This is a genomic window from Microbacterium sp. W4I4 (genome assembly GCF_030816235.1).
GTDB lineage: Bacteria > Actinomycetota > Actinomycetes > Actinomycetales > Microbacteriaceae > Microbacterium.
On sequence record NZ_JAUSXT010000001.1, the window covers coordinates 400,768 to 458,438 of the forward strand.

48 protein-coding genes, 1 other RNA gene and 1 pseudogene (2 of these 50 only partly in view) are annotated in these 57,671 nt (G+C 69.1%); 31 read left to right on the top strand and 19 right to left on the bottom strand.

Annotation, left to right across the window (positions count from 1 at the left end):
* The 4 genes from QF046_RS01850 to rnpB all read left to right on the top strand — a co-directional run.
* Positions 1-305 carry the 3' portion of a YchJ family protein gene (locus QF046_RS01850; RefSeq protein ID WP_307365620.1) on the top strand. It extends 103 nt beyond the left edge of the window, so 305 of the gene's 408 nt are visible here — the last part of the coding sequence; the start codon falls outside the window, past its left edge; it ends in the stop codon at positions 303-305.
* 10 nt (positions 306-315) lie between these two features.
* Entirely contained in the window at positions 316-1,050 is a 735-nt protein-coding gene (locus QF046_RS01855; protein WP_307365621.1) for a zinc ribbon domain-containing protein, read from the top strand.
* A gap of 55 nt (positions 1,051-1,105) precedes the next feature.
* A complete protein-coding gene (locus tag QF046_RS01860) occupies positions 1,106-2,785 on the top strand; it encodes a bifunctional 3'-5' exonuclease/DNA polymerase (RefSeq protein ID WP_307365624.1) in 1,680 nt (559 codons plus the stop codon).
* Positions 2,786-2,820: 35 nt separating this feature from the next.
* Positions 2,821-3,184: RNase P RNA component class A (gene rnpB / locus QF046_RS01865), an RNA gene on the top strand.
* Between the two features lie 57 nt (positions 3,185-3,241).
* Here the strand turns inward: rnpB and ppgK are convergent.
* Positions 3,242-3,988: a polyphosphate--glucose phosphotransferase gene (gene ppgK / locus QF046_RS01870; protein ID WP_307365626.1), complete on the bottom strand. Its 747-nt coding sequence runs from the start codon at positions 3,986-3,988 to the stop codon at positions 3,242-3,244.
* Positions 3,989-4,055: 67 nt separating this feature from the next.
* Here ppgK and QF046_RS01875 point away from each other — a divergent pair, with 67 nt between their 5' ends.
* From QF046_RS01875 to QF046_RS01895, 5 genes are all read left to right on the top strand, one after another.
* Positions 4,056-4,286: an SPOR domain-containing protein gene (locus QF046_RS01875; RefSeq protein ID WP_307365628.1), complete on the top strand. Its 231-nt coding sequence runs from the start codon at positions 4,056-4,058 to the stop codon at positions 4,284-4,286.
* Positions 4,287-4,288: 2 nt separating this feature from the next.
* The gene (locus QF046_RS01880; protein WP_307365630.1) at positions 4,289-5,626 is read left to right on the top strand and encodes a glutamine synthetase family protein; all 1,338 of its coding nucleotides are present in this window, start codon (positions 4,289-4,291) and stop codon (positions 5,624-5,626) included.
* A gap of 9 nt (positions 5,627-5,635) precedes the next feature.
* The gene (locus QF046_RS01885) at positions 5,636-8,614 is read left to right on the top strand and encodes a bifunctional [glutamine synthetase] adenylyltransferase/[glutamine synthetase]-adenylyl-L-tyrosine phosphorylase (RefSeq protein ID WP_307365632.1); all 2,979 of its coding nucleotides are present in this window, start codon (positions 5,636-5,638) and stop codon (positions 8,612-8,614) included.
* A 14-nt stretch (positions 8,615-8,628) separates the two neighbouring features.
* On the top strand, positions 8,629-9,561 hold the full coding sequence (locus QF046_RS01890; protein ID WP_307365634.1) for a diacylglycerol kinase family protein: 933 nt from the start codon (positions 8,629-8,631) through the stop codon (positions 9,559-9,561).
* A gap of 66 nt (positions 9,562-9,627) precedes the next feature.
* Complete coding sequence (locus QF046_RS01895; protein WP_307365636.1) at positions 9,628-11,109, top strand: SulP family inorganic anion transporter; 1,482 nt, start codon at positions 9,628-9,630, stop codon at positions 11,107-11,109.
* Between the two features lie 125 nt (positions 11,110-11,234).
* On the opposite strand, the gene glnA is transcribed toward QF046_RS01895, so the two are convergent.
* A complete protein-coding gene (gene glnA, locus QF046_RS01900; RefSeq protein ID WP_307365638.1) occupies positions 11,235-12,659 on the bottom strand; it encodes a type I glutamate--ammonia ligase in 1,425 nt (474 codons plus the stop codon).
* Positions 12,660-12,776: 117 nt separating this feature from the next.
* On the opposite strand from glnA, the gene QF046_RS01905 reads away from it, so the two are divergent.
* Positions 12,777-13,193: an RDD family protein gene (locus QF046_RS01905; protein WP_307365640.1), complete on the top strand. Its 417-nt coding sequence runs from the start codon at positions 12,777-12,779 to the stop codon at positions 13,191-13,193.
* 35 nt (positions 13,194-13,228) lie between these two features.
* Here the strand turns inward: QF046_RS01905 and QF046_RS01910 are convergent, their stop codons facing one another.
* Entirely contained in the window at positions 13,229-13,708 is a 480-nt protein-coding gene (locus QF046_RS01910; RefSeq protein ID WP_307365642.1) for an ATP-dependent zinc protease, read from the bottom strand.
* A gap of 25 nt (positions 13,709-13,733) precedes the next feature.
* Between QF046_RS01910 and QF046_RS01915 the strand changes: the two genes are divergently transcribed.
* Positions 13,734-14,921: a RimK family alpha-L-glutamate ligase gene (locus QF046_RS01915; RefSeq protein ID WP_307365644.1), complete on the top strand. Its 1,188-nt coding sequence runs from the start codon at positions 13,734-13,736 to the stop codon at positions 14,919-14,921.
* A 75-nt stretch (positions 14,922-14,996) separates the two neighbouring features.
* Here the strand turns inward: QF046_RS01915 and QF046_RS01920 are convergent, their stop codons facing one another.
* Positions 14,997-15,707, bottom strand: coding sequence for a DUF4191 family protein (locus tag QF046_RS01920; RefSeq protein WP_307365646.1), 711 nt, complete (start codon positions 15,705-15,707; stop codon positions 14,997-14,999).
* A 124-nt stretch (positions 15,708-15,831) separates the two neighbouring features.
* Here QF046_RS01920 and QF046_RS01925 point away from each other — a divergent pair, with 124 nt between their 5' ends.
* A complete protein-coding gene (locus tag QF046_RS01925) occupies positions 15,832-17,211 on the top strand; it encodes a hypothetical protein (protein WP_307365648.1) in 1,380 nt (459 codons plus the stop codon).
* A gap of 6 nt (positions 17,212-17,217) precedes the next feature.
* On the opposite strand, the gene sucB is transcribed toward QF046_RS01925, so the two are convergent.
* From sucB to QF046_RS01940, 3 genes and pseudogenes are all read right to left on the bottom strand, one after another.
* Positions 17,218-18,984, bottom strand: a complete 1,767-nt coding sequence (gene sucB / locus QF046_RS01930) for a 2-oxoglutarate dehydrogenase, E2 component, dihydrolipoamide succinyltransferase (protein ID WP_307365651.1) — start codon at positions 18,982-18,984, stop codon at positions 17,218-17,220.
* Positions 18,985-19,051: 67 nt separating this feature from the next.
* Complete coding sequence (gene lpdA, locus QF046_RS01935) at positions 19,052-20,425, bottom strand: dihydrolipoyl dehydrogenase (protein WP_307365653.1); 1,374 nt, start codon at positions 20,423-20,425, stop codon at positions 19,052-19,054.
* Positions 20,425-21,901: pseudogene (locus QF046_RS01940) on the bottom strand (leucyl aminopeptidase). Before QF046_RS01940 ends, lpdA begins: the two are co-directional and overlap by 1 nt.
* Before the next feature lie 131 nt (positions 21,902-22,032).
* On the opposite strand from QF046_RS01940, the gene QF046_RS01945 reads away from it, so the two are divergent.
* The 6 genes from QF046_RS01945 (at position 22,033) to QF046_RS01970 (ending at position 28,193) form a co-directional block, all read left to right on the top strand.
* Complete coding sequence (locus QF046_RS01945) at positions 22,033-22,962, top strand: proteasome assembly chaperone family protein (protein ID WP_307365655.1); 930 nt, start codon at positions 22,033-22,035, stop codon at positions 22,960-22,962.
* Positions 22,963-23,127: 165 nt separating this feature from the next.
* On the top strand, positions 23,128-24,375 hold the full coding sequence (locus QF046_RS01950) for an RNA polymerase sigma factor (protein WP_307365657.1): 1,248 nt from the start codon (positions 23,128-23,130) through the stop codon (positions 24,373-24,375).
* Positions 24,372-25,691 carry a MurT ligase domain-containing protein gene (locus tag QF046_RS01955; protein WP_307365660.1) on the top strand — a complete coding sequence of 440 codons (1,320 nt, stop codon included), beginning with the start codon at positions 24,372-24,374 and terminating at the stop codon, positions 25,689-25,691. Before QF046_RS01950 ends, QF046_RS01955 begins: the two co-directional genes overlap by 4 nt.
* Positions 25,688-26,458 carry a type 1 glutamine amidotransferase gene (locus tag QF046_RS01960; RefSeq protein WP_307365663.1) on the top strand — a complete coding sequence of 257 codons (771 nt, stop codon included), beginning with the start codon at positions 25,688-25,690 and terminating at the stop codon, positions 26,456-26,458. Before QF046_RS01955 ends, QF046_RS01960 begins: the two co-directional genes overlap by 4 nt.
* Before the next feature lie 14 nt (positions 26,459-26,472).
* Positions 26,473-27,162 carry an alanine racemase C-terminal domain-containing protein gene (locus QF046_RS01965; RefSeq protein ID WP_307365665.1) on the top strand — a complete coding sequence of 230 codons (690 nt, stop codon included), beginning with the start codon at positions 26,473-26,475 and terminating at the stop codon, positions 27,160-27,162.
* Entirely contained in the window at positions 27,159-28,193 is a 1,035-nt protein-coding gene (locus QF046_RS01970) for an alanine racemase (protein ID WP_307365667.1), read from the top strand. The genes QF046_RS01965 and QF046_RS01970 overlap by 4 nt, the downstream gene beginning before the upstream one ends.
* Before the next feature lie 49 nt (positions 28,194-28,242).
* Here the strand turns inward: QF046_RS01970 and QF046_RS01975 are convergent, their stop codons facing one another.
* Entirely contained in the window at positions 28,243-28,452 is a 210-nt protein-coding gene (locus tag QF046_RS01975; protein ID WP_307365670.1) for a hypothetical protein, read from the bottom strand.
* 171 nt (positions 28,453-28,623) lie between these two features.
* Between QF046_RS01975 and QF046_RS01980 the strand changes: the two genes are divergently transcribed.
* Positions 28,624-30,744: a type IIA DNA topoisomerase subunit B gene (locus QF046_RS01980; RefSeq protein ID WP_307365672.1), complete on the top strand. Its 2,121-nt coding sequence runs from the start codon at positions 28,624-28,626 to the stop codon at positions 30,742-30,744.
* Positions 30,741-31,190: a GNAT family N-acetyltransferase gene (locus tag QF046_RS01985; RefSeq protein WP_307365674.1), complete on the top strand. Its 450-nt coding sequence runs from the start codon at positions 30,741-30,743 to the stop codon at positions 31,188-31,190. The genes QF046_RS01980 and QF046_RS01985 overlap by 4 nt, the downstream gene beginning before the upstream one ends.
* 16 nt (positions 31,191-31,206) lie before the next feature.
* Here the strand turns inward: QF046_RS01985 and QF046_RS01990 are convergent, their stop codons facing one another.
* On the bottom strand, positions 31,207-33,645 hold the full coding sequence (locus QF046_RS01990; protein ID WP_307365676.1) for a DNA topoisomerase (ATP-hydrolyzing) subunit A: 2,439 nt from the start codon (positions 33,643-33,645) through the stop codon (positions 31,207-31,209).
* Between the two features lie 87 nt (positions 33,646-33,732).
* Here QF046_RS01990 and QF046_RS01995 point away from each other — a divergent pair, with 87 nt between their 5' ends.
* The gene (locus tag QF046_RS01995; RefSeq protein ID WP_307365678.1) at positions 33,733-34,860 is read left to right on the top strand and encodes an alkaline phosphatase family protein; all 1,128 of its coding nucleotides are present in this window, start codon (positions 33,733-33,735) and stop codon (positions 34,858-34,860) included.
* Between the two features lie 25 nt (positions 34,861-34,885).
* Here QF046_RS01995 and sepH read toward each other — a convergent pair whose 3' ends face one another.
* Positions 34,886-35,911, bottom strand: a complete 1,026-nt coding sequence (gene sepH / locus QF046_RS02000) for a septation protein SepH (protein WP_307365680.1) — start codon at positions 35,909-35,911, stop codon at positions 34,886-34,888.
* A gap of 207 nt (positions 35,912-36,118) precedes the next feature.
* Here sepH and QF046_RS02005 point away from each other — a divergent pair, with 207 nt between their 5' ends.
* Positions 36,119-36,412 carry a DUF4193 domain-containing protein gene (locus QF046_RS02005; RefSeq protein ID WP_307365682.1) on the top strand — a complete coding sequence of 98 codons (294 nt, stop codon included), beginning with the start codon at positions 36,119-36,121 and terminating at the stop codon, positions 36,410-36,412.
* 66 nt (positions 36,413-36,478) lie between these two features.
* Here the strand turns inward: QF046_RS02005 and QF046_RS02010 are convergent, their stop codons facing one another.
* Positions 36,479-36,949 carry a DUF3093 family protein gene (locus QF046_RS02010; RefSeq protein WP_307365684.1) on the bottom strand — a complete coding sequence of 157 codons (471 nt, stop codon included), beginning with the start codon at positions 36,947-36,949 and terminating at the stop codon, positions 36,479-36,481.
* Positions 36,950-36,961: 12 nt separating this feature from the next.
* Here QF046_RS02010 and dut point away from each other — a divergent pair, with 12 nt between their 5' ends.
* The 5 genes from dut to dxs all read left to right on the top strand — a co-directional run bounded on the left by dut (position 36,962) and on the right by dxs (position 43,828).
* Positions 36,962-37,411: a dUTP diphosphatase gene (gene dut / locus QF046_RS02015; protein WP_307365686.1), complete on the top strand. Its 450-nt coding sequence runs from the start codon at positions 36,962-36,964 to the stop codon at positions 37,409-37,411.
* A complete protein-coding gene (locus QF046_RS02020; protein ID WP_307365688.1) occupies positions 37,408-37,995 on the top strand; it encodes a DUF3710 domain-containing protein in 588 nt (195 codons plus the stop codon). Before dut ends, QF046_RS02020 begins: the two co-directional genes overlap by 4 nt.
* On the top strand, positions 37,992-38,729 hold the full coding sequence (locus tag QF046_RS02025) for a DUF3159 domain-containing protein (RefSeq protein ID WP_307365690.1): 738 nt from the start codon (positions 37,992-37,994) through the stop codon (positions 38,727-38,729). Before QF046_RS02020 ends, QF046_RS02025 begins: the two co-directional genes overlap by 4 nt.
* Before the next feature lie 176 nt (positions 38,730-38,905).
* A complete protein-coding gene (locus tag QF046_RS02030; RefSeq protein WP_307365692.1) occupies positions 38,906-41,740 on the top strand; it encodes an aconitate hydratase in 2,835 nt (944 codons plus the stop codon).
* Positions 41,741-41,884: 144 nt separating this feature from the next.
* On the top strand, positions 41,885-43,828 hold the full coding sequence (dxs, locus tag QF046_RS02035; RefSeq protein ID WP_307365694.1) for a 1-deoxy-D-xylulose-5-phosphate synthase: 1,944 nt from the start codon (positions 41,885-41,887) through the stop codon (positions 43,826-43,828).
* Between the two features lies 1 nt (position 43,829).
* On the opposite strand, the gene QF046_RS02040 is transcribed toward dxs, so the two are convergent.
* From QF046_RS02040 to QF046_RS02055, 4 genes are read right to left on the bottom strand one after another with little or no spacing between them, the layout of a single operon-like run.
* Positions 43,830-44,378, bottom strand: a complete 549-nt coding sequence (locus QF046_RS02040; RefSeq protein ID WP_307365696.1) for a hypothetical protein — start codon at positions 44,376-44,378, stop codon at positions 43,830-43,832.
* Positions 44,375-45,046 (bottom strand): TetR/AcrR family transcriptional regulator, encoded by a 672-nt coding sequence (locus tag QF046_RS02045; protein ID WP_307365699.1) that lies wholly within the window; start codon positions 45,044-45,046, stop codon positions 44,375-44,377. The genes QF046_RS02040 and QF046_RS02045 overlap by 4 nt, the downstream gene beginning before the upstream one ends.
* 45 nt (positions 45,047-45,091) lie before the next feature.
* Positions 45,092-46,540, bottom strand: coding sequence for a glycerol-3-phosphate dehydrogenase/oxidase (locus QF046_RS02050; RefSeq protein WP_307365701.1), 1,449 nt, complete (start codon positions 46,538-46,540; stop codon positions 45,092-45,094).
* Positions 46,537-47,121 carry a TetR/AcrR family transcriptional regulator gene (locus QF046_RS02055; RefSeq protein ID WP_307365703.1) on the bottom strand — a complete coding sequence of 195 codons (585 nt, stop codon included), beginning with the start codon at positions 47,119-47,121 and terminating at the stop codon, positions 46,537-46,539. Before QF046_RS02055 ends, QF046_RS02050 begins: the two co-directional genes overlap by 4 nt.
* A gap of 20 nt (positions 47,122-47,141) precedes the next feature.
* Here QF046_RS02055 and QF046_RS02060 point away from each other — a divergent pair, with 20 nt between their 5' ends.
* Genes QF046_RS02060 through QF046_RS02070 form a run of 3 tightly spaced genes read left to right on the top strand, consistent with a single transcriptional unit; the run spans position 47,142 to position 51,286 of the window.
* Entirely contained in the window at positions 47,142-48,767 is a 1,626-nt protein-coding gene (locus QF046_RS02060) for an FAD-binding oxidoreductase (protein WP_307365705.1), read from the top strand.
* A complete protein-coding gene (locus tag QF046_RS02065) occupies positions 48,760-49,677 on the top strand; it encodes a diacylglycerol kinase family protein (protein ID WP_307365708.1) in 918 nt (305 codons plus the stop codon). Before QF046_RS02060 ends, QF046_RS02065 begins: the two co-directional genes overlap by 8 nt.
* Positions 49,667-51,286, top strand: a complete 1,620-nt coding sequence (locus QF046_RS02070; protein WP_307365710.1) for a GMC oxidoreductase — start codon at positions 49,667-49,669, stop codon at positions 51,284-51,286. The genes QF046_RS02065 and QF046_RS02070 overlap by 11 nt, the downstream gene beginning before the upstream one ends.
* A 53-nt stretch (positions 51,287-51,339) precedes the next feature.
* On the opposite strand, the gene QF046_RS02075 is transcribed toward QF046_RS02070, so the two are convergent.
* The 4 genes from QF046_RS02075 to QF046_RS02090 form a co-directional block, all read right to left on the bottom strand.
* Positions 51,340-53,478, bottom strand: a complete 2,139-nt coding sequence (locus tag QF046_RS02075; RefSeq protein WP_307365713.1) for a 3-hydroxyacyl-CoA dehydrogenase NAD-binding domain-containing protein — start codon at positions 53,476-53,478, stop codon at positions 51,340-51,342.
* Complete coding sequence (locus QF046_RS02080; protein WP_307365715.1) at positions 53,475-54,683, bottom strand: thiolase family protein; 1,209 nt, start codon at positions 54,681-54,683, stop codon at positions 53,475-53,477. The genes QF046_RS02075 and QF046_RS02080 overlap by 4 nt, the downstream gene beginning before the upstream one ends.
* A 73-nt stretch (positions 54,684-54,756) precedes the next feature.
* Entirely contained in the window at positions 54,757-55,950 is a 1,194-nt protein-coding gene (locus QF046_RS02085; protein WP_307365717.1) for an HRDC domain-containing protein, read from the bottom strand.
* Positions 55,943-56,524: a DUF3000 domain-containing protein gene (locus tag QF046_RS02090; RefSeq protein ID WP_307365720.1), complete on the bottom strand. Its 582-nt coding sequence runs from the start codon at positions 56,522-56,524 to the stop codon at positions 55,943-55,945. The genes QF046_RS02085 and QF046_RS02090 overlap by 8 nt, the downstream gene beginning before the upstream one ends.
* Positions 56,525-56,549: 25 nt before the next feature.
* Here QF046_RS02090 and QF046_RS02095 point away from each other — a divergent pair, with 25 nt between their 5' ends.
* Positions 56,550-57,671, top strand: partial view of a S9 family peptidase gene (locus QF046_RS02095; RefSeq protein ID WP_307365722.1) — the 5' portion only. 36 nt of this gene lie beyond the right edge of the window; the window shows 1,122 of its 1,158 coding nt (coding positions 1-1,122); its start codon is at positions 56,550-56,552; its stop codon lies off the right edge, out of view.

Here is a 57,671-nt window from a genome sequence, read left to right on the forward strand (position 1 = left end):
CCACCGCGCTGCGGCTGATGCGCTCCCGCTTCACGGCGTTCGCGATCGGCGATGCCGACCACCTTCAGCGCACCTGGCATCCGTCCACCAGACCTGACGTGCTCGATCTCGACAACGAGGTGCGGTGGCTGCGACTCGACATCCCGGACACCGAGCGCGGCGGACCGTTCGACGTCGACGGGATCGTCGAGTTCGAGGCGTTCTACCGAGAGGACGGAGTGCGCGGCTCGATGCGCGAGCGCAGCCGCTTCGTCCGTGAGGACCGGGTGTGGTTCTACGTCGACGGTGTCACCGCCAGCAGATAGGTTTGAGAGCGTGAAAGCCACTCCCGAGAACCAGCGCACCCTGCTCGAGATCGCAGACCTCGACCGTCGCCTCCTGCAGAGCGATCGCGCGCGGACGCAGCCGTCGCAGGGCGCCCGAATCAATGAGCTCGCGGGGGTGCGCAAACAGCAGCTGGGCGAGCTCACCGCGCTGACCGGCGTGCTCGACGACGCCCGGGCGGACCTCAAGCGCATCGAATCGGACGTCGCGCTGGCCACCCAGCGTCGCGATCGCGACGGCGAGCGTCTGGCCACCGCGACCGACCCGAAGCAGGCTCAGGCTCTGGAGAACGAGATCGACAGCCTGACCCGGCGCATCTCGATGCTCGAGGACACCGAGCTGGAGATCATGGGGCGCGTGGAAGAGGCGCAGAACGACGTCGATGCGCAACAGGCGCTGCTGGATCAGACGCAGGCCGAAGGCGAGAAGCTGACCGCCGCGGCCAAGGCGGACATCGCGGCGGCCACCACTGAGGGCGAGCACCTGGTCCGGGACCGCGCCGCTCTGGCGGGCACCGTCGCCGCCGAGCTGCTGGCGGACTACGAGCGTCGCGCCTCCCGCGGCGGCATCGGCGTGGGGTTCCTGCGCGGTGGCGTGTGCGAGGGCTGCCGCATGGTGCTCTCGGGCACCGACATCACCGAGATCCGCAAGGCCGCCTCGGACGAGGTGCTCTCGTGCCCGGAGTGCGGCGCGATCCTCGTGCGCACCGAGGAATCGGGGCTGTGACCAGCCGGATGCCGTGACCGGGCCCGCCAGGCCCGCGCAGCCTCCGCATGCCGTCGTGGCGCGTCCCGGCGACGGTCACGGATGGCTGATCGCCGTCCTCGATTCGCCGTCCGACGAGCCGCTGCCCGAACGGGTCTCGGATGCCGCGTTTCCGGATCGCATGCGCGCTCTGGAGGACGAGCTCGCTCCGCGATGGACGGTCCGCACGCTGCGCAGCTTCTACCCGTCGCTGCTGGCCCACGGCATCCGTCTGCGCCGCGCGCACGATCTGGTGCTGTGCCATGCGATCCTTCGTGACACCGCGGCGCTCGCACGCCCGCTGCCGGCATCCGCCCTGTGGCTGCGCACCGACGAGACCGCCGAGACCATCGTGCAGCCCGGGTTGTTCGACGTCGATGCGGAATCCGCCGCCCGTGGCGGGGACTTCGATGAGGTGCTGGCGCAGTGGCGGGCACAGCTCGCAGCACTCGAGCATGCGCCCGACTCGCGACTGGAATTGCTGTGCGCCGCCGAGTCGACCGGCGCGCTGATCGCCGAGGAGATGACCGCGGCGGGACTGCCGTGGTCCCGGGCGGTCCACGAGCGCATCCTGGAATACTCCCTCGGCGCGCGGCCGCTGCGCGGGGCGAGGCCGGCGAAGATGGCCGCACTGGCGACGCAGATCTCCGATCACCTGAACGACGCCGAACTCAACCCCGACAGCCCGCCGCGGCTGCTGCGGGCGCTGCACCGGGTCGGCGTGTTCGTGGAGTCCACCTCGCGGTGGCAGCTCGCCGAGGTCGATCATCCGGTCGTCGCGCCGCTGCTGGAGTACAAGAAGCTCTCGCGGCTGTTCGCAGCGAACGGGTGGACGTGGCTGGACGACTGGGTGCAGGACGACCGCTTCCGTCCGATCTACCTCACCGGCGGCGTGGTGACCGGACGGTGGGCGTCATCGGGCGGCGGTGCGCTGCAGATCCCGCGGCAGCTGCGCCGCGCCGTGCACGCCGATCCGGGCTGGACGCTGGTCGGCGCGGACGTCGCGCAGCTGGAACCGCGGGTGCTGGCGGCCATGTCGCACGATTCGGCGATGGCGGACGCCGCACGCGGCGCGGACCTGTACGAGGGCGTCGTGCGCTCCGGTGCGGTGGGTACTCGTGAGGAGGCGAAGTACGCGGTGCTGGGCGCCATGTACGGTGCGACCACGGGGGAGAGCGGCCGGCTCGTACCGCGCCTGCGCACCGTCTACCCGCGCGCAATGGCGCTCGTCGACGCCGCCGCGCGCACCGGCGAGCAGGGCGGTGTCGTGAGCACGCTGCTCGGACGCAGCTCGCCGCGCCCCGACGACGCCTGGCGCAGCACCCAGTCGAGGGCCAGCGACCCCGGCGCCGGCGGTGCCGACGAGTCGCGGGCACGCAGCAGAGCGCGGGATCGGGGGCGGTTCACACGCAACTTCGTCGTGCAGGGGACCGCCGCCGAGTGGGCGCTGCTCTGGCTCGCCGAGATCCGGCATCGCCTGATGGCGCTGCCTCCGGCATCCGTCTCCGCTCCGGCATCCGGGCCCGTCTTCGGATCCGGTGCGCACCTGGCCATGTTCCTGCACGACGAGGTGATCGTGCACTGCCCGGTCGACCAGGCGGATGCCGTGGCCGCCGCCGTGCGCGACGCGGCCGCGGCCGCGACGGCGCGACTGTTCCCCGGATTCGACATCGACGTCCCGCTGGATCTGCACGTCAGCGAGGATGCGGGCAAGTGATCGGCTGCTGAGCGACGCTAGAATCAGAGGGCGAGCGGGTCGGCCGGACGGTCGCGTGGCGCGAGAGCGCACCGAGGAACGTCCGGGCTCCACAGGGCAGGGCGGTGGGTAACACCCACCCGGAGAGATCCGCGAGACAGTGCCACAGAGAGAAGACCGCCGTCGCCCTCGGGCGGCGGTAAGGGTGAAAGGGTGGTGTAAGAGACCACCGGGGGACATGGTGACATGTCCCGCCAGGTAAACCTCGCCCGGAGCAAGACCAGACAGAGGACGTTGACGCGGCCCGCCGAGTCCTCGGGTAGGTTGCTGGAGCGGCACGGCAACGTGTCGCCGAGAGAGATGGCCGTCAAGGGAGCGCAAGCTCCTGAACAGAACCCGGCGTACAGGCCGGCCCGCTCGCCCAGAACGCAGAAGGACCCGATCACCGCACGGTGACCGGGTCCTTCTCTGTCGGGATCAGCCCGCGGCGAGCGAGGCGGCACCGATGATGCCGGAGGCGTTGCGGTGCACGGCGGCCACGATCGGCGTCTTCAGCTCGAGCAGCGGCAGGAACTTCTCCGGTTGCTTTGAGACGCCGCCGCCGACCACGAACAGGTCGGGGCTGAACAGGAACTCGACGTGGCTGTAGAACTCCTGCAGGCGCGCCGACCAGTCCTCCCAGGACAGGCTCTCGCGTTCCATGGCGGAGTACGCCGTCCAGCGCTCGATCGACTCGCCCTCGCGGTTGAGGTGACCCAGCTCGGTGTTCGGGATCAGCACGCCGTCGTAGAGGAACGCGGAGCCGATGCCGGTGCCGAGCGTGGTGAGGATGGTCAGGCCCATGGCGTCGCGCGCCGCACCGTGGCGGGCTTCGGCGACGCCGGCGGCGTCCGCGTCGTTCACGAACGCGATGTGGCGGCCGAGGCCGTCCTCGAAGAACTTCTCGGCCTCGAAGTCGACCCAGTCCTTGGAGATGTTGGCCGCGGAGAGGGTCTTGCCGCGCTTGACGATGGCGGGGAACGCCACACCGAGTGGCAACTCCGAGTCGGTCACGTCCAGCGTCTCGAGCACCTCGCGGACGGTGTTCAGCACGTCGGCGGGACGTGCCCCCTTCGGGGTGTCGACGCGGATGCGCTCCGAATCGAGCGTGCCGTGCGCGAGGTTGACGATCGCTGCCTTGATGCCCGTGCCGCCGATGTCGACGCCGATTGCCTGCTGTGCCATGCCGAATAGCCTATCCAGGTCGGCGCGCACGATTAGGATCGTGACAGATCCCGACGAAGGAGCTGACATGTCCGACGGTGACGAGAAGTACTGGTTCAACCTCAGCACCCGCGAGGTGGAGCTCGGCATGCAGTCGGCTGCGGTCGATCGTGTCGGCCCGTTCGACACGGCCGAAGAGGCGGCGAGCGCTCCAGAGAAGCTCCGCGAGCGCTCTCGCGCGTGGGCGGATGACGATGCCGCCGACGATTCATGGGGAACGACGAGCCTGTCCGACGCGGGAGAAGACGAAGAGGTATGAGCATGGACAAGCAGCGAGACTTCGTGCTGCGCACCATCGAAGAGCGCGGCGTGAAGTTCGTGCGCCTCTGGTTCACGGATGTGATCGGGACGCTCAAGTCCGTGGCGATCGCGCCGGCCGAGGTGGAGGGGGCGTTCGCCGAGGGCATCGGCTTCGACGGCTCCGCCATCGAGGGGCTGTCGCGCAAGTTCGAATCCGACCTGCTGGCGCAGCCCGACCCGTCGACGTTCCAGATCCTGCCGTGGCGCGGCGAGGTCGACCCGACCGCGCGCATGTTCTGCGACCTGGCCACGCCCGACGGACGTCCCGCCGTCTCCGATCCGCGCAACGTCCTGCGCCGCACGCTCGAGAAGGCCGCCGATGCGGGCTTCACCTTCTACACCCACCCCGAGATCGAGTTCTACCTGCTGAAGTCCGCGCAGTTCGGTCCGGAGGGTCCGGTGCCGGTCGACAACGCAGGCTATTTCGACAACGTCCCGGGCGGGACCGCGCATGACTTCCGTCGCAGCGCCGTGCGGATGCTGGAGGACCTCGGCATCTCCGTCGAGTACAGCCACCACGAGGGCGGACCCGGCCAGAACGAGATCGACCTGCGGTACGCCGACGCGCTGACCACGGCCGACAACATCATGACCTTCCGCACCGTGGTCAAGGAGGTGGCGATCGAGCAGGGCGTTTACGCGACCTTCATGCCGAAGCCGCTGAACGACCACCCCGGCAGCGGCATGCACACCCACGTCTCCCTCTTCGAGGGCGACGTTAACGCCTTCTACGAGGCGGGCGCCGAGTATCAGCTCTCGCTCACCGGCCGCCGCTTCATCGCGGGCCTGCTGCGTCACGCCACCGAGATCGCCGCCGTGACGAACCAGTTCGTGAACTCGTACAAGCGGCTGTGGGGCGGTGACGAGGCGCCGAGCTTCGTGACCTGGGGCCACGCGAACCGCTCGGCTCTCGTGCGCGTGCCGATGTACAAGCCCAACAAGGGGCAGTCCACCCGGGTCGAGTACCGCGGCCTGGACTCGGCGACCAACCCGTACCTCGCGTACGCGCTCATGCTGGCAGCCGGCCTCAAGGGCATCGAGGAGGAGTACGACCTTCCCCCCGAGGCAGAGGACAACGTCTGGTCGTTGAGCGACTCCGAGCGCCGCGCTCTCGGCTACAAGCCGCTGCCCGCGAGCCTGGATCACGCTCTGGACATCATGCAGGAGTCCGAGCTGGTCGCCGAGACGCTGGGGGAGCAGGTCTTCAACTACGTGCTGCTCAACAAGCGCAAGGAGTGGGAGGCGTACCGAGGTCAGGTCACCCCGTACGAGTTGAAGAACAACCTCGGGCTGCTCTGAGTCGCAGCCATGGCACGACCTGATGCGTCCGTCTCGCTGTCGGCGCTGGCCCGGCTCGGCTTCGTCGAGCTGACGGCGGCGTCGGCAGACCTGACCGAGCTGTCGGAGCTGACAGGGATCGAGCGCGCCGAGCTCGCCGACGGGATGACCGCGGCCGACCCGGATGCGGCTGTCGCAGGGATGCTGCGCATCGCGCGCCGGGATCCGCAGAACGCAACCGCGGTGCTCGGCGAAGCACGGGCGCGGGCCGCGGCTTGGCGGGTGTTCGGCGTGTCGACCGGCATCGCCGATTTCTTCGCGCGGCGCCCCGATCAGCTCGAGCCGGCGGCGCTGCTGCGCGCCGAGCTTCCCGGCGCCGCGGAACTGACGGAGCGGATGCTGCGCGCCGTCGGCGCGGAGGACGGGTTCGCGACGGTGGAACGTCCCGAAGAGGCCCTTCGCATCACCTACCGGCGGTGCCTGGCGGAGATCATCGCCGCAGACCTCGCATCCGCGCGCCCCGCCGAGGCGGTCTCCGATGTCTCCGAGGCGCTGGCGGATGCCGCGGCCGCCGCGCTGGAGGCCGCTCTGGCGGTCGCACGGACGGCGGTGGCGGATGCCGGTGGCACCGCTGCGCGCGCCGAGGTCGCTGCGACCCGGCTCGCGATCATCGGCATGGGCAAGGCCGGCGCGCACGAGCTGAACTACATCAGCGACGTGGACGTGATCTTCGTGGGCGGTACCGCCGACGAGGAGACCGTGGACGAACCGCGGGCGATCGACATCGCCACTCGGCTGGCCCGCGAGACCGTGCGGGTGCTGTCCGGGATCGACACCGAGCCACCGCTGTGGGAGGTCGACACCGCCCTGCGTCCCGAGGGCAAGCAGGGAGCGCTGGTGCGCTCACTGGCCTCCCACATCGCCTATTACGATCGCTGGGCGAAGAGCTGGGAGTTCCAGGCCCTGCTGAAGGCGCATCCGCTCGCGGGGGATCGTGCGCTGGGCGACGACTACATCGAGGCCGTGCAGCCGAAGGTGTGGTCCAGCGCCGAACGGGCCGACTTCGTCGAGAGCGTGCAGGGCATGCGGGAGCGCGTGACCGACAACATCCCCCCGGACGACGTTCCGTACCAGCTCAAGCTCGGTCCCGGTGGCCTGCGCGATATCGAGTTCACCGTGCAGCTGCTGCAGCTCGTGCACGGGGTGAGCGATGCGACGCTGCGCACCCGAGGCACGCTGGAGTCGCTGGAAGCCCTCGCCGAAGGCGGGTACATCGGACGTGTCGAGGCCGCCGCGTTCGCCGAGCAGTACCGCACCCTGCGTCTGCTCGAGCACCGCCTGCAGCTGCACGAACTCACCCGCACGCACCTCATGCCCCGGGACGACGGCGGCATGCGTCGCCTGGCACGCGCGACCGGCCTCGCCGATTCGGCGACCGGTCTGCAGGCGGTGTGGGACGGGGTGCGCCGCGAGGTGCGCGAGCAGCACGTGCGGCTCTTCTACCGCCCCCTGCTGGCCGCCGTCGCGTCGCTCCCTGCCGAGGAGCGTGCTCTGACCACAGGGCAGGCCGCCGACCGACTCGCCGCGATCGGCTTCCGCGACCCGGCCGGCGCGCTGCGGCACATCGCCGCGCTCACCTCGGGGCTCAGCCGCAAATCCAGCATCCAGCGGCATCTGATGCCCGTGATGCTGCGCTGGTTCGCGGAAGGCAGCGACCCCGATTACGGCCTGATCGCGTTCCGGCGCATCAGCGAGCGACTCGGTGACACGCACTGGTTCCTGCGGATGCTGCGCGACTCGTCCGGCGCGGCGGAGCGGCTCACGCGAGTGCTGTCCAGTTCGCGCTACGTCGGTGAGCTGATGGAGTGGATCCCGGAGTCCGTGGCCTGGCTGGACAGCCCGGTCTCGCTGCGGCCGCGCGGGGCCGCAGCGCTCGACGAGGAGGCGCGCGCCATCCAGACGCGCCATGCGACCACGGCATCCGCCCTTCGAGCCGTGCGGGCACTGCGACGTCGTGAGCTGCTGCGCACCGCGATCGGCGCGGTGCTCGATCACATCGGCGTCGACGAGATGGCGCGCGCCATCACCGAGATCACCGAGGCGACCATCCAGGCGGCGCTGCGCGCCGTGCGCCGTGAGGTCGTGCCGCCCGAGGACGACGCGATGGACTTCTCCATCATCGCGATGGGGCGCTTCGGCGGGGCGGAGCTCGGGTTCGGATCGGATGCCGATGTGCTGTTCGTGTACGACGCGAACGGCGTCGAGCCGCAGCGCGCGCAGCGCCATGCGGCGGCGATCGTCGCCGGACTGCGCGAGCACCTGACCGACCACCGCCTGCCCCTCGACCTCGATGCGGGCCTGCGACCCGAGGGCCGCAACGGGCCCATGGTGCGCACGATCGAGGCGTACACCCAGTACTACCGGCGCTGGTCGCTGTCCTGGGAGGCCCAGGCGCTGCTGCGCGCCCGAGGCATCGCCGGCAGCGCCAAGCTCATCGCGACCTTCACCGAACTCGCCGACGGCATCCGGTTCCCGGAGCAGATCTCCGAGCAGGACGTGCGGGAGATCAAGCGGATCAAGGCGCGCGTCGAGGGGGAGCGGCTGTCGCAGGGCGCCGATCCGCGCCGGCATCTCAAGCTCGGTCCCGGCACGCTCAGCGACGTCGAGTGGATGGTGCAGGTGCTGCAGCTGCAGCACGGGCACCGGGTGCCCGACCTGCGCACCACTTCGACCCTGCAGGCGCTGGACGCCGCGGTCCTCGCGGAGCTGTTCCCCGCGGTCGGTGCTGAGCAGCTGCGCGAGGCATGGGTGCTGGCCAGCCGACTGCGATCGGCGATGACGCTGCTCACCGGTCAGACGCGCGATGTGCTGCCGACCGAGCACCGCGAGCTCGACGCGCTCGGACGCCTACTCGGCTATCCCGATCGCGGAGCCGTCATGCTCGAGGAGGAGTATCTGCGGGTGACACGTCGAGCCAGGCGGGTGTTCGAGAAACAGTTCTACGGATGAATGGGGAAGCAGCCATGAGCAAGCGCATCGGGATCGTGTGGAATCCGACCAAGATCGATGAGGATCAGCTGAAGGATGCCGTCGGCAGCGCGCTCGGAGACGACGTAGAGGTGCTCTGGTGGGAGACCGCCGAGGACGATCCGGGGCGCGCCATGGCGCAGGATGCTGTGGATGCGGCCTGCGATGTCGTCATCGCGGTCGGCGGGGACGGGACGGTCCGATCCGTCGCCGAGGTGCTCGCCGGGGCGGAGCGGGCGCCGCAGCTCGGCATCGTGCCGCAGGGGACGGGCAACCTGCTCGCGCGCAACCTCGGCGTCCCGCTCGGCAGCATCCCGAAGGCCCTCGCGACGATCGCCGCGGGCCGGCATCGCGAGATCGACATGGGCTGGGTCCGCGTCGGCGATGACGATGCTGAGACCGGCTTCCTCGTGATGATCGGCTTCGGGCTCGACGCGCACATGCTCGCCGAGACCGATGACGGGCTGAAGAACAAGGCCGGCTGGCTGGCCTACGTCGAGGCGATGGGCCGTGCTTTCACGGCCGCGGAGAATGTGGAGTTCACCCTGTCGCTGGACGAGGGCGAGGAGCAGCGGATGAGCGGTCACACGCTGCTCGTGGGCAATTGCGGCACGATCCAGGGCGGTGTCACGCTTCTGCCGGACGCGGTGCCGGACGACGGGCAGCTCGACCTGCTGCTTGTGAGCGCCGAGAACGCCGTCCAGTGGGCGCAGACGCTGCGCACGATCGTCTGGGACAACGGCATCCGACGCCTGATCGGCGGCTCGGAGGAGACCGTGAGCACCGAGTCCGCGCAGCACCTGACGGGCACGGCGGGGCGGGTGCGACTGGACAAGCCGGTCGCCTTCGAGATCGACGGCGAGGAGTCCGGCGAGGTCGACGCGTTCGACGTGCGCGTGCAGCCGGCGGCACTGCGCATCCTGTGCTGACCCGCTGCGGCGGACCGGTGGCGCCGCGCCGATAGAATCGGGCAGTCCCCTCAGTCAGGAGCTTCCGTGCCCTCTTCGCATCCGACGTTCGGCGTGCTCGCCGCGCTGCGCAGTCCGCGGCAGCTCTCGCGGGAGTTCTTCGCGGGAGCCGTGACCACGCTCGCGCTGGTACCGGAGGTGATCTCGTTTTCGGTGGTGGCCGGCGTCGACCCGATGACGAGCCTGGTCGCATCGATCGTGCTGTGCCTGACCATGACCTTCCTCGGCGGTCGCCCCGGAGTCGTCACGGCGGCGGCCGGCTCGGTCGCGCTTGTGGTCGCGCCGCTCGTGCACGAGCACGGCGTGGAGTACCTGCTGCCGACGATCGTGCTGGCCGGCGTGGTGCAGATCGTGTTCGGTCTGCTGGGGCTGTCGCGGCTGATGCGGTATGTGCCGCGCTCGGTGATGCTCGGCTTCGTGAACGCCCTCGGCATCCTCATCTTCGTCACGCAGGTGCCGCACGTCCTGGGCGGGACGCTGCCCGTGTGGGGCCTGTTCGCGCTGACGATCGCGATCGTGCTGATCCTGCCGCGATTCACGAAGGCGGTGCCCTCGCCCCTGGTTGCGATCGTCGTCGTGACCGCCGTGGTGATCGTCGCGCAGCTCCAGGTTCCGGATGTCGCAGGGGAGGGGCCCATCGACGGCGGGCTGCCCGGGTTCACCCCGCTGACCGTGCCCCTCGACCTGACGACTCTGCAGCTGATCTGGCCGACCGCCCTCAGCGTCGCCCTGGTCGGGCTGATGGAATCGCTGCTCACCGCGAAGCTGGTCGACGAGATCACTGAGACCCCCTCGCACAAGGGCCGGGAGTCCTGGGCGCTCGGCGTCGCGAACATCTTCTCGGGCTTCTACGGCGGCGTCGGAGGCTGCGCGATGATCGGGCAGACCGTGCTGAACGTGAAGACCAGCGGCGCCAGGACCCGCATCTCCACCTTCGTGGCCGGCGTCTTCATGCTCGCGCTCGTGACCGGTCTGAGCTCTCCGATGGGGCAGATCCCGATGGTGGCGCTGGCCGCCGTGATGATGGTCGTCGCGGTCACCACCGTCGACTGGCACAGCGTGCGGCCGTCGACGCTGAAGCGGATGCCGATTCCCGAGACGATCGTCATGGCCGTGACCATCGGCACCGTGGTGCTCACGAACAACCTCGCCTACGGCGTGATCGCCGGCGTCGTGCTGGCGATGATCCTGTTCGCCCGCCGCGTCGCCCACGTCATCTCCGTCGACCGGGTGCTCGCCGACGACGGCGAGAGCGTGCGCTACGTCGTGCACGGGCCGCTGTTCTTCGGCTCCAGCAACGACCTCGTCGAATGGTTCTCGTACGCCGACGATCCGGCATCCGTCATCGTCGATCTGCGGGACGCGCAGATCTGGGATGCGTCGACGGTCGCCGCCCTCGACTCGATCGCGGCGCGCTACGAGCGCCGTGGAGCGACGCTGACCATCGAGGGACTCGACAGTCGCAGCGAGCGCTTCCACGGCCGCCTGAGCGGGTACCTGGGCGCCTGAGCGGCGTTGCCGCTGGCATCCGTTTCCGGCATCCGCCCCGAAAACGCGAGAAACCACTTCCCGCGTGAGACGCACGCACAGGCGTGGTGTCTCGTGCGAGAAGTGGTTTCTCGTCGTGAGTGGGCTCAGACCCCGTAGTAGAGCTCGAACTCGTACGGGTGCGGGCGCTGCGCCATCGGCAGGATCTCGTTGTTGTACTTGTAGTCGATCCAGGTGTCGATGAGCTCCTGCGTGAACACGCCGCCCTCGAGAAGGAAGTCGTGGTCCTGGCGGAGAGCCTCGAGCGAGTCCAGCAGCGAGTTCGGCACCTGCGGGATGTTCTTCGCCTCCTCGGGGGGAAGCTCGTACAGGTCCTTGTCGATCGGCTCCATCGGCTCGATGCGGTTCTTGATGCCGTCCAGGCCGGCCATCAGCTGCGCGGCGAAGGCCAGATACGGGTTGCCCGAAGCATCCGGAACGCGGAACTCGATGCGCTTGGCCTTCGGGTTCGAGCCCGTCAGCGGGATGCGGATCGCGGCCGAGCGGTTGCCCGCGGAGTAGGCCAGGTTGACCGGCGCCTCGAAGTGCTTCACCAGGCGGTGGTAGCTGTTCAGGGTCGGGTTGGTGAAGGCCAGCACGGCGTGGGCGTGCTTGAGCAGGCCGCCGATGTACCAGCGTGCGACGTCGCTGAGCTGGCCGTAGCCCGCCTCGTCGAAGAACAGCGGCGTGCCGTCGAGCCACAGCGACTGGTGCGTGTGCATGCCCGAGCCGTTGTCGCCATAAAGCGGCTTCGGCATGAACGTGACCGTCTTGCCCCAGGCCTCGGCCGTGTTCTTGATGATGTACTTGAACTTCAGGATGTCGTCGGCCGCGCTCACCATGGTGTCGAAGCGGTAGTTGATCTCCTGCTGACCGGCCGTGCCGACCTCGTGGTGCGAGCGCTCCAGGTGGAAGCCCGAGTCGATCAGGCGCAACGTCATGTCGTCGCGCAGGTCAGCGGTCTTGTCGACCGGTGCGACCGGGAAGTAGCCGCCCTTGAACGGCGTCTTGTTCCCGAGGTTTCCGCCTTCCTCCTCGCGGCCCGAGTTCCAGGCGGCCTCTTCGGAGTCGACCTTGTAGAAGCTCTCGCCCGAGGTGACCGAGTAGCGCACGTCGTCGAAGATGTAGAACTCCGCCTCGGGGGCGAAGTACGCGGTGTCGGCGATGCCGGTGGAGGCGAGGTACTTCTCGGCCTTCTTGGCGACCTGACGCGGGTCCTTGCTGTAGATCTCGCCGGTGCGCGGGTTGTAGATGTCGAAGATCATGACGAGCGTCTTCGCCTCGCGGAACGGGTCGAGGTAGGCGGTCGTGACGTCGGGGATCAGCTGCATGTCGGATTCGTGGATGCTGGCGAACCCGCGGATCGAGGATCCGTCGAACAGCTGCCCGTCACGGAAGAAGTCGTCATCGACCGTCGATGCCGGAATGTTGAAGTGCTGCTGCACTCCCGGGAGGTCGGTGAAACGGATGTCGAGGAACTTGACGTCGTTCTCCTCGATATAGCGGATGACCTCTGCGGACTCTGTGAACATTTACGACTCCTGATCGGGTATCGGTTGCGTCAACCTTACGCAGGTTATGCATGGCGAGTTTCTCAGCCATGTCCGTCGTGTTTCGGGCATGTTACGCGCGATCGGTAGGCTTGACAGGTGAACGAGTACCCCGGCGAACGTCTTGGCCTGCCCGCGACGGGCCCCCGCAGCATCGCCCGGGTGGGCCGCCGGATCGGCGCTCTCGCGATCGACTACCTGGCAGCCACCATCATCGCCTCCGGGTTCTTCGGCTTCGATCAGTTCGCCCTCCCGGGCGAGGCGGGACTGAGTCAGTTCGCGCCGATGATGGTCTTCGCGGTCCTGCAGATCGTCTTCATCCCGTTCGCGGGCGGGAGCCCCGGGCACCGCATCCTCGGCATGCGCGTGGTCCGCTACGGCGGCGGCTGGGTGGGCCTGTGGCGTCCGATCGTGCGCACGCTGCTGCTGGTCGTCGTCATCCCCGCGGTGATCTGGGACGCCGATCAGCGCGGCCTGCACGACAAGGCGGCGGGCACGGTCCTGATCCGCGCCTGACCCTTCGACGGGCGCAGCGACCCAGAGCCCGGTACTCAGATGCGGCCGCGGTTGCGGCGGCGCGCCTCGCGCGGCGCCCGGCCGCCGAGGAAGGACTTCGCAGGGTCGATCGCGAAGCCCTGACGCAGCACCTCACGGCCGATCAGCATCCGGAATCCCATCTCATCGCGATTGGTCAGCGTGACCTCTCCCGTGACGTCCTCGCCGGCCAGTCGGAGCCGCAGACGCACGACGATGCGGTCCTCCGCATGCCCGGATGAGCTGCGCACCGCGCGGCGATCGTGCACGCGGCACTCGTGCACCACGGCATCCTCCTGGCTCTCCTGCCAGGGATGCACGGCGAAGCGCACCCAGTCCTCGCCGTCACGGCTGAACTCGCTCACGTCGAACGCATGCAGTGACGAGGTGCGCGCGCCGGTGTCGATCTTCGCCTTGATCCAGTCCACGCCCAGTTCGGGTAGCGCCACCCATTCGCGCCAGCCCGTGAACGTGTTTGAATGAGAAGACCGATTCACCCCTACATCCTGGCAGGAAACCTCTGTGAAGATCGCCGTTCTCTCGCGGGCACCGCAGTCCTACTCCACGCAGCGCCTCCGTGCGGCGGCGCAGCAGCGCGGCCACACCGTGAAGGTGCTGAACACACTGAGATTCGCAATCGATCTCACCGCCGATGCGCCCGACCTGTTCTTCCGAGGCAAGCAGCTCAGCGACTACGACGCGATCCTGCCGCGCATCGGCAATTCGATCACGTACTTCGGCACGGCGGTGGTGCGTCAGTTCGAGCAGATGGACGTCTACACGCCCAACACCGCGAACGGCATCTCCAGCGCCCGCGACAAGCTGCGCGCGAACCAGATCCTCTCCCGCCACAACATCGCGATGCCCGCCACCGCATTCGTGCGCAACCGTGCAGACGTGCGCCCGGCCATCGAGCGGGTCGGCGGTGCGCCGGTGGTCATCAAGCTGCTCGAGGGGACACAGGGCATCGGGGTGATCCTCGCCCCGCAGGTCAAGGTCGCCGAGGCGATCATCGAGACGCTGCACTCGACCAAGCAGAACGTGCTGATCCAGAAGTTCATCGCCGAGAGCCGGGGCCGCGACATCCGCGCCCTCGTCGTCGGGGACCGGGTGGTCGCCGCGATGCGCCGGGTCGCCGACGGCGACGAGTTCCGCTCCAACGTGCACCGCGGCGGTCGGGTGGAGCCGGTGACCCTCGACCCGGTGTACGAGCAGACCGCGGTGCGCTCGGCGCAGATCATGGGTCTGCGCGTCGCCGGTGTCGACATGCTGGAGGGCGATGACGGCCCCCTGGTCATGGAGGTCAACTCCTCACCGGGGCTGCAGGGCATCGAGGCGGCGACGAATCTCGACGTCGCCGGTGCGATCATCGACTACATCGCGGGACAGGTCGCCTTCCCCGACATCGACGTCCGTCAGCGTCTGAGCGTGTCCACGGGCTACGGGGTGGCGGAACTGCAGATCCATTCCGGCGCGGAGCAGGTCGGCAAGCAGCTGGGGGACCTGGGCCTGTGGGATCGTGACATCACGGTGCTCACGCTGCATCGCGGAGTGAGCGTCATCCCGAACCCGCGCAAGCACGTGGTGCTGCAGGACGATGACCGCCTGCTGTGCTTCGGCAAGCTCGAGGAGATGCGCACCATGCTCCCGGAGAAGCGTCGCAGGCGCCCGCGTGTGCGGCGCCTGCCCAAGGAGCCGCTGGGCGACTGATCGGCCGGTGAACAGGGAAGCGGCCCCTCTCCGATGCGGAGAGGGGCCGCTTTCCGGTTCGCGGTGGCGTCGGGGTCAGCGCGGGCGCTGAGCGCGCACCTTCGCCGGGTCGATGCCCTTCGGGATCGGCAGCGAGGACAGCGACTGCGACACCGAATCGATCCGGCGGATGACGGCGGCCATGGTGGCCTTGTCGATCGCCTTGGGGATCTTCTTGATGGTCTTGGACAGGTCGGAGATCGTGACCTCGTCCTCGCCGTGGCCGACGTACAGCACGGTCACGGGCACGCCGTGCGCGACGCGCTGAGCCTTCTGGCGCTCTTCGTTGACGAGACGGGTCAGACGGCCACGGGTGCCCTCGCCGACGACGACGATGCCGCCGCGACCGACGGCGCGGTAGACCGCCTCCTGGGTCTTCGGGTTGATTCCGACCGGGGTGTCCGACGACTGCCAGTTGCGGCCGAGGCTCGTGCTCAGCACGTGGCCGCTGGCGCCCGGCATCCCGTCGATCTTGGCGTACATCGCATTTGTCGACAGGCGCGTCATCAGGAACATCGCACCCAGGATTCCGAACATCAGGCCGGTGACCGCCCAGAGGACGAGAGACAGCACCGCACCGCCGCCGATGAGGAAGCCGAGGATCAGACCGATCAGCACACCGGCGATGAGAATCGCCACCTGCGCCCAGGGAAGCCAGCCGTAGACCTCCCGGGTGAACCGGAAGAGGGAACGGATCTGGGAGAAGAAGCCTGGTCGCTTCTCAGCTTCGGGAGCACGCTTTGCCATGGGCACCAGCTTACCGAGGGTTGGGGGTGCCGGTGTCCCTGCACATCTGCGTGATGCGGCCGGTTCTCCACAGGCGCCGGGAATCGGCGCCCTCGAGGTCGGCTTCGCGCGATGTGATGGGGGCATGGACGAAGTGGACGAGCTCACCGCGCTGGTTCCCGGTGCGCAGAGGGTGATCCGGCGGCTGGAGGACTCGGCGGCACTTCCGGGCGATCTCGTGTGCGACGGCGATCGGCAGAGGGTGAGTGCGGACGCCGGAGGACTCGACGAGGCGCTGTGGCGATTCGCCGCCGCGGAGCATGTCGCCGGCGTACGCGACGTGGTGCGCACGCGCGACGGACAGGCGGCGCTCCTGCCGTGGTGCGCGGACTCGCTCGACATGATCCTCGCGCGACGTGCGGCGGCGGAGCGGCCTCTGGGCACCGGTGAGATCGTGACGCTCGTCGGCAGTCTTCTGCGGGGCGTCATCGAGGTGGCCGGGTACGACGTGCGGGGCAGATGGTGGCTGGACGACGAGGCCAGGCCCCTCTTCGTGCCGGGCGAGGGGATGAGCTGCGCCGGCGCGTCGGTCGAGATCATCGAGCGCCTTCGGGACGACTGCGGGGACCGGGCGCTGGAGCGGCAGCTGCGTCGGGTCGCGGATGCCGCCGCAGATCACCGCGTCGTGCTGCGCTCGCTCGACGACTGGGAGCGCGAGCTCACCGAACTGGCTGCGCCGAAGCCGATCGAGGTGTCCGTGTACGCACCCGAGCCGGTCCGGGACCTGCCGGTGCACCGGGCGCACCTGCCACTCGATGCGGAGCGGATCCACGGCGGGCCCACGCTGCGCGAGCGTCTCAGCGCTGCGCGGGGACAGCTCTCGGAACGCCTCGGTGCCGTACGGATGCGGGTGACGCCTGCGGAGACAAGGAAGGACCGTGCGGGGGATCGGTCTCAGGGCGCCGTGCGGACGCCGCGAAGACGGATGCTGCTGGTCGGCGCCGCCGTCGCCGGGGTGGTGCTCGCGGGAGGGCTGCTGTGGCCGACCGGAGGAGAGGACTCCTCGGCAATGGACCAGGTCGTCGTACCGACGGACGCGGCGGCGCCTCCTGCCGCGACGCCTGCGACATCCGTCCCTCCGGCGAAGGACGAGACGACCCCCACTGCGGCCGAGACCGCGCCTCCGACCGACGAGGGCACGCCGGAGTCGCCGGCCGTTGACGGATCGGTCGAGGCCGCTGTCGCGGGCCTTCTCGAGACGATCGACGCCTGTCGCGCGGATGAGAACGCCGAGTGCGCGGATGCCGTGGTCAGCGGCGCGGGCGATGACATCATCGAGCGGCTCGGACCCGACAGTGCGACGCGGACCCGGTCGCTCATCGAGGACTACGGAGACATCGCGGTCGTACGGCTGGGGCCGACGCGGGAGCGCGGCGAGCAGATGATCGTGGTGGTCAGGCAGAACGACGAATGGCTGGCCCGCGACGTGTACGACGTCGCCGACCAGCCATCCGAGAAGGGCTGAGCGGACTCAGATCCCGAGGTTCGCGTCGAACTCCGCGGCCTCCAGGCGGTTCTTCATCGCACCCAGGAAGCGGGCGGCATCCGCGCCGTCGACGATCCGGTGATCGTAGGAGATCGCCAGGTAGACGTACGAGCGGATCGCGATCGCGTCCGCACCGTCGACCGTGATCACGCCGGGGCGCTTGAACACGATGCCGGTGCCGAGGATCGCCGACTGCGGCAGGAACACCAGCGGGGTGTCGAACAGCGCGCCGCGCGATCCCGTGTTGGTGACGGTGAAGGTGCCGCCGGCCAGCTCGTCGGGCTTCAGCTTGTTGTCGCGGGTGCGTGCAGCGAGATCGGCGATCTCGTGCGCGATCTGCGCCAGGTTCTTCGTCGCCGCGTCACGCAGGACCGGGGTGAGCAGTCCGCGCTCGGTGTCGACCGCGATCGAGATGTTCTCGGTGGCCGGGTAGACGATCTTGTCGCCGTCGACGGTCGAGTTGATGATCGGGAACGCCTGCAGCGCCTCCGCGGCCACCAGCGTGAAGAACGGCAGGAAGGACAGCTTGTCGCCGGTCTTCTGCTGGAACTCGTTCTTCTTCGCGTTGCGGTATGCGGCGAGCTTGGTGACGTCCACCTCGACGAAGGTGGTCAGCTGAGCCGTCTGCTGCATCGAGGCCACAGCGCGCTCGGCGACGACCTTGCGCAGACGCGACATCGGCTGGGTCGTGCCGCGCAGCGGCGAGACCTCGAGCGGTGCGGCGACCGGTGCGGCCGGAGCCGCCGCCGCCGGAGCCTGTGCCTTGGCCTCGGCGGCCTTCAGCACGTCCTCCTTGCGGATGCGACCGCCGACACCGGTGCCGGTGACGGTCGCCAGATCGATGCCCTGCTGGCTCGCCAGACGACGCACGAGCGGCGTCACGTACAGCGAGTCGGAGGCGTCGGCCGGGGCAGCGGGTGCGGCGGGCTGCGCAACGGCGGGTGCGGCAGGAGCGGCGGGCGCTGCAGCCGGTGCGGGTGCGGGTGCTGCGGCCGGAGCCGGAGCCGGGGCTGCAGCCGGTGCGGGTGCAGGTGCAGCGGCGGGTGCCGGAGCAGCGGCCGGAGCCGCAGCGGGGGCGGAAGCCGCTGGCGCGGCAGCGCCGGAGCCGATGCGGGCGAGCACGGCGCCGACGGCGACGGTCTCGTCCTCGGCGGCGAGGATCTCCTGCAGTGTGCCTGCGACGGGGGAGGGGATCTCGGTGTCGACCTTGTCGGTCGAGATCTCCAGCAGAGCCTCGTCCACCTCGACCTCGTCGCCGATGGCCTTCAGCCAGCGGGTGACGGTGCCCTCGGTGACGCTCTCGCCGAGCTCTGGGAGCACCACGTCGGTGGCGTCGCCGGACGCCGCGGGGGCCTCGGCGGCGGGTGCCGGCTCGGCTGCGGGTGCTGCAGCCGCCTCGGGTGCTGCAGTCGCCTCGGGGGCGGGGGCTGCTGCGGGGGCTGCCTGCTCAGCGGGCGCGGCCTCGGCGGCGGGAGCTGCGGCGGCAGGCGCGTCGCCTGCGGAGCCGGCACCGCTGCCATCGCCGATGCGCGCGAGGAGCGCGCCGACCTCGACGGTCTCGTCCTCGGCGACGAGGATCTCCTCGATGACGCCGCTGATCGGTGAGGGGATCTCGGTGTCGACCTTGTCGGTCGAGATCTCGAGCAGGCCCTCATCCGCCTGCACCGTGTCGCCGACCTGCTTCAGCCAGCGAGTGACAGTACCCTCGGTGACGCTCTCCCCAAGTGCGGGGAGGACCACGGGTGTGCTCATGACGGAGTCTCCTTCAGAAATCTGTGACGCCCCAAGCTTAGTGACCTGGACGCCGGGTTGGTGCGGTTCAGAGTGCGTGGAGCGGTTTTCCGGCGAGAGCGAGGAAAGCCTCGCCGAGCGCCTCGCTCTGAGTGGGGTGTGCGTGGATGAGGGGTGCGAGGTCCTCGGGGTGCGCTTCCCACGCGACGGCCAGCTGGCCCTCGGTGATCAGCTCGCCGACCCGGTCGCCGAGCAGGTGCACGCCGAGGATGGGGCCGTCCTTCTGACGGACGACCTTCACGGTGCCCGCCGTGCCGATGATCTCGCTCTTGCCGTTGCCGGCCAGGTTGTACTCGTAGGCGACGACGGCATCCGCTCCGTGCGCCGCGATCGCGGCCTCCTCGGTGATGCCGACGGATGCCACCTCCGGGCTGCAGTAGGTGACGCGGGGGATCTGCGTCTCGGGCACGGCGGGGACCTGCATCCCGGCGATGCGCTCGGCGACCGCGACGCCCTGCAGGAATCCGCGGTGCGCGAGCTGCAGGCCGGGGACGATGTCGCCGACGGCCCAGAGCCCGGGTACCCCGGTGCGCAGCTGCTCGTCGACGATCACGAAGCCGCGCTCGACGGTGACACCTGCCTCTTCGAAGCCGAGGCCGGCTGTCGCGGGCCCGCGGCCGACGGCCACCAGCAGGTAGTCGGCGGTGAAGGTCTTGCCGTCCTCGAGCGTGACGGTCACCTGGTTCTCGTCCTGCTCGGCCTTCTGGAAGCGGGTGCCGAGGTTGTACGCGATGCCCTTGCGCCGGAACGCCCGCTCGAGTCCCTTGCTCAGGGTGATGTCCTCGTTGGGGACGAGGTGCGGCAGCGCCTCGACGATGGTGACCTCGGCACCGAAGGAGTGCCAGACGCTGGCGAACTCGACGCCGATCACGCCGCCGCCGAGCACGATGACCTTCGACGGCACTTCGTGCAGTGCGAGTGCCTGCTCGCTGGTGAGGATGCGGCCGCCGATCTCCAGACCGGGCAGTGTGCGACTGTACGAGCCGGTGGCCAGCACGACATCCGCGCCGACGTAGCGGTCGTCGCCGACGCTCACCGAGCGGTCGCTCTCCAGCCGGCCCTCACCTGCGACGACGGTGATGCCGCGCGCCTTGATGAGGCCTTCCAGGCCCTTGAACTTCTTGGCGACGATGCCCTCGCGATACGCGGTGACACCGGCGACGTCGATGGCCTCCAGGCTCGCGGTGACGCCGACGGATGCCGCGGTGCGCACGTGATCGGCGACTTCGGCCGCGTGCAGCAGCGCCTTCGTGGGGATGCAGCCGCGGTGCAGGCAGGTGCCGCCGACCTTGTCCTTCTCGATCAGGGCGACCCTCTTGCCGAGTTCACTGGCGCGCAGGGCCGCCGCGTAGCCGCCGCTGCCTCCACCGAGGATGACGAGGTCGAACTCGTGAACAGCCATCAGGACTCCTTGACCGATGCGCGGGCGAACGCGACGAGCGAGCGGACCGCGACGCCGGTCGGGCCCTTCTCCGTGAAGCCGTACGGCGAGCCCTTGTGCTCCCCGGAGCCAGCGATGTCGAGGTGCACCCAGGGGATGCGGGGCGCGTCGTCGGCATCCGATGTGCGTCCGACGAAGCGCTGCAGGAAGAGACCGGCGAACATCGACCCGCCCGAGCGGTCCGACATGTTCGAGTTGATCATGTCGGCGATCTGCGAGTCGAGCAGATCCTCCATGTACTCCGGCAACGGCAGCGACCAGGCCTGCTCGCCGACCTGGTCGGCGGCGGTGAGATACTCCGCGACCGCGGCGTCCTCGCCCATCACACCGGTGTGACGCATTCCGAGAGCGACGATGATCGCGCCCGTCAGGGTCGCCACGTCGAAGATGACGTCCGGGTTCTCGCGGCTGGCGGCGACGAGACCGTCGGCCATGACCAGGCGACCCTCGGCGTCGGTGTTGAGCACTTCGACGGTCTGGCCGTCCAGCATCCGCAGCACGTCGCCCGGGCGCGTGGCACGACCCGAGGGCATGTTGTCGGCGATGCACATCCAGGCCGTCACGCGCACCGGAAGCCCCAGCGCGGCGATCGCGCGGATGGCGGCGAGGACGGTCGCGGCGCCCGCCATGTCGAACTTCATCCCCACCATGCCGGCCGCAGGCTTGAGCGACAGACCACCGGTGTCGAAGGTGATGCCCTTGCCGACGAGTGCGATGTGACGGGTGGCGTCGGCGGGGGAGTAGCTGAGGCGCACCAGGCGCGGCGGGCGGGTCCGAGCCGCGTCCGACGCCGATGATGCCGCCGAAGCCCTGCTCTTCCAGCTCGGTCTCGTCGAGGACCTCGACGTCGATCGGCAGGGCGTCGACGGCGTCGACGGCGGACTGCGCGAGCTGCGCGGGACTCTGCCACTCCGCGGGGACGGACACGAGATCCTTCACCAGCGCGACGGCCTCGGCGATGATGCGGGCCTCGTCCAGTGCGCCGTCGCCGACCTGCGCGGCGTGCAGGATCAGCGTCTCGGCCTTCGCGGGCTTCTTCTCGGAGCGGTAGTCATCGAAGCGGTAACCGCCCAGCAGGGCGCCCTCTGCGGCGGCATCGGCGAACTCGCCGAGCCCCGCGGCGAAGCCGATCGCGACGGTGTCGAAGCCCGTCAGGGTGCGGACCGCCGTCGCGACGGCATCCCGCACGGTCTGCGCCGTGGGCGCGGCGCCGGCGCTCACCACGGCCAGCGGCAGCGCGGTGAAGGACGGCAGGTGCACCCGGGAGAAGGCCGATGCGGAGCCCTTGTAGCCGATCGTGGCGAGGGTCTCGACAAGTCCTTCGTAGTCGGACAGTGCGTCTGCTGCGCCGTCGGGATCAGGGATGACGAGCACGGCGGCGGCGGCAGAACTTCCAGGGAACGGATCGGTCGTGTGAGTGATCACGGGAAGCGTCATGCCTCCATCCTAGGGATCCGACATGGCATCCTGCCGCCAGTGCCCGGCCGCGTCCGCGACCTGTCGCTCGTGTTCGCCCTGAGCGTGAGAGGTGTCGACCCGGCGCGCGCGTCGACTCGTAGCATTGAGTCATGCCCCATTCCGCGGACCTGTACGAGTCGATCGCCGGCGCACCTGACGTGCCGACGGGCCTGCCCCTGGTCGTTCTGCTCACGGGCTTCACCGATGCGGGCAGCGCCGTGTCGGGTCTGATCGATCATCTGGAGGCCACGGCGTCGCCTCAGACCCTGATGGCCTTCGACAACGATGTGCTTCTGGACTACCGGGCCCGCCGGCCCGTGATCGTCTTCGACCAGGACCACCTCACCGAGTTCCGGCCGGCCCGACTGCAGCTCGCGCTCGCGCACGACGCGCTGGGCCAGCCTTTTCTGCTGCTCTCCGGCTACGAGCCGGACTTCGCGTGGAACGCCTTCACGGATGCCGTGCTGAGCTTCGTCGACGCGTTCCAGGTCTCCACCGTGAGCTGGATCCATTCGATCGCCATGCCCGTGCCGCACACCCGGCCGCTCGGCACGACGATCAGCGGCAATCGACGCGACCTCGCCGCCGCGCACTCCGTGTGGCGTCCGCGCACCCAGGTTCCCGCGACGGTCGGTCATCTTCTGGAGTACCGCCTCGTCGAGCACGACACCCGCGTGGCAGGAATCGTGCTGCTCGTGCCGCACTATCTCGCCGACACCGAGAACCCGGACACGGTGCTGGCGGCGGCCGACAAGCTGATGATCGCGACCGGACTCGTGCTGCGGATGGACGAGGTGCATGCGCGCTCCGAGGAGTACCTGAACCGCGTGCAGGAGCAGGTGACGGGCAGCGAGGAGCTGACCCAGATGGTGCACACCCTCGAGCGCCGCTACGACGCCTACATGGCGGGTCGTGAAGAGGACGGCGAAGCCGACGTGGCATTCGACGAGCGCGATCTGCCGAGCGCGGACGAGCTGGCGGCCGAGCTGGAACGCTACCTGGCCAACCGTCGTCCCGGTGACGAGGACAGGCGCGCCTGACGCGACGCGCGGTGCACCGTTCGAGGATGCCGGATGCTCTCGGGTGTGTGATAATGGAGGTCTGACCCGTTGTCAAGCATCGATTTTCGTGATTGCGCTTGACAAGGGTCTTACTAGTGTCCGAAATGGCCCGGAGCGTGTGCACCGCTCCGTGAAAGGCGAAACGTGACTCCTGCCACGACCAAGAAGACCCGGACGACCACCAAGAAGACTGCAGCTGCAGAGGTCGAGACTCCCGAGGTCGCAGACACCGCTGCGACGGCGCCGGCCGAGAAGGCCCCCGCCAAGAAGGCACCGGCCAAGAAGGCGCCCGCCAAGCGTGCGTCCAAGAAGAAGGACGAGACCCCCGAGGTCGACGACGAAGCCGTCGAGGCGGCTGAGGCGGAGGACGAGGAGGACAAGAAGCCCACGTTCTCGGAGCCGCTGCCCACCGGCGCGATCGTGATCTCCTCCACCGACGACGATGACGCCCCGGTCTACTCGACGCAGATCACCGGTGCGACCGCCGACCCGGTCAAGGACTACCTCAAGCAGATCGGAAAGGTCGCGCTGCTGAACGCGGCCGAAGAGGTCGAGCTTGCGATGCGGATCGAAGCCGGTCTGTTCGCCGAGGAGAAGCTGTCGGCGATGACCGCGGCGGAGAAGACCAGCCAGCTCGGGCTCGACCTGCAGTGGGTCGCCCGTGACGGCCACCGCGCCAAGAGCCACCTGCTCGGCGCCAACCTGCGTCTGGTGGTCTCGCTGGCCAAGCGCTACACCGGCCGCGGCATGCAGTTCCTGGATCTGATCCAGGAGGGCAACCTCGGTCTGATCCGCGCGGTCGAGAAGTTCGACTACACCAAGGGCTTCAAGTTCTCGACGTACGCCACCTGGTGGATCCGTCAGGCGATCACCCGTGCGATGGCCGATCAGGCCCGCACGATCCGCATCCCGGTGCACATGGTCGAGGTCATCAACAAGCTCGCCCGCGTGCAGCGTCAGATGCTGCAGGACCTGGGTCGCGAACCCACCCCCGAGGAGCTGTCCCGCGAGCTCGACATGACGCCCGAGAAGGTCGTCGAGGTGCAGAAGTACGGCCGCGAGCCGATCTCCCTGCACACCCCGCTCGGCGAGGACGGCGACAGCGAGTTCGGTGACCTGATCGAGGACACCGAGGCCGTCGTGCCCGCGGACGCGGTCGGCTTCACGATGCTGCAGCGTCAGCTCGAGCAGCTGCTCGACTCGCTGTCCGAGCGCGAGGCAGGTGTGATCCGGATGCGCTTCGGACTCGGTGACGGCCAGCCCAAGACCCTCGACCAGATCGGTGACACTTTCGGTGTGACGCGCGAGCGCATCCGCCAGATCGAGTCGAAGACGATGGCCAAGCTGCGACACCCGAGCCGGTCGCAGTCGCTGCGGGACTACCTCGAATGATGTCGAAGGCGCCGCAGGCCCGCTCAGCCGGCCTGCGGTACGTCTTCCCCGTGCTGGCGGGAAAGATCGCGCGTTTCGCGACCCGTCTGCGCGGGGGAGGCTCGGCGTTCCCCGGATACCTCACCAACCGGCTGTCCCCGACGCTTCTGCCGACGCTGGCCGATCAGTTCCCGTACGGCGTGGTGTTCGTGCTCGGCTCGAACGGCAAGACGACCACGACGCACATGATCAGTGAGGTGCTCCGCGCCCACGGTCTGACCGTGTTCACGAACCCGACGGGCGCGAACCTGCCGCAGGGCGTGACCAGTGCGCTGCTCGCGGATGCGACGCTCACGGGACGCATCCGTGCGGACGTGGCGGTGCTCGAGGTCGACGAGGGATATGCGGCGGATCTCGCCGACAAGCTCTCCCCGGCCGTGATCCTGTCGCTGAACGTCCAGGTGGACCAGCTGTACCGGTTCTATGAGACCGAGCGGGTGGCCGACATGATGCTCGAGGCGTCGAAGCGCGCTCAGGCGCACGTCGTCGTGAACCGCGACGACCCGTATCTCAGCAAGATCGACGTCGACGCCATGCGTGCGCCGGTGTCCTTCTTCGGTGTGGCGTCGGAGATCGTCGCCGCCTCCGCGCACGGGCTGGCCAACGCCACTGACACGCGCAGCGGCAACGCCGGCATCCAGGACCGCGACGCGTATTCCGAGGTGCGCAGCGTCGCCGGGCGCGACATCACCGTGCAGGTCGGCGATGCGGAGGTCGCCGTGCGGCTGCCCGCCCGCGGCCTGCACTACGCGGCGGACGCCGCGGCCGCGCTGGCCGTCGCATCCCGTACGCTCGGCGATCGCTTCTCTTCGGATGCCGCATCCCGTGGCTTCGACCGCATGGCCCCGGCCTACGGACGCGGCGAGGTCATCCCGCTGCGGCGGGATCCGGACGGCGAACAGGTCGAGTTCGTGATGTTCAAGAACGCGCCCAGCCTGCAGATGAATCTGGACGCACTGGAGGGCGCCCCGGAGCGGTCGCTGATCGCGATCGACGAGGGCACCCCTGACGTGTCGTGGCTGTACGACGTGGACTTCGACGCGCTGACCTCCGTTGACGTCGTCACCGGCGAGAAGGCGTACCAGCTGGCGCTGGCGCTGGAGCACGCCGGCGTGCGCATCGGCGCGGTCGAGCCCGACATGGAGAAGGCTGTCGCGATGATGCGGGCGTTCGAGCCCACTGCGACAGGTCGGCAGACCTGGTTCGTGAACTACGAGCTCATGATGATCGGCCGCAGGATCCTCGGCCATGGTGACCAGGAGGTGGCTCGCCGATGACGCAGATCGCGATCGCGCAGCTGTACCCGGCGGAGCTCGGCGTGACCGGCGACCGCGGCAACGTGCGCGCCATCGAGGCGCGCCTGGCTGCGGCGGGCATCGACAGCACCACGACCAGGGTCGGCGTCGGCGAGGCTCTCCCCGAGAACCTCGACATCCTCGTCATCGGCAACGGGCCGCTCTCCGCCATGCGCGGGGTGCACGCCGATCTGACCGCGCGCGGAGAGCTCATCCGGTCGTTCGCGGCCGACGGTGGAGTGCTGCTCTCGGTCGGCGGCAGCGCCGAGCTGCTCAGCCGCGGCGTCACCACGCTGGACGACGAGACGATCGACGGTCTGGGCGTGTTCGACGCGACGGTCGCCCGCACGCGGCAGCGCAAGGTCGGCTACATCACGATCGAGACCCCGATCGGCCGTGTGATCGGCTTCGAGGACCACGCCAGCGAGTGGACGCTCGACGACAGCTCGCACGGCTACGGCAGGGTGACGTTCGGGCAGGGCAGCTTCGGGCTTCCCGGCGGTGGAGAGCAGCCCGCGCGCGGCGAACTCGTGCGCGTCGGCAATGCCATCGCCTCCAATGCGCAGGGGCCCCTGTTGCCGTTGAACCCGGACCTGGTCCGCGTGATGATCGCCCGCGCCGCCGAGCGCCGGGGCATCGACGCCGACCTGACCACCGGCGTGGACGCACTCGACGGCTACGCGGCCGGCGCTCGTTCCGCGATCGAGGATCTCGTGCACGGCAAGGGCTTCAACACCATCCAGCTCTGAGCCGGAGGACAGTCATGACAGGCAGTGCAGCGCCCCTCGTGCTCCTCTCCCGGAGTGCGCTGGAGCAGAACGCCCGACGGGTCCTGGCGGACGGCGGTGCGGTCGACCTGCGTCACGACGCATTCGGACACGGCCTCGACGAGGTCGCGCCGATCGTCGCCGACGCGGGCGCGACCGACATCCTGGTGGACGCGCAGCAGGACGTGGACCGTCTGGCCGGTCGCGGCATCCGCGCCCGTCTGGACGGCACGGCCGACATCGACGCGCATGTCCTCTTCGGCGTCCCGGATGCCGCGGAATCCGCGGCGCTGCCGGTGATGAGCCTGGAGGGCCGTGTGCTGTCCACCAAGCCGCTGCTGTCCGGAGAGGCCGTCTCCTACGGGTACACCCACCGCGCGCAGCAGGACACGCGCGTCGCGCTCGTCACGGGCGGATACGCGCAGGGCATCCTGCGCGCGCTCGGGAACCGCGCGAGCGTGCAGATCGGTGGCGGCATCCACCCCATCGTCGGACGCATCGCGATGGACGTGTGCGTCGTCGACCTGGAGGGGACGGATGCCGCGGCAGGCACTCCCGTGCTCTACTTCGGCGGAACCGGAGCCATGCGCGATGCTCTCGCGCACTGGGCGGAGGTCACCGGTCTGACCGCGTTGGAGATGGCCGTCGTGATCGGCCGGCACGGCGAGCGGAGCTGGATCGCATGAGCACACCCGTTCTGAGGATCTCCCGAGGCGCGTTCCGGACGAACATCGCCGTCGTGCGCGAGCGCCTCGGCACCTCGCAGCTGATGCTGGTGATGAAGGACGACGCGTACGGGCACGGGCTCGACTGGGCCGTGCCCGAGGCGGAGGCCGCCGGCGTCACCTGGTTCGGCAGCTACGACATCCCCACCGCGCTGCGGATCCGTGCGCTGACGACGGGGCGAGTGTATGCATGGGCCCCGTCGTCCGAGGACGAGATCGACGCCGCCGTGCGAGCGGACATCGAACTGGGCATCGGCTCGACCGACTATCTGAGCGCGGTCATCGACACGGCCGCGAGGCTCGGAACCGGCGTCGGACTGCATCTGAAGATCGACACGGGGCTGCACCGGAACGGCTTCCGCCCGGAGGACTGGCCGCAGGCGCTGCAGATCGCGCGCGACGCGGAGCAGCGCGGACTCGTCCGCATCGTCGGCGTGTGGAGTCACCTCGCGGAGGCGAGCGACCAGGAGGACGACGCCGCCCAGCAGGTGTTCCTCACCGCCGTGCAGCAGCTGGTCGATGCCGGTGGTGCACCGGAGGTGCTGCATCTGACGGCGTCCGCCGCAGCCTGGTGGCGGCCGGAGCTGAGGGGCAGCCTCAGCCGCATCGGCGCCTTCTGCTACGGCATCCGCTCGGCCGACGGTCCCGAGCTGGACGGCCTCTCGCTCATCTCGTCGCTGGTCGCGAGCGTCGACGCCGTCGAAGGCGACCGCGTCCGCATCGGACTGGGCGCCTTCCACGGCGTGCCTTCCACACTGCGCGGAGCGCTGGTCATCACGCCGAGCGGGGGCCGGAGGGTGATCGAGATCGGCGGCGCCAGCTCCGTCGTCGAAGGGTGGCCCGACGCCCGCGAGGGCGACGAGGTCATCGTGTTCGGGCCCGGAGCGGCCGGAGAAGCGGACGCGACCGCTCTCGCGGAGCGCATCGACACGGTGGGCGAGGAGATCCTCACACGCCTGACGCCCGCGGTGCGTCGGGTCGTCGAGGACTGAGTCCCCGGCGCCGAGCGCGTGGGCCTGACGAAGGTCGGGCTCTGCTTCCTCAGGCCTCGATCAGGCGGGCGGTCTCGTCGAGCCAGCTCGTGGCGACCGTGCGCAGCTTCTCCTCGTACTTGCGCCCGTGATGTGCGCAGAACAGCAGTTCGGAGCCGTTGACCTCGGCAGCGATGTAAGCCTGTGCCCCGCAGGAATCACAGCGGTCCATCGCGGTGAGGCGGTACTCGACGGTCTCTCGCTCAGTCGTAGCGTTCATTTCGGTGCCTCCTCGGGTAACGATCTTCGAGATCGTGCTCAATACAACCACGCGCCGGCTGAACGCATGCCCGCTTCACGGCGTGTTTCGCTGTGCGCGTACCCGGCCCGCGCCCAGCTGCGGTATGGGGAGTGTCGCGGCGTCCGGGACGGCAGGAGCGAAATAGACTCGATGACTGTGACTGCCGAGTATTCCGCCCATCATCTTCAGGTGCTTGAAGGGCTCGAGGCCGTCCGCAAACGCCCTGGCATGTACATCGGATCCAACGGCTCACCTGGGCTCATGCACTGCCTCTGGGAGATCATCGACAACTCCGTCGACGAGGCGGTCGACGGCAACGGCTCGCGGATCGACATCGTCCTGCACGGCGACGGCAGCGTCCAGGTCTCCGACCGCGGGCGCGGCGTGCCCGTCGATGTGGAACCCCGCACCGGCCTGACCGGTGTCGAGGTCGTCTACACCAAGCTGCACGCCGGTGGAAAGTTCGGCGGCGGCTCCTATGCGGCATCGGGCGGTCTGCACGGCGTCGGCGCCTCCGTCGTGAACGCGCTCTCCGAGCGCCTCGACGTCGAGGTGGACCGCGGAGGAAAGACCTACGCCATGTCGTTCCACCGCGGCGAGCCGGGTGTGTTCGCCGACGAGGGCGAACCCCGGCCGGACTCGCCGTTCACGCCGTACGACAAGCGCAGCGAGCTGCGCGTGATCGGCAAGGTCGCCAAGGGCGTCACCGGCACGCGCGTGCGCTACTGGGCGGATCGACAGATCTTCACGAAGGACGCCGCATTCCAGCTCGGCGAGCTGGAGAACCGCGCCCGCCAGACGGCATTCCTCGTGCCGGGTCTCGAGCTCGTCGTGTCGGATGCACGAGCGGACGCCTCCGCCGATTCGGATGCCGACGCGTCACCGCGGGTCACCTCGTACCTGTACGAGGGAGGCATCTCGGAGTTCGTGGACTATCTGGCCGCGGACGCCCCCGTCACCGACACCTGGCGCATCCAGGGCTCCGGATCGTTCACGGAGACCGTGCCGGTGCTGCAGGCCGACGGGCACATGCGGGCCACCGAGGTGGAGCGCGAGTGCAAGGTCGACATCGCACTGCGGTGGGGGACCGGTTACGAGACGACGAGCCGCTCGTTCGTGAACATCATCTCCACGCCCAAGGGCGGCACGCACCAGCAGGGCTTCGAGCAGGAGCTGCTGAAGACCCTGCGCGGTCAGGTGGATCAGAACGCCCGTCGACTGAAGGTCGGCAACGACAAGCTCGAGAAGGACGACGTGCTCGCGGGACTCACCGCAGTGCTGACCGTGAACCTTCCCGAGCCGCAGTTCGAGGGCCAGACGAAGGAGGTGCTCGGCACGCCTGCCGTGCGCTCCATCGTCGCCCAGGTCGTCCGCAAGGACCTCGCCGCGCGGTTCGCGTCGCCCAAGCGCGATGACAAGAGCCAGACGTCGATGCTGCTCGACAAGATCGTCTCGGAGATGAAGGCGCGCGTCTCGGCACGGGCGCACAAGGAGACCCAGCGCCGCAAGACCGCGCTGGAGTCCTCGTCGCTGCCGGCGAAGCTCGTCGACTGCCGGTCCAACGACGTCGCGCAGAGCGAGCTGTTCATCGTGGAGGGCGACTCGGCCCTCGGCACCGCGCGGCACGCGCGCAACAGCGAGTTCCAGGCACTGCTGCCGATCCGGGGCAAGATCCTCAACGTGCAGAAGGCGTCGATCGGCGACATGCTCGGCAACGCCGAATGCGCCGCGATCATCACGACCATCGGTGCCGGCTCCGGCCGCTCGTTCGATCTGAGCGCCGCGCGGTACGGCAAGATCATCCTGATGAGCGATGCCGACGTCGACGGCGCGCACATCCGCACCCTGCTGCTCACGCTGTTCTTCCGGTACATGCGCCCGCTCGTCGAGGCCGGCCGCGTGTACTCGGCCGTGCCGCCGCTGCATCGCGTGATCGTGATGAACCCGGGCTCCAAGCCCAACGAGACGATCTACACGTACTCCGAGGCCGAGCTGCACACGCTGCTGGCCAAGCTGCAGAAGTCCGGCAAGCGCTGGCAGGACCCGATCCAGCGGTACAAGGGTCTCGGCGAGATGGACGCCGATCAGCTGGCGAACACGACGATGGAGAAGTCCGGGCGTCTGCTGCGTCGGGTGACGGTCGACGACGCCGAGTCGGCCGATGCCGCGGTGCGCACCTTCGAGCTGCTGATGGGCAGCGAGGTCGCCCCGCGCCGCGAGTTCATCATGAGCTCCAGCGACAAGCTGAGCCGCGAGTCCATCGACGCGTGACACTTCTGCGACTGCGCGCGGCCACGCCCGACGACCTCGATGACGTGGTTGCTCTGAAGGCGCGCGTGCTGCGGCAGGATCTGGAGCGCTTGGTCGGCTGGGATTCCTCGAGATCACGTGCGCGGGTGATCGAGCATTTCTCTCCCGAGCACACCAGGATGATCCTCGTGGGCGATGGGCTGGCGGGCACGATCACGCTGCGACCGGACGGCGAGGACCTCTGGCTGGAGATGTTCTACGTCGACGCGGCCTTCCAAGGGCGCGGAATCGGCACCTCGGTGCTGACCGAAGTGCTTCGAGAATCGGATCGGCCGATGCGCCTGCAGGTGCTGGTCGGTTCAGCCGCGCAACGTCTCTACAGCCGTCACGGCTTCGTGGTGGAGGCCGATGACGGGATCGACGTGTGGATGCGTCGTCCCCTCAGCCGCGACTCCGTGGACGCCTGACCCACGCCCCGAAGCTCTAGCCGATGACCGTGCCGATGGAGCCGATCACGGCATCCAGCGGCTGGCCGGAGCCGTCGCGCTTCGCGCCGGGCTCGGGCAGCTGCCGCGCCGCGCCGTCCGTCCCGATCGCGTGCGGATCCACGCCCACCCAGGCCAGGCTCAGACGGTCCTCGCCCTTCAGGAACGCGTGCGCGCGCACGCCGCCCGTGGCGCGACCCTTCCCGGGGAAGTCCGCGAACGAGGAGACCTTGGCCCGGCCGGCATCCGCCCCCGCCAGCATCCCCTCGGAGCCCGATACGGTCACGACCTCGGCGCTCTCGGCATCGGACACCACCGTGAACGAGACGACCTCGGCGGACCCGCCGATCTTGACTCCGGCCATGCCGCCCGCGGCCGCGCCCTGCGGGCGCACGTTCGACGCGGCGAAGTGCAGCAGCTGGGCGTCGGAGGTCACGAAGACGAGCTCCGTCTCATCGGGTGCGGTGGCCGCGCCGACGACACGATCCTTCGGCTTCAGACCGATGATCTCCAGCTCGGGGCGCACGGCGAGCGTGGCCGGTACGACGCGCTTGACGACGCCGTCCCTCGTGCCGAGCGCGAGCGGAGTCTCATCGTCGAAGCGGATCAGGGCCAGCACCCGCTCGGTGCGGTCCGTGAGACCCAGGTAGTCGGCGATCCGCACGCCGGCGCCGAGCCCGACCGAGGTCGGGGGAACAGCCGGGATGTCGAGCGGCGTGAACCGCAGCACACGACCTGCGCTCGTGACAGCACCGATCTCGCTGCGCGTGGTCGTGTCCAGACGGGCCTGTATGGCGTCGTGCTTGCTGCGACGCTTCGGCGGGGGTATCTCGGCGTCGGACTCCAGATCGACCCGCACAGCGCGTCCTGTGGTCGACAGGAGCACTGTGGTTGGCGCGTCGGCGATCTGCAGCTCGGCCGCGGACTTCGTGGTGCGCTGCTTCGGAGGAGCCGCGTTGAGCAGCAGCGTGCGCCGCGGCGTGCCGAAGGTCTCGGCGACGTGGTCGAGCTCCAGGGCCACCTGGGCTCGCACCAGCGCGGGATCGGCCAGCAGCTTCTCGAGCTCGGCGATCTCGGCGAGCAGCTTGTCGCGCTCGGTCTCCAGCTCCAGCAGGGAGAACTTCGTCAGGCGACGCAGGCGCAGCTCGAGGATGTACTCGGCCTGGATGTCGTCGAGATCGAAGACCTGCTTCAGACGCTCCCTTGCGGCCTCGGAATCGTTCGAGGAGCGGATGACCTGGATGACCTCGTCGATGTCGAGGATGGCCAGCAGAAGACCGCGCACCAGGTGCAGGCGCTCGTTGCGGCGGGCCAGCCGGTAGCGGCTGCGCCGCGTGACGACCTCGATGCGGTGCTGCAGGTACACCCGCAGCAGCTCCTTGAGCCCGAGGGTGCGCGGCTGTCCTTCGACGAGGGCGACGTTGTTGATCGAGAACGAGTCCTCGAGAGGCGTGTAGCGGAACAGCTGATCCAGCACGGCGGCCGCGTCGAACCCGGTCTTGACCGAGATCACCAGACGCAGACCGTTCTTGCGGTCCGTCAGGTCCTGGATGTCGCTGATGCCCTGCAGCTTCTTCGCGTTGACCGCATCCTTGACCTTCTCGATCACGCGTTCGGGGCCGACCTGATACGGCAGCTCAGTGACGACGATCCCCGTGCGGCGGGGGCCGAGCGGCTCGATGGACGTCTTGGCGCGCAGCTTGAAGGCGCCGCGGCCCGTCTCATAGGCGTCCTTGACCCCGTCGAGCCCCATCAGGATGCCACCCGAGGGGAAGTCCGGACCGGGCACGAACTCCATCAGATCGGCGGTCGTGGCATCCGGGTTGTCGAGCAGGTGGGTGGCGGCGGCGATGACCTCGATGAGGTTGTGCGGGGCCATGTTCGTCGCCATGCCGACCGCGATGCCGCTGGCGCCGTTGACCAGCAGGTTGGGGAACGCCGCCGACAGGACGGCGGGCTGCTGGAACTGGCCGTCGTAGTTCGGCACGAAGTCGACGACGTCCTCGTCGAGGTTCTCCGTGAGGGCGAGAGCGGATGCCGCCAGACGCGCCTCCGTGTACCGCGAGGCCGCAGGTCCGTCGTCGAGCGAACCGAAGTTGCCGTGCCCGTCGACCAGCGGCACCCGCAGGGCGAAGCTCTGCGCCAGGCGTACCAGGGCGTCGTAGATCGCGCTGTCGCCGTGCGGGTGCAGCTTTCCCATCACCTCGCCGACGACGCGGGCGCTCTTGACATGGCCGCGGTCGGGACGCAGGCCCATCTCGGCCATCTGGTACAGGATCCGGCGCTGCACGGGCTTGAGCCCGTCACGGGCATCGGGCAGCGCGCGGGAGTAGATCACCGAGTACGCGTACTCGAGGAATGACCCCTGCATCTCCTGGGACAGATCGATGTCCTGGATGCGCTCGTGGACGGGCTCGGATGACGAGGGCTGTGGCATGGACTTCCTGCTGGACGCTCGGGGTGGACTCGCGACGACGCCCCGGATACGGCGCGGCGATGGGACGCCTGTGAAAGACTGACCCGGATGCCTCTCATGCTACCGTCCAGCCTCGAATCGACGCGGAACATCGCCGGGGTGGCGCCTCAGCTGCTCGCCGCGCTGCGCGGTGCCGGGACGGACCTCGCGCCGGCGCGGTCGGTCGTGCTCGTGGTCATCGACGGGCTCGGAGCGATCCCGCTGCGCGCGCACGCGGGCCACGCACGCACCCTGGCGTCGGCCATGGCCAAGAAGGACGTCGCCGGATCGGTGTTCCCCACGACGACCGCGGCGGCGCTGACGAGCCTGGTCACCGGCGTCGCTCCCGGAACGCACGGCATGGTCGGGTACCGGGTCCTGAATCCGGAGCGCGGCATCCTCGTGAACCAGCTCACCGAGTGGGAGTCCGCGGGCGTGGACCCGCTCGTGTGGCAGGCCGCGCCCACACTCTTCGAGCAGGCGACCGCCGCCGGCCATCCCGCGTTCGTCGTCGGGTTCCCCGCGTATGCGGGCACCGGTTTCACCCGGGCCATCCTGCGCGGAGCCGAGTTCCGTTCCGCGCAATCCCCGGCCGATCGCGTGGAGCTGGCCTGGGAGCTGGCGGACGCCCATGACGGGGCGATCGTGTACTGCTACCTGCCGGAGGTCGACAAGGCGGGACACAGGCACGGCATCGACTCCGCGGAGTGGGTGCGCGCGCTCGAGGACATCGATGCGGCGCTCTCCCGGCGCATCCCCGACGGCGTCGGAGTGCTCGTGACGGCTGATCACGGCATGATCGATGTGCCCAAGCACCGCCAGCTCGTCCTGGACGCCGCGGGCGGCTGGCACGACGGCATCCGTCACATCGGAGGCGAACCGAGGATGCTGCACGTCTACACCGAGCCGGATGCCGACCTGTCCGCGATCCTGGATCGCTGGCGGCGCGATCTGGAGGGCATGGCGGACGTCATCAGCCGCACCGAGGCGATCGATGCAGGCCTGTTCGGGCCCGCGGTGACCGACGCCGCGCTCTCGCGCATGGGAGATCTGCTTGTCGCCGCACGATCGAACCACGCCGTCTACGACGGTGAGGCGGAGGATCAGCGCGGACGGAGCATGGTCGGACAGCACGGCTCTCTCACGCCGGAGGAGTGGCGGGTGCCGTTCATCCGGATGGGCGCCTTCGCCCGCTGACCCGGGTTCCGGCTACTGGTCGGAGCTACTCGTCGGTGCGGGCGCCGAACACGATCTCGTCCCAACTGGGCATCGCGTTGCGGCGCTTGCGCCTTCCGGACGAGGAATCGATGCTCTCCGGCTGCGGTCCGGCCGGTGCGGGCTTCTCCGGCTCGTCCTCGACGGCGTCGAAGAGGGCGATCGGGCTCGATTCCTCAGCATCATCGTCGAACAGCGGGGCCGACTCGCGCTGGCCGCGCCGACGCCGCAGCGCTTCCAGCAGATCGGCGGTCTCGGCGCTCGAGTGGCTCTCCTCCGGAGCGCGGCGAGCCGCGGCCTCCTGCACCGCGGCGCTGGAGTGCTCCGAGGCGCCAGGAGCATCGGCCTGCTGCTCATCGGGGTGGGGGAGCAGACGCGGGCCGAAGGCACCGGAATCGAAGCGGCTGTCGTCCTTGTACGGGGAGACGCGCTCGGCATCCACCGCACGCAGGCGCGGGATCAGGCCCTCGGGCAGTGTGCCCTGGCGGGACAGCTGGGTGGCGTCGGCGTTGAGCGGGGAGAGCGAGCTGCGGCGCGGGTCGAACGCCCAGCGCGCGTCGTGCTCCACCTCATCGGCCGTGAACTCGAGCTTGATCGTCCAACCGGACTCGTCCTTCCAGCTCGCCCAGCGCTCTTCCGTGGCACCGAGATCCGCGAGCTTGGCGCGCACCGCGACGCCGAAGGTGGGCTGTGCGTCGGGTTCGACCTCGCTGCCGATCAGCACGGGCACGGCGAGTGCCTGCCCGACGATGTGCTCCCGCTCGGCGAGGACCGGCCCCTCGAAGCGGGCCACGTCGGACTCGCTCACGCCGAGCAGGGCGGCGACGTCTGCCGCGGAGAGTCCGGCCCGGATCTGGGTCTGGATGTCGCGGGGGCTGGCGGCCAGGCGCGCAGCGGTCGGCTCGGTCTCGCGGGTCGCTCGTCGGACCTCGCGGTGCAGCACGTCGTCGATGGGCAGCGCGAAGCGCTCTCCGGACTCCGTTGCGAGAACGAGTACGCCCGCCTCTGTTCCGACGATGGTGACGTTTTCCATGCGAATGCCCCTCTGATGGGTGTGAGTTCATGGTGTCACGGAGACCCCATAGGAGACGGGAATATCGTGGGCGTGCCGTGAGTTTTCACGTGCGAGCACGAGAGCATTTGCGAAATGGCTCGCTGTCGTGCAAACTAACGCCGCTGAACACCCGAATCAGCGCACCCCCGAAACCCACTCGCACCACGGAAAGTGGAGATTTACCGCATGGCAACCGACTACGACGCCCCCCGTAAGAGCGAAGACGACTCCGAGTCGATCGAAGCACTCAAGGAGCGTGTGCCGAACAACCAGTCAGGCGCCGGCGACGTCGAGGACTCCGACAACCCGGCGGCCTTCGAGCTGCCAGGGGCCGACCTCTCGGATGTGGAGGACGTCATCGTCGTCCTCCCCGCCCAGGATGACGAGTTCACCTGCATGAGCTGCTTCCTCGTGAAGCACCGCTCGCAGCTCGACCACGACGGCCCCGACGGCCTGATCTGCAAGGAATGCGCCGCCTGACGCATTCATATCGTGCGCGCCCCGGCCTTTCGGCTCGGGGCGCGTTCTGCATGCTGCCGCTCTGACTCAGGAGGCGTTCTGCGCCGCACGGATCGCCGCGCTGAGGCGATCGGGCGTGCGCGAGGAGATCGTCCAGCTGCGCATCGGATCATCGGGATCGGTGATCGGAACCACCACGAGTCCGTCGATGCCCCCGCGGATCAGGTGCCATCCGTCTCGTGCGAGGTCGCGGCCGCGGCGATCTCGCGCCTCCTCGCCGGTGAAGTGCTCGGGTTCTCCGAGCCACCGGGCGTCGATGTGCGCCCGTCCCGCACGCAGCACCGTGCCGCGCACCTCGAGAGCGGGGGAGAGCAGGATGCTGAGCACCACCAGTACGAGGGAGACCGCGACGCCTGCAGCGATCGCGATGGCCGAGGCCACCGGTGCGAAGACCAGGGACACCATGGGTCCCACGAGCGCGATGACGACGACCATCCACAGACTCGGGGACAGCCGCTCTCGGTAGATCAGCCGCGCGTCGCGATCTGTGTTCTGCATTAGCCTCATGGGGTGACTCATTCCGTTGCCGTTCCCATTATCGCCGCGAACGTTCCGTTCTATGCCAACCCGGGCGACGCGGGGGCCGATCTGGTCGCCTCCGAGGCGGTGCGTCTCGAGCCCGGTCAGCGTGCGCTGATCGGCACCGGTGTCCGCATCGCGCTGCCCGAGGGCTACGCGGCGTTCGTCGTCCCGCGCAGCGGTCTGGCGGCCAAGCACGGCATCACCGTGGTCAACTCGCCCGGCACGGTGGATGCCGGATATCGCGGCGAGATCAGGGTGAGCCTGCTGAACACCGACAGCAAGGACGCGTACGATGTGGCGGTCGGTGATCGCATCGCACAGCTGATCGTGATGCCCGTGGTCCAGGCGCGCTTCGAACCCGTTGCGGAGCTGCCGGACAGCGTTCGCGGTGAAGGCGGCTTCGGATCCACCGGCTATACCCAGGGAAAGAGCGAATGACTGAAGAGATCGAACCCACGCTGAAGTCGGCGCCGGAGGATCGCGCCACTGCAGGACCGTTCGACGACGCGGAGGCCAACCCCGTCCGCCCGTACATCGACCTCGGCGGCATCAAGGTGCTGCCCCGCGAGGGACTGAACCTGCGTCTCGAGGTCGAGGAGCAGACCAAGCGGATCGTCGCCGTCGGCCTCGACTACGCCGGATCCTCGCTGCAGGTGCAGCCCTTCGCCGCCCCGCGCTCCCGCGGGCTGTGGGACGAGACCCGGGTGCAGCTGCGAGATCAGATCCGCACGCAGGGCGGCCGTGTCGAGGAGCGCGAGGGCCCGCTCGGCAAGGAGCTGCTGGCAGAGGTGCCCGCGACGGCTGCCGAAGGATCCGAGATGCGCCTCGCGCGCTTCGTCGGTGTCGACGGCCCCCGCTGGTTCCTGCGCGGCGTGATCGGCGGAGATGCGGCGTCCGATCCGGAAGCGGCCGAGCAGGTCGAGGACCTGTTCCGGTCGATCGTCGTCGTCCGCGGCGGCTCGCCCATGCCTCCGCGCGATCTGATTCCCCTGAAGATGCCGTCCACGCCGGGCTCGGCGTGACGCCTACCGACGACGAGCAGCGGGACTCCGCGGCCAAGGAGCCATCGCCCGCAGAGCCGTCCGCCGCTGAGCTGATCGGCGCCGCATTGGGAGGAGCCGCCCGTCGGGCCGGTCTCGACTCTGCCAGCGGCGAGAGCACCCAGAAGGTGGTCTGGAGCGCCATCGGAGGGTGGCGGGGCGTGCTGGAATCGGTGCTGCCGAGCCTCGCGTTCGTCATCCTGTTCACCCTGCGCCCCGAACCGCTGATCCTGTCTCTGGGGGTCTCGGTCGGACTCGCCGCCGTGTTCACGCTCGTGCGACTCCTCCAGAAGTCCCCGCCCTCGGCGGCCCTGGGCGGACTGATCGCCGCCGGTGCCGCGGCGCTGCTGGCGCTGTGGACCGGTCGCGGTGCAGACAATTTCGTCCCCGGACTGATCACGAACGCCGTCTACGGCACGGGGATGATCGTCTCCGCGCTGATCGGATGGTCGCTGATCGGCCTCGCCGTCGGATTCCTGATGGGCGAGGGCACGGCATGGCGCACGGATCGCCGCCGACGCCGTGCGTTCTTCTGGCTCGGCATCGCCTGGGGGCTGCTGTTCCTGCTCCGCCTCGCCGTGCAGCTGCCGCTCTACCTCACCGACCAGGTGACTCTGCTCGGCACGCTGAAGCTCGTCATGGGGCTTCCGCTGTTCGCACCGATGATCGCCGTCACCTGGCTCGTCGTGCGGGCGCTGTACCCGCGTGGCGAATGACCGGAGCGCCTTGCGCCTCTGATAGATTTATCTCGACATCAAGATAAATTTCGGGCTTTTGCCGAGAGGGCGAGCGGAGCACACTGGTAAGGCGTGCCTTGCTAGCCGCGATGCTCCATCGGCGAGCAAGATGGAGTCGCCTGTCGCTTCCATCAGATTCAGAAGGAGACGGATACGTGTCCACGGTGAACAGCTTCGGTGCCAAGAGCACCCTGACGGTCGGCAGCACCGACTATGAGATCTTCCGAATCGACACTGTCGAGGGAAGCGAGCGGCTTCCGTTCAGCCTGAAGGTCCTCCTGGAGAACCAGTTGCGCACCGAAGACGGTGCCAACGTCACGAAGTCTCAGATCGAGGCTCTCGGCTCCTGGGACCCGACTGCGGAGCCCGACACCGAGATCCAGTTCACGCCCGCTCGCGTGCTGATGCAGGACTTCACCGGTGTGCCCTGCATCGTCGACCTGGCGACCATGCGCGAGGCGGTCACCGCCCTCGGCGGCGACCCGAGCCGGATCAACCCGCTCTCTCCCGCCGAGATGGTCATCGACCACTCGGTGATCGCCGACCTGTTCGGTGCGGAGAACGCCCTGCAGCGCAACGTCGAGATCGAGTACGAGCGCAACGGCGAGCGGTACCAGTTCCTGCGCTGGGGCCAGACGGCCTTCGACGACTTCAAGGTCGTCCCCCCGGGCACCGGCATCGTGCACCAGGTGAACATCGAGCACCTGGCCAAGGTCGTCTACGACCGGACGGTCGACGGCGTGCTGCGCGCCTACCCCGACACCCTGGTCGGCACCGACTCGCACACCACCATGGTCAACGGCCTGGGCGTGCTGGGCTGGGGCGTCGGCGGCATCGAGGCCGAGGCCGCGATGCTCGGCCAGCCGGTCTCCATGCTGATCCCGCGCGTCGTGGGCTTCAAGCTCACCGGAGACATCCCCGCCGGCGTCACCGCGACCGACGTCGTGCTCACCATCACCGATCTGCTGCGCAAGCACGGAGTGGTCGGCAAGTTCGTCGAGTTCTACGGTGCCGGCGTGGCATCCGTGCCGCTGGCCAACCGCGCCACGATCGGAAACATGTCGCCCGAGTTCGGCTCGACCGCGGCCATCTTCCCCGTCGATGACGTCACGCTCGACTACCTGCGCCTCACCGGACGCCCCGAGGAGACCGTCGCACTGGTCGAGGCGTACGCCAAGATCCAGGGCCTCTGGCACGACGCCGACAAGGAGCCCGTGTACAGCGAGTACATGGAACTCGACCTCAGCACCGTCGTCCCCTCGATCGCCGGCCCGAAGCGCCCGCAGGACCGCATCCTGCTGTCCGAGGCCAAGGAGCAGTTCGAGAAGGACATCCTGAACTACGCCACGGCGTCGACCAGCGACGACATCGTCGACCTGGAGTCGAAGCACTCCTTCCCGGCATCCGACCCCGGTCAGGTCCCCGGAGACGAAGAGCCGACCACCCGCCCGGTGCACATCAACAGCGGCGCCCCGGCGCACGCCTCGACGCCCGTGCCCGTCACCACCCCCGCCGGTGAGAACTACATCCTCGACAACGGCGCGGTCACCCTCGCGGCGATCACGTCCTGCACCAACACGTCGAACCCGTCGGTGATGGTCGCGGCCGGTCTGGTCGCACGCAAGGCGCTGAAGAAGGGCCTGAAGCAGAAGCCCTGGGTCAAGACCACGCTCGCTCCCGGATCCAAGGTCGTCACCGACTACTACGAGAAGTCGGGTCTGAACGCAGACCTCGAGGGTCTCGGGTTCTACACGGTCGGCTACGGCTGCACGGTCTGCATCGGAAACTCCGGTCCGCTCATCGACGAGGTCTCGGCCGCCGTCAACGAGCACGACCTGGCCGTCACCGCGGTGCTCTCCGGAAACCGCAACTTCGAGGGCCGCATCAGCCCCGACGTGAAGATGAACTACCTGGCCTCCCCGCCGCTGGTCATCGCCTACGCACTCGCGGGCTCCATGCACTTCGACTTCGACAACGACGCGCTCGGTCAGGACACCGAGGGCAACGACGTCTTCCTGAAGGACATCTGGCCCACCACGGAAGAGGTGCAGGAGATCGTCGACTCGTCGATCTCGCGCGAGCAGTTCATCAAGCAGTACGCCACCGTCTTCGATGGCGACGAGCGCTGGACGAGCCTGCCGACCCCGACCGGCCCGATCTTCGAGTGGGATGAGCACTCGACGTACGTGCGCAAGGCGCCCTACTTCGACGGCATGACGATGGAACTCACCCCGGTCGCCGACATCACCGGTGCGCGCGTGATGGCCGCTCTGGGCGACTCCGTGACGACCGACCACATCTCGCCGGCAGGCGCGATCAAGGCCGGCACCCCGGCGGCGCAGTACCTCACCGAGCACGGCGTCGACCGCAAGGACTTCAACTCCTTCGGCTCGCGTCGCGGCAACCACGAGGTGATGATCCGCGGCACGTTCGCGAACATCCGTCTGAAGAACACGCTGGTCAAGGCCGTCAACGGCGGCGAGCAGATCGAGGGCGGCTACACCCGCGACTTCACTCAGCCCGGTGGTCCGCAGGCGTTCATCTACGACGCATGCATGAACTACCAGGCGCAGGATGTGCCGCTGGTCGTCTTCGGCGGCAAGGAGTACGGCTCCGGCTCGTCGCGCGACTGGGCGGCCAAGGGCACCACGCTGCTGGGCGTCAAGGCGGTCATCACCGAGAGCTTCGAGCGCATCCACCGTTCGAACCTCATCGGCATGGGCGTCGTCCCGCTGCAGTTCCCCGAGGGCGAGTCCTGGGAGTCGCTGGGCCTGGACGGCACCGAGATCATCTCGATCGAGGGCCTCACCCAGCTGAACGAGGGCACCACGCCGAAGACCGTCAGGGTCACCGCGACCCCCAGCGAGTTCTCCGCCGAGGGCAAGCAGACGGTCACCTTCGATGCGGTCGTCCGCATCGACACACCCGGTGAGGCGGACTACTACCGCCATGGCGGCATCCTGCAGTACGTGCTGCGTTCGCTGGTCTGACACCGATTCGACGAAGGGCCCGGACGCGACTCGCATCCGGGCCCTTCGGCGTCGCCGCAGGCGTCGTCCAGCCGCGCGGCGATAGAATGTTGAGGTTCGCGTGCCGGCACCGGTGCGCAGTCGTCGAGTCGCGGAGGAGCGTCCATGCCGATCCTGCCGAGCATCACCGGTCCCAGAGATCTCGACCGGCTCACGCCGGAGCAGCTCACCGAGCTGGCAACCGAGATCCGTGCATTCCTGGTCGAGAACGTCGCCCGCACCGGTGGGCATCTGGGGCCCAATCTCGGCGTCGTCGAGCTGACGATCGCACTGCACCGCGTGTTCTCCTCACCCGACGACCCGTTCATCTTCGACACCGGACACCAGTCCTACGTGCACAAGCTGCTCACTGGACGGCAGGACTTCTCCCAGCTGCGCTCGCGCGGGGGACTGGCAGGCTACCCGCAGCGCGCGGAGAGCCCGCACGACGTCGTGGAGTCCTCGCACGCCTCCAGCTCTCTGAGCTGGGCTGACGGCGTCTCCCGGGCGCTGACGGCCACCGGCCGCGCCGATCGCCATGTCGTGGCCGTCGTCGGCGACGGCGCGCTCACGGGCGGCATGACGTGGGAGGCGCTGAACAACATCTCCGACGACAACGACCGCAACCTCGTCATTGTCGTCAACGACAACGGCCGTTCCTATGCCCCGACGATCGGCGGGATGTCCCGCTATCTGAACCGGGTGCGCACAGCAGCCAGCTACCGCGAGATGCACCGCAAGTCCGACCGACTGTTCCGCGCCTTCGGACCGTTCGGTCGCGCGCTGTTCCGTGGCGTCCGCGGCGGCACGCACGGCTTCCTGTCCCGCTTCACGAACAACGTCGCGCTGTATTCCAATCTCGACATCAAGTACCTGGGTCCTGTCGACGGGCATGACATCCCGGCACTGATGGAGACGATGCAGCTCGCCAAGGACTTCGGCGCCCCGGTGATCGTCCATGTGATCACGGAGAAGGGGCGTGGCTACCAGCCGGCCCGAGACGACGTCGCCGACCAATTCCATGCCGTCGGACGCATAGATCCCAAGACGGGTGACGCGCTGGGCTCATCGTCCGGCACGTCCTGGACCTCGGTGTTCGCCGACGCGCTCGTGGATGCCGGCGCCCGTGACGAGAAGATCATCGCCATGACGGCCGCGATGCTGCGGCCCACCGGCCTCGCCCCGTTCGCGGAGCGGTTCCCGCACCGCGTCTACGACGTCGGCATCGCCGAGCAGCATGCCGTTGCCTCTGCCGCAGGGCTCGCCTACGGCGGGTTGCACCCGGTGGTGGCGATCTACGCCACCTTCATGAACCGCGCCTTCGATCAGGTCCTGATGGACGTCGGACTGCACAAGGCGGGAGTGACCTTCGTGCTCGACCGCGCCGGCGTGACCGGACCGGATGGCCCGAGCCATCACGGCATCTGGGACATGGCGATGCTGCAGATCGTGCCCGGCATCCGCATCGCCGCTCCGCGTGACGCGAGCCGGCTGCGCGAGGTGCTGGACGAAGCGGTGGCCGTCGACGACGCCCCGACCGTGATCCGCTATCCGAAGGGTTCCGTCCCGGCCGACATCCCGGCGATCGAGCGGTTGCCGGACGGCGTCGACGTTCTGGCAAAGGATGAGACCGAGGACGTGCTGCTTCTCGGCATCGGACCGTTCGCCTCACTCGCGCTGGATGTCGCCGGGCGTCTGCGCGCACAGGGCATCGGTGCGACGGTCATCGACCCGCGGTGGGCGATCCCCGTGCAGCCGTCCGTTCTCGAACTGGCGGGGCGCCACCGACTGGTCATCACCCTGGAGGACGGCATCCGCGTCGGCGGTGTCGGCACTCGCGTGCGCCAGGTGCTGCGCGAGGCGGGCATCGACACGGCCGTGGACGAACTGGGCGTGCCGGACGAGTTCATCGACCACGCGACGCGCGAGCAGGTCCTGCAGGATGCGGGGCTGACCGCGGCGAAGATCGCTCAGGACGTCGTGGCGCAGGTGCTCGGCAAGCGCGTGCCCATGGCCCGCCAGACGGGTGAGACCGGCGCGATCGAACTGCCGATCCACGAGGCCCGCTGACTCAGGAGTCGAGGGTGCGGTCTTCGTAGGCGGCATCGTGATCTCGCGGTGCACGGGACCACCACGCGTGCACACCGCCCGCCACCTCCGACCGGCGAGCGCGGCGCGCTGCGCGCGCCCATCCGGCGACCACAGAGACCGCTGAGGCGCCCATCACCGCCCACGCCCATCCGCTCGTGAGCATGCTCGACGCATCGGCACCCATCGCGATGTAGATCAACAGCACGGCAAGACCCACTGCCGCGCCGAGCGCGGCGAAGGCGACGATGTGCACGGCGATGAAGCGCACGCGCACGAGGGCTCGGCCGAGCAGCCAGGCGACCGGCGCGAAGACGAGCATCATCACGAGCGCGACCACGCCTCCGATGAGTCCTGCGTATATGGCGAAGACGCCCGCCGCTGCGATGTCGCCGGTGCGAAGGGTCAGCACCGCGCCGGCGCTGAGCAGGATCACCATGAAGACGCACCAGGCGGTCCACGCTCCGCGCCAGAGATCTTCCGGTGCGAAGGCCATCGGCCGCTCCGGCGTCCGATCGTAGTGGGAGATCATGCCCGCACCTCCGCCACCTGGTCCAGCAGGTCGCGTGCGACGCCGTGCACGCCGGGCATCCGGGTGAACGGCAGAGCGACGGCCAGCAGCTTCAACGCGGTGTCCAGCAGCCGCTGCGTGCGCGCCTGCCCGTCGGAGTCGTCGTAGGTCCATCGCAGGACCAGTCCGAGATACGCGACGAACACGGCATCCGGCAGACGGTCTGCGATGTCGTCCGGCAGCCGGTGCTGTGCGCCGCTCACGGCCTTTCGAAGCAGCTCGAGGGTGAGGTCGCGTGCGGGCGAGGACTCGCGGGAGAGGGGGTTGATGGGGGAGTCCGGCGCGATCATCGCGCTGAGGAACCCGGGCGCCACGTTACGGTACCGCTCCAGATTCGTCAGTCCCGTCTCCAGCACGATCCGCAGCCGGTCGACGAGCGACGTCGCGGAGTCCAGCAGGGGTGTGGCGACCTCGGCGTGATCGTGCTGCACCTGCTCATACAGCTCCTGCACCAGATGGGTCTTGGAGGGGAAGTAGTAGTACGCGTTGCCCACCGAGACGCCGGCCTCGGTTGCGATGAGCCGGAGGGTCGTGTCCGGGTAGCCGCGCTCGATGAACGAGGCGATCGCCGCATCCCGGATCCTTGCGCGGGTCTGTGCGGCCTTGGGCGTCAGGTCAGAACTGAACATGTTCAAATCATAGCGCACGGTCGACGCAGCACGCCGGGCAGAGGGTCAGCCGATCTCGTCGAGGAGTGCTGCGACCAGCTCGGTCACCGGTGCCAGCAGTCGAGCGCGGTCGGCATCCACAAGTCCCGCGCGGGAGCGCCGATCCAACACGTCCTCGGCGGACATGGCGCCCTCTCTGCGCACGGCGGACTCGACCTCGCCGCGGGTGAGAGCGATTCCCGCCACAAGCTGCTCGGATTCCGTCGTCGGGGAGTCCGCCAGGCGCAGCGATGCCGTCCGGCTCGGCGATGCGGAAAGGCCGCGCAGGCCGACGGCGAGATCGACGGCATCCTCTGCCATCCGCCGATATGTCGTCAGCTTGCCGCCGAGCACCGTGACGAATCCGGCATCGGATGCCGCCACCAGGTGCCTGCGCGAGATGTCGGCCGTGCTGCTGTCGCCGCTGTCGACCAGCGGACGCAGTCCCGCATACGCGCCCAGCACCTGGGCGCGGCGCACGGGCGTGTCCAGCACCCGATTGAGGTTGTCGAGGAGGAACGCGATCTCGGGCTCGGTCGGCTGAGCCACATCGGGCACAGGGCCGGGAGCATCCTCGTCGGTCAGCCCGACGAACACCCGTCCATCGAGCTGCGGAAGTGCGAATACGTAGCGGCTGATGGAGCCCTCGTGAGGAATCGTGAGTGCTGCCGTCGGGATGCCGAGATCCGCACCGTCCAACACGATGTGCGTGCCGCGACTCGGGCGGACGGTGATGCTCTCGTCCAGCGAGCCCGCCCAGACACCGGTGGCGTTGATCACGCTCCGCGCGCGGATCTCGAGTCGCTCGCCGCTGAGGGCGTCCTCGGCCAGCGCCCCGTCGCCATGCAGCCTGAGTGCGCGCACGCGTGTCAGGATGCGTGCGCCGAGACTCGCGGCGGTCCGGGCTGCAGCCACGACCAACCGTGCGTCATCGACGAGCTGACCGTCGTAGGTGACCATCCCCCCGCGCAGGCCCCGCGGATCCAGCGCGGGGACGAGGTCCAGCGCGCCGCGTCGCGACACGAGTCGAGGTCCGGGCAGCGTGGCTCGCGGCGTGCGCGCCTGCAGCCGCAGAAGATCGCCGATGGCCATGCCCGCCGCTCCTGCGACGCGCTGGCGAACCGTCACCCCGGGGGCGAACGGCAGCAGCTGAGGCAGGGCGCGGATCAGGTGAGGGGCGATAGAGGTCATCAGCAGGTGACGCTCCTGCGCGCTCTCCCGTGCGGTCGCGACGTCGCCCGTCGCGAGATAGCGCAGCCCGCCGTGCACGAGCTTCGAACTGAACCTGCTGGTGCCGAAGGCCAGGTCCTCCGCCTCGATCAGCACCACGCTCAGTCCGCGGGATGCGGCATCCAGGGTCGTGCCGACTCCCGTGATGCCGCCGCCGACCACGAGCACGTCCACCTTCTCGGACGCGCTGCGCTGCAGCTCGATGCGGCGACGCGCCGAGTCGAGATCAGCCGAGGGAGAGGTCATGGCCGCAGGATCCCGTCGAGGGTCGCTCGCAGTTCACGGTCCCAGGCATCATCGTCGATGAGCTCGGATACCGTGCCGTGCGACAGGATGGCCGACTGCGCGAGCAGCATGAGCATCACCGCGACATGTCGGGGATCACCTGCACGCACCGTGCCGCCTGCTTGCGCTGCTGCGATCGATTCCGCCATGCGCTGGAGAATGGCCCGCTGGCTGGCTCCGAACCGGTGCAGCATGTACCGCGTGAACACCTCCGGTTCACGATCCAGCAGTGCGGCGTAGACGGGGTCCGCCAGGAAAGCGGCTGAGAACCGCAGGACGTCCGCCACGATCTGCGCGCGGCTCCGCGACACCGGGATGTCCTCGAGCAGCGTCAGCATCCGGTGCAGCAGGGCGGCGCGCACGACTTCATCGGCGCCCGCCCAGCTGCGGTAGATCGTCGGACGGCTCACTCCCGCTTCGCGGGCGAGCTCGGCGATGGTGAGTCCGCCGACACCGCGCTGCGCGATCAGTCGCTCGGCGGTGTCGAGGATGCGCAGCTGGGTGGCATCCCAGATCGAGATGTGTGCTTGACGTTCTTCCATGATGTGTCACACTGTAACGCATGGATGATCAAGACGACAGGGCAGTCGATTCACCCGAGATGCGGTGGGACGGCTGGGGCGACCCCGACCGCGCCACAGAGCTGCCGCGTGCCGTGCGGGCGCTGCTGCCGGTGATGCTCGGACGGGTCCACCGACCGGAACCCGCACCCGAGATCCAGCGCGTGGCCGTGGACGAAACCCGGCTCACGGAGGCTGACCTCACGGCGTTCGGCGCCATCGTCGGCGAATCGCACGCCTCGACAGACCCGCAGATGCGCATCCGACGCGCCGCGGGCAGATCGACGCCCGACCTGCTGCGCCGCCGCGCACGCCACCAGCGGGTTCCGGATGCCGTCGTGCGTCCCGCGGACCACGCCGAGGTCTGCGAGGTCCTGCAGGCCGCTGCCGCCCGTGACATCGCTGTCGTCCCCTTCGGCGGTGGGACGAGTGTCGTGGGCGGCGTGGACCCGGATGCCGGTGCACACCGCGCAGTGATCGCAATGGATCTCGCACGCCTGAGCGGTCTCGTGCGCCTGGACGCGGTGAGCGGCGAAGCGGTGCTGCTCGCCGGGACTCGTGGTCCTGAAGCCGAGCGGCTGCTGGCCGAGCACGGCTTCGAGCTGGGCCACTATCCGCAGAGCTTCCGCTACGCCACCATCGGCGGCTTCGCCGCCACGCGCTCGTCGGGTCAGAATTCCGCCGGCTACGGACGGTTCGAATCCATGGTCACCGGCATCCGCGTGGCCACCCCGACCGGCGACCTGGATCTGGGGCGTGCGCCGGGCTCGGCGGCGGGTCCGGACCTCACACGCCTGCTGGTCGGCTCGGAAGGTGTCTTCGGGGTGATCACCGAGGTGCGCGTACGCGTGCACAGCGCTCCTGTCGAGCGCATCGTCGAGTCGTGGACGTTCCCCGACTTCGAGACCGGTGCCACGGCACTGCGCGAGGTCGTGCAGCGGGAGGTCGGACCGACCGTGATCCGTCTCTCGGACGAAGCCGAGACGGGGGTGAGCCTGGCGCAGATCGGGAAGATCGGCAAGGTTCTCGCCAAGGGTGCGAGTGCCGTGACCGTGTTCGAGGGGGAGGATGCCGAGCATCGACGGGAGCGGACCGCCGCGCTGATCACCGCCGCCGGGGGCAGCAGTTCCGGGCGCACCGCCGCGGAGGACTGGGCGCGCACGCGCTTCGATGGTCCCTACCTGCGCGACGCGCTGCTCGATGCCGGGGTCTTCTGCGAGACACTCGAGACGGCGACCACCTGGTCGAACCTGCACGCGCTGCGTGCAGCCGTCAACGCGGCTCTCAAGGACGGCTTCGCGGATGCCGGGGCGAAGAGCTTCATCATGTGTCACGTGTCGCACGTGTATCCCACGGGCGCCTCGCTGTACTTCACGGTTCTGGCCGGCGTGAAGACCGATCAGCTGGGCGTGTGGGGCCTCGTCAAGCACCGTGTCGGGGATGCGATCATGGCAGCAGGCGGCACGATCACGCACCACCACGCGATCGGCCGTGACCACGCGCCGTGGCTGGCCGAAGAGATCGGCGAGACCGGCATCCGCATCCTGCGCGCGGTCAAGCGCGAGCTCGACCCGCGCGGGATCATGAACCCCGGCGTGCTTCTGGGCGACGGGTCCCACGATGGCTGAGACTCCGCGCCTGGCGATGGTCGTGAACCCGCTCGCGGGCAAGGGGCGCGGTGCGCACGCGGCCGCGGAAGCCGAGCGGGTACTGCGCGCGGCGGGAGCCTCGGTGAGCGTGTTCACCGGCTCGAGCGCGGCGCAGACGCGTGCAGTGATGCGGCAGATCGTCGACGGGAACCCGGACGGAGTGGTCGTCGTCGGCGGCGACGGCACGCTCACGGGAATCGTCGACGTGCTCGCCGATGCCCACCTGCCCATCACCCTCGTACCCGCCGGTACGGGCAACGATCTGGCCAGGGCGCTGGGCATCCCGACAGGCGCACCAGGCGTCGCGGCGATGCTGGCATTGGAGGGGCTGCCCCGTCGCATCGATCTCGGCACCGTCGAGTCGCAGGGGGAGAGCAGGCCCTTCCTCACCGTCGCGGCGCTCGGATTCGACGCGAAGGTCAGCGAGCGCACCAACATCCTCCGGCATCCGAGCGGGCGGCTGCGCTACTACCTCGCGCTGGTCATCGAACTGCTGCGCCTGCGGCCCACGGACTTCGTCATCCGCATGGATGACGGTGCACCGAAGCGGATGCCGGGCACCCTGCTCGCTGTGGGGAACACGCCCACCTACGGCGGCGGGATGCCGATCTGCCGCGATGCGGAGCCCGACGACGGTCTGCTCGACATCGTGCACGTCGCCCCACTGGGACGGGTCAAGCTGCTGCGCGTGTTCCCGCTGCTGCTGCGCGGCACGCATCTCGGCCGCTCCGAGGTGACACATCGGAGGGCTGCCCGCGTGCGGGCCTCGGCCCCCGGCCTGATCGTCTACGCCGACGGCGAGCGCGCGGGCAGCGAGGAATGCACGATCGGCATCCGACCGGGTGCCGTGACGATGATGGTCCCGAAGGAGCGACCGGATGAAGTATGACGAGGATGTCGTGATCGTGGGATCGGGGTTCGGAGGATCCGTGGCCGCCCTGCGGCTGGCGGAGAAGGGCTACCGCGTGCGGGTGCTCGAGGCGGGGCGCAGGTTCGAGGATGACGACTTCGCGAAGACCTCCTGGGATGTGCGCCGCTACCTCTGGGCGCCGCTGCTGGGCTGCTTCGGCGTGCAGCGCATCCACCGGCTCCCGCATGTGATGATCCTCGCCGGTGCAGGCGTCGGCGGCGGATCGCTGAACTACGCCAACACCCTCTACGAGCCGGGCGATGCGTTCTTCGCCGACCGCCAGTGGCCGAAGGACATCGCGTGGCAGAGCGAGCTCACCCCGCACTACGCCACGGCCAAGCGGATGCTGGGGGTCGTTGACCGCTGGCCCCACACCGGCCCGGTGGAGCGGATCATGGCGGGCGCGGCATCCGATCTCGGCGTCGGCGACTCGTTCCGCCACGCGCCGGTCGGCGTCTTCCTCGGCATGCCGGGCGTCACCGTGCCCGACCCGTACTTCGACGGCGAGGGTCCGGCGCGCACGGGCTGCACGCAGTGCGGCAACTGCATGGTCGGCTGCCGAGTCGGCGCGAAGAACACTCTTATGAAGAACTATCTGGCTCTCGCCGAGCGCCGCGGCGTCGCCATCGAGCCGCTGCGCACGGTCACCGAGGTGCGCGAGGATCCCCGTGGCGGGTTCCTGGTCACCACGCAGCGCTCCGGGGCATGGGTGCGCCGCCGACGCAGGACGATCCGCGCCGAGCAGGTCGTCCTCGCCGCGGGCACGTGGGGCACGCAGAAGCTGCTGCACCGCATGAAGGCGTCCGGGGCGCTGCCGCGCGTCTCGGATGCCGTGGGACGCCTCACGCGCACGAACTCCGAGGCGCTCGACGGCTCGATCGCGACGCGGGTGCCGGATGCCGTGGACTACGCGCACGGGGTCGCCATCACCACCTCGTTCCACGTCGACGAGCGCACGCACGTCGAGAACGTGCGCTACGGCCCGGGGTCGAACCTCATGGGCGCTCTGGCCACCGTCCTGGTGCGCGGGGACCGGTCATTGGCGCGGCGGCTCGGCTCGCTGATCGCGCAGGCCGTGCGGCATCCGATCCGGCAGTTCCGGCTGGCGAACCTGCACCGCTGGAGCGAGCGCGGCATCATCGCCCTGGTCATGCAGAACGCCGACAACTCGCTGACGCTGTCGCTGCGCCGGAGGTTCGGCCGCGACATTCTGACGAGCAGGCAGGGACACGGAGAACCCAACCCGTCCTACCTGCCCCAGGCGCATCGCGCCGCGGCCGCGATCGCGACCAGGATGCAGCAGGAGACCGGAGTGCGCAGCGAGCCGCGCGGGTCGTGGCCGGAGGTCTTCGGCATCCCGCTCACCGCGCACTTCCTCGGCGGTGCGGTGATCAGCGCGTCTCCCGAGGACGGCGTGATCGACCGCTACAACCGGGTGTGGGGTCACCCCGGGCTGCACGTCGTCGACGGCGCGGCGATGCCCGCCAATCCCGGCGTGAACCCGTCGCTGACGATCACCGCGATCGCCGAACGGGCCCTCTCGAACTGGCCGGCTCGCGGGGAGCAGGATTCGCGCCCGCCGCAGTGAACACGAGAGCGGGCGGCACCCGAAGGTGCCGCCCGCTCATCGTTCTTCTTCGGTCAGCTCGCGATCCCGCGGATCGGCGGGTTGTGGAACGTCGCGCCGAACACGCGCTCCGAGGCACCCTCGCGGTCCAGGTACGGTGACGCGCCGCCGTCGATGAAGGGCCAGCCGGCTCCGAGGATGAGGCAGAGGTCGATGTCCTCGACCTCGGGCACGACGCCCTCGTCGAGCATCAGCTTGATCTCCTGGGCGAGTCCGTCCTGCACGCGGCGGAGGATCTCGTCAGCGGATGCCGGGGTGTTCCCCGCGGCCTGCTTGACGATCTTCTCGGCTGCCTTCGTGAACCCGGTGACCCGGCCGCCCTTGTCCTTCTCGACGACCTGGTCGAGATCTGCCAGCGCGTGGAAGTTCTCGTTGGCGTAGAACCGGTCCGGGAAGTGACGGACCATGGTGTCCTGCACGTGCGCGGCCACCTTCCAACCCACCAGGTCGATCAGCTGGAACGGGCCCATCGGCAGGCCGAGCGGACCGAACGCCTTCTCGACGTCGGCGACCGGAGTGCCCTCGTACACGGCACGCGCGGCCTCGCCCATGACCTTGGCCAGCAGGCGGTTCACGACGAACCCGGGTGCGTCGGCGGTGAGCACGGCGTTCTTGCCCAGGCCCTTGGCGACGACGAACGCGGTCGACAGCGCAGCATCCGCGGTGGCATCCGTCTTCACGATCTCGATCAGCGGCATGACCGCGACCGGGTTGAAGAAGTGGAAGCCGACCAGTCGCTCGGGGTGAGCGAGCGTCGAGCCGATCTCGGCCACCGACAGCGACGAGGTGTTGGTCGCGAGGATCGCGTCCTCGGCGATGATCTTCTCGATCTCGCCGAACACCTGCTGCTTGACGCCGACCTCCTCGAACACGGCTTCGATGACGAAGTCGCAGTCCGCGTACAGGGACTTGTCGGTGGTGCCGGTGACGAGCGCGCGCAGCTTGTTGGCGGTGTCGCCGTCCAGACGGCCCTTCGCCTCCAGCTTGCCGATCTCCTCGTGGATGTAGGCGACGCCCTTGTCCACACGCGCCTGGTCCAGGTCGGTGATGAGCACGGGCACCTGCAGTTTGCGCACGAACAGCAGCGCGAACTGGCTGGCCATCAGACCCGCGCCGATGATGCCGACCTTGGTGACCTTCTTCGCCAGCGCCTTGTCAGGGGCGCCGACGGGCCGTTTGGCGCGCTTCTGCACGAGATCGAACGCGTACATCGACGCGGCGAACTGGTCGCCCGTGACGAGCTCGGCGAGCGCCTCGTCCTCGCGGGCGAAGCCCTCCGCCCTGGTGCCGCTCTTCGCCTTTTCCAGCAGGTCCAGGGCGACGTACGGCGAGCGCGGAACGGTGCCGATCTTCGACTCCAGCATGTTGCGGGCCATCTTGATCGCGATGGGCCACTTGGTGAGCCGCTCGATCTTGCCCGGCTCGTTCTTGCGCTCGACCTTCTTGCCGCCCAGGACGGCATCCGCCCAGGCCAGCGAGTTCTCCAGGAAGTTCGCGGCGGGGAAGATGGCATCCATCAGGCCCATGTCGAACGCCTGCTGCGGCTTGAGCATCCGGTTCTGCTTCAGCGGGTTCGAGATGACGACCTCGAGGGCGTTCTCGATTCCGATCAGGTTCGGAACCAGGTAGGCGCCGCCCCAGCCGGGGATGATGCCCAGGAAAACCTCGGGCAGGGCGAGGGCCGCAGCCGACGCGTCCACCGTGCGGTACGAGGAGTTCAGTGCGATCTCCATGCCGCCGCCGAGGGCGAGGCCGTTCACGAACGCGAACGAGGGCACACCGAGCTCGGACAGCGAGCCGATCACCTTGTGACCGAGCTGCGCGATCAGGCGGGCGTTGTCCTTCGAGCCGACCCGGCTGATGTCGGACAGGTCCGCGCCAGCGGCGAGGATGTACTGCTTGCCGGTGATGCCCACGGCCTGGATCTCACCGGCTGCGGCACGCGCCTTCAGCCCTGCGAGGGTCTCACCGAGCTCGGTGAGGGTCGCCGGGCCCAGCGTGTTCGGACGGGTGTGGTCTCGTCCGTTGTCGAGCGTGATGAGCGCAAGGACCTTGCCGGAGGCGAGACGGATGTCGCGCACGGGGGAGTGCGTGACGACTTCTCCCTCGGTCAGCGCCGTGATGGGCGTGAAGTCGACATCGTCGTAGCTCACTTCTTCCTCTTCTTTCCGTCGAAGAACGGGTTCTCCCAGATGACCGAACCGCCCTGGCCGAGACCGACGCACATGGCTGTCAGTCCGTAGCGGACGTCGGGACGCTCGGCGAACTGCGCGGCGAGCTGGATCATCAGACGCACGCCGGTCGCGGCGAGTGGGTGTCCGACGGCGATGGCGCCGCCCCACTGGTTCACGCGCGGGTCGTCATCGGCGATGCCGAAGTGGTCGAGCAGCGAGATCACCTGGATCGCGAAGGCCTCGTTCAGTTCGAACAGGCCGATGTCGTCGATCGTGAGGCCGGCCTTCTTGAGCGCCTTCGCTGTGGACGGGATCGGGCCGATGCCCATGATCTCGGGCTGAACGCCCGCGAACGCGAAGGAGACCATCCGCATCTTCGGGGTGAGGCCGAACTCCTTCACCGCACCGCCACCGGCCAGCAGCGACATGGTCGCGCCGTCGGTCAGGGGCGAGGAGGTGCCGGCCGTGACACGGCCGTGGGGACGGAACGGCGTCTTCAGCGCTGCCAGATCCTCCATGGTCGTCTGAGGCCGGCGGCCCTCGTCCTCGGTGGCGAGCCCCCAGGCGCCGTCGGCGCCCTTCGTGGCCACCGACACCAGGTCGGGCTGGAACTTGCCGGCGTCGTACGCGGCCTGCACCTTGTGCTGGCTGAGCATGCCGAACCGGTCGGAGCGCTCCTTGGTCAGGTGCGGGAAGCGATCGAAGATGCGCTCGGCGGTGACGCCCATGTCGAGCGCGCCCGCGTCGACCATCCTCTCGGCGACGAAGCGCGGGTTGGGGTCGGCGTTGGTGCCGATGGGGTGGTGACCCATGTGCTCCACGCCACCGGCGAGGGCGAAGTCGTACATGCCGATGCCGATGGAGCCCGCCATGGTCGTGACGGATGTCATCGCGCCTGCGCACATCCGGTCGATCGCCAGCCCGGGAACGGTCTGCGGGAGACCGGCGAGGATCGCCACCGAGCGGCCCAGGGTGAGCCCCTGGTCTCCGGTCTGCGAGGTCGCGGCGATCGCGACGTCGTCGATGCGGTCGGCGGGGACGGAGGGGTTGCGCTCCATCAGTCCGATCGTCGCCTTGACGGCGAGGTCGTCCGCGCGGGTGTTCCAGTACATGCCTTTTTCGCCGGCGCGCCCGAAGGGTGTGCGCATACCGTCGACGAAGAAGACGTCCGAGATCTCGGCCACTCCTGCCTCCATTGGTTGGGATGATGCCAGCCTAGGAGTGCGCTCCTGGCGTCAGGAATCGGTTGGGTCGAACCTACGAAGCGGCTTCGACCGCATCCGAATCGGTTTGAGGGCCTTCTACAAAAGCGGTCGCGATCTTCTGTGCAGTATGCGCAATCTGCCAGGGTCGCGCGCCGAGGTCGGCGAGTGCCGTGCCGATGGCATCCGCGGTGAGTGCCGGCGGTTGCCAGGCGACCCGGCGCAGGTGCTCCGGGGTGAGCAGATTCTCGGTCGGCATGTGCAGCTCTTCGGCGATGGCCTCGACGACGGGACGAGCCGCCTTCAAGCGAAGATCCGCCTCCGGGTTGCGGTCCGCCCAGGCGCGCGGCGGCGGCAGGGCATCGCTGGGAACCCGTTCGCGGGGAAGGTCGTCGGTCGTGCGACCGCGTTCGATGGCATCCCACCAGCGGTCCAACTGGGCGCGGCTGGCGCGACCGTTGAACTCCTTGAGCCCGGCGAGCGCGTGCTTGCTCGACGGTGCGGCGAGGATCGCGGCCAGCAGCGACCGGTCGGGGACCAGTCGGCCGGGGGAGACGTCGATCTCCTCGGCGTAGTCCTCGCGGGCGGTCCACAGCTCGCGGGCCACGGCGAGCTGCCGCGCACCGCGCACCTTGTGCAGCCCGCTCAGTCGGCGCCACGGCTCAGTACGGGGCGGTTTCGGCTCGCGGTGCAGCGTCGCCTCGAACTCCTCACGCGCGATCTCGGTCTTGCCCGCGTCCTCGAGTTCGCCGGCGAGCACGTCGCGCACGTCGATGAGATGGAAGACGTCGAGTGCGCCGTACTCGAGCCACGACTCGGGCAGCGGGCGAGTGGACCAGTCCGCGGCGGAGTGCGCCTTGGCCAGGGTGATGCCGAGAGCATGCTCGACGACGGCGGCCAGACCGAACCCGTCACTGCCCAGCAGGCGCGAGGCCAGCTCGGTGTCGAAGATGCTCGCCGGCTCGAGTCCGAGCTCACGCAGCGAGGGCAGATCCTGGCTGGCGGCGTGGAAGACCCATTCGGCGCTGCCGATGGCGTCCTGGAGGGCGGTGAAGTCGCCGATCGCCGGGGGATCGAAGAGGAACACGCCGGCGTCGCGGCGGAAGACCTGCACGAGGTAGGCGCGTTGGGAGTATCGGAATCCGGACGCCCTCTCGACGTCGACGGCCACCGGGCCCTCCGCCCGGGCGAGGGCGAGACAGGCTTCCTCGAACTCCGTGCGGTCACTGATCACGGAGTATTCAGCCACGTCCGCCCCTTCTCGCGCCGAAAACGGCGACGTCCTCTGAACCCGGCGGGAGACCCGCCAGCATCCCCACCAGTTCCACCCATGCTTCCACATGCAGACGCAGGGGTGCTGCGGGTGTCCACGACGCGCGCAACTCGATCTGGGCGCCGTCGCCCTCGTCGGACAGCGATCCGAAGCCCTTGGAGAGCATCTTCGTGGAGGTGCCGGAAGCCGAGTGATAGGTCGCATCACGCGATTCGAGTGCGTCCACGAGCCACGACCAGGTGACCTCTGCGAGCAGCGGGTCGGTGCCGATCTCGGGCTCGAGCGGCGCCTGGGCGAAGGCGATCACTCGCCAGGCCCCGTTCCAGGCTGAGGGCTCATCAGGATCGAACAGCAGCACGAAGCGGCCGGACCCGTAGGTGGAGTCGCCGTGCTCGTCCGGCCGCACATCGGCCGCGAACGCGATCGAGAACGGTGCGATCCCAGACGGTGACGGGATCTCGCGGACGACGATGTCGGCGCGGAAGGGTGTCTCGCGCAGCTCGGCCGCGGCCTCGTCGAAGAGAGCTGCGGCATCCGGGTGTGCGGTCACGTGGACAGGCTAGAGTCAGGAGGCGATGAAGAGTCTCAGGCACGCCGTGGCCATCGCCGTCCCTGCCCTGCTGGCGGTGGGAGCGGCAACCGCCGTCGCCGTGCTCGCGACCGCTCGACGAGTGGTCACACCGGCGGTGCGTCGCACGGACACGCACATCCTCGCGGTCGACACCGGCGCGCAGACGATCGAGTTGGATCGCACGCCCGACACCGAGCTGCCCGGCCGTTACGGCCTGTTCACCACGGGCACGTACGGCTACGTGAAGATCGGCGCGGTGCTGAGCGCGGATGCCAAGGTGGTGCGCCGCAAGCTGCTGACGCAGATCGAGGCCGGAGCGCAGGTCGATCGGGATGCCGCCTTCAGCGGCTGGTACTACTCGAGCCCGGGCGAGCTGCACCTGCCCTGGGAGAGCGTGCTCATCGGCTCGCCCGCCGGCCCGTGCCCGGCGTGGTTCTTCCCCGGATCGTCGGACACCTGGGTGATCCAGGTGCACGGGCGCGGCGCGACGCGCTCGGAGTGCCTGCGCGCGGTGCCCGTGTTCCATGCCATGGGCCACCCCACGCTCGTCGTCTCGTACCGCAATGACGGAGAGGCTCCGCGTTCGCACGGCGGCCGCTACGCCCTGGGCGCGTCGGAGTGGCGCGACGTGGATGCCGCCATCGGGCACGCGCTGCGCCACGGCGCCCAGCGCGTCGTGCTGATGGGCTGGTCGATGGGCGGCGCGATCGCGCTGCAGACCGCGGTGTCCTCCGGGAACCGGTTGCGGATCGCCGCCATCGTGCTGGACTCGCCCGTCGTGGACTGGCGGACGGTGCTGCGGTTCCAGGCGCGCGAGCAGGGGCTGCGAGAGCCGATCCCCGCCCTCGCCATGGGTGTGCTGGAGAACACGATGATGGCGCGGTTGAGCGGCGCCGAGGATGCGATCGAGTTCGATCGCCTGGACATGGTGGCCCGGGCATCCGAGCTCGAGGCGCCGACGCTGATCCTGCACAGCGACGACGACGGGTTCGTCCCGTCCGATGCCTCGCATGCACTGGCCGCGGCGCGGCCCGACCTCGTGACGATGCCCGCCTTCTCGGTGGCCAGGCACACCAAGATCTGGAACTACGACCAGACCGGCTGGACGGCGGCGATCACCGACTGG

Bases quoted from the DNA above. Each gene is read 5' to 3' on its own strand.
- ppgK (WP_307365626.1), bottom strand. From the start codon at position 3,988: ATGGCACAGCAGGCAATCGGCGTCGACATCGGCGGCACGGGCATCAAG.
- QF046_RS01875 (WP_307365628.1), top strand. From the start codon at position 4,056: ATGTCCGACGGTGACGAGAAGTACTGGTTCAACCTCAGCACCCGCGAG.
- QF046_RS01880 (WP_307365630.1), top strand. From the start codon at position 4,289: ATGGACAAGCAGCGAGACTTCGTGCTGCGCACCATCGAAGAGCGCGGC.
- QF046_RS01885 (WP_307365632.1), top strand. From the start codon at position 5,636: ATGGCACGACCTGATGCGTCCGTCTCGCTGTCGGCGCTGGCCCGGCTC.
- QF046_RS01890 (WP_307365634.1), top strand. From the start codon at position 8,629: ATGAGCAAGCGCATCGGGATCGTGTGGAATCCGACCAAGATCGATGAG.
- glnA (WP_307365638.1), bottom strand. From the start codon at position 12,659: ATGTTCACAGAGTCCGCAGAGGTCATCCGCTATATCGAGGAGAACGAC.
- QF046_RS01920 (WP_307365646.1), bottom strand. From the start codon at position 15,707: ATGGCAAAGCGTGCTCCCGAAGCTGAGAAGCGACCAGGCTTCTTCTCC.
- QF046_RS01925 (WP_307365648.1), top strand. From the start codon at position 15,832: ATGGACGAAGTGGACGAGCTCACCGCGCTGGTTCCCGGTGCGCAGAGG.
- sucB (WP_307365651.1), bottom strand. From the start codon at position 18,984: ATGAGCACACCCGTGGTCCTCCCCGCACTTGGGGAGAGCGTCACCGAG.
- lpdA (WP_307365653.1), bottom strand. From the start codon at position 20,425: ATGGCTGTTCACGAGTTCGACCTCGTCATCCTCGGTGGAGGCAGCGGC.
- QF046_RS01945 (WP_307365655.1), top strand. From the start codon at position 22,033: ATGCCCCATTCCGCGGACCTGTACGAGTCGATCGCCGGCGCACCTGAC.
- QF046_RS01955 (WP_307365660.1), top strand. From the start codon at position 24,372: ATGATGTCGAAGGCGCCGCAGGCCCGCTCAGCCGGCCTGCGGTACGTC.
- QF046_RS01960 (WP_307365663.1), top strand. From the start codon at position 25,688: ATGACGCAGATCGCGATCGCGCAGCTGTACCCGGCGGAGCTCGGCGTG.
- QF046_RS01965 (WP_307365665.1), top strand. From the start codon at position 26,473: ATGACAGGCAGTGCAGCGCCCCTCGTGCTCCTCTCCCGGAGTGCGCTG.
- QF046_RS01970 (WP_307365667.1), top strand. From the start codon at position 27,159: ATGAGCACACCCGTTCTGAGGATCTCCCGAGGCGCGTTCCGGACGAAC.
- QF046_RS01975 (WP_307365670.1), bottom strand. From the start codon at position 28,452: ATGAACGCTACGACTGAGCGAGAGACCGTCGAGTACCGCCTCACCGCG.
- QF046_RS01980 (WP_307365672.1), top strand. From the start codon at position 28,624: ATGACTGTGACTGCCGAGTATTCCGCCCATCATCTTCAGGTGCTTGAA.
- QF046_RS01990 (WP_307365676.1), bottom strand. From the start codon at position 33,645: ATGCCACAGCCCTCGTCATCCGAGCCCGTCCACGAGCGCATCCAGGAC.
- QF046_RS01995 (WP_307365678.1), top strand. From the start codon at position 33,733: ATGCCTCTCATGCTACCGTCCAGCCTCGAATCGACGCGGAACATCGCC.
- sepH (WP_307365680.1), bottom strand. From the start codon at position 35,911: ATGGAAAACGTCACCATCGTCGGAACAGAGGCGGGCGTACTCGTTCTC.
- QF046_RS02005 (WP_307365682.1), top strand. From the start codon at position 36,119: ATGGCAACCGACTACGACGCCCCCCGTAAGAGCGAAGACGACTCCGAG.
- QF046_RS02010 (WP_307365684.1), bottom strand. From the start codon at position 36,949: ATGCAGAACACAGATCGCGACGCGCGGCTGATCTACCGAGAGCGGCTG.
- QF046_RS02020 (WP_307365688.1), top strand. From the start codon at position 37,408: ATGACTGAAGAGATCGAACCCACGCTGAAGTCGGCGCCGGAGGATCGC.
- dxs (WP_307365694.1), top strand. From the start codon at position 41,885: ATGCCGATCCTGCCGAGCATCACCGGTCCCAGAGATCTCGACCGGCTC.
- QF046_RS02040 (WP_307365696.1), bottom strand. From the start codon at position 44,378: ATGATCTCCCACTACGATCGGACGCCGGAGCGGCCGATGGCCTTCGCA.
- QF046_RS02045 (WP_307365699.1), bottom strand. From the start codon at position 45,046: ATGTTCAGTTCTGACCTGACGCCCAAGGCCGCACAGACCCGCGCAAGG.
- QF046_RS02050 (WP_307365701.1), bottom strand. From the start codon at position 46,540: ATGACCTCTCCCTCGGCTGATCTCGACTCGGCGCGTCGCCGCATCGAG.
- QF046_RS02055 (WP_307365703.1), bottom strand. From the start codon at position 47,121: ATGGAAGAACGTCAAGCACACATCTCGATCTGGGATGCCACCCAGCTG.
- QF046_RS02060 (WP_307365705.1), top strand. From the start codon at position 47,142: ATGGATGATCAAGACGACAGGGCAGTCGATTCACCCGAGATGCGGTGG.
- QF046_RS02065 (WP_307365708.1), top strand. From the start codon at position 48,760: ATGGCTGAGACTCCGCGCCTGGCGATGGTCGTGAACCCGCTCGCGGGC.
- QF046_RS02070 (WP_307365710.1), top strand. From the start codon at position 49,667: ATGAAGTATGACGAGGATGTCGTGATCGTGGGATCGGGGTTCGGAGGA.